This window comes from Streptosporangium sp. NPDC006007 (assembly GCF_040614315.1).
GTDB lineage: Bacteria > Actinomycetota > Actinomycetes > Streptosporangiales > Streptosporangiaceae > Streptosporangium.
Window position 1 is genome coordinate 1 of the sequence record NZ_JBEXUG010000039.1, and the last position, 56,651, is coordinate 56,651.

Sequence of the window (56,651 nt, forward strand, 5' to 3'; positions counted from 1 at the left end):
CGGCGAGTCACCCGAGGGTGCCCTGCTCAGCGACCCGGGCCACGGCCGCTCGAATGGGTCCGGTGAGGTTGGCGATCAGCTCTCAAACACCTTCTTAGAGGCAGCAGGGGGGTTTGTGATCCTCTTCGGCCTCGGTTTAGTCATCGCCTACGTCGGCTATCAGCTTGTCAGGGGCGACAGCTTGAAGGATGCCTTATATTTCTTAAGCTTCTTTCACTGAATCACGTCCCATACAAAATTGACGGCGTACCCGCCGCCCTGAGCCTCAGCTCGGGCGACGGGTACTTGCTCAGTACGTGAGCGCCTGACACTGCGCCTTAGTCGCGGTCAGGAGACGACGGATGAGCCGTGCGAACCTGTTTTCCTCGATGCTCGGTTCGAGCGTCATGGATTCGAACGCGATACCGTGCCGGATGGTCAGCCACTCGTCACCACCTTCGACCTGGTTGATAAAGCACAGATCGCGGTAGTAGAACGCGGTGCCGATCGCCCAGTTGCCGTGCCCGATGTTCTCTTCCAGCTCCTCGACGCTGTAGCAGCCGACGAAGCTGTTCCGGGTGAACGGCGGGTCGTCAGCGGAACTGATCCACGGATTCTCGATGCCGAGCTTGTACCACTGCTCTCGCAGTTCGCGGTCCAGCTCGGCGACAACTCGGACTTCCCGAGCGCCCTCTTGCGTCTCGACCTGCTGCAAGGCGTAGCGGTACGCCTCCGTCCAGTCGATGAAACACCTCCGGGTCGTTCGTCCAGCGTGGGGCGCTGTCGGTCCAGAGTTGGACGCGGTAGTGCTCGCTGTTGAACAACAGGTCCGTGAGGTCCTGCGGAGCTGAGGTGTCGTCGCCGTGCCGGTTCGGCGGCCCAACGATCAGGGCCGGTCCCACGATGACGTCGCGGTTGCGGAACGCCGAGTTGTGCACCCACACGAGCGTCGTTGCTCGGTGGTTGACGCGCATCCGGTTCAGCTTGCCGGACTCATTGAGGTACATCCCCGCCGGCGGCCGTTCGAGACCGACGATCTGGAGGTTGCCTCCTGGCGTTCCCCCCGGGGGGAACGCCACCCGGAGACCGTTGACCCAGCCGTCTACGTCTGCCTCGGACCCGAGTTGCTTGTCATGGCCGTAGTCGCGGACGCCGTAGTACGGCGGACTGGTGATGATGGTGTCCACGGATGCGGCCGGAAGGTCCGCCAGACACTCGCGGACGTCCCCGATGAGGATGGTGTTGCAAGGCAAGCTCTTGGCGTCCGTTGATCGCGGGCCGCCTTGAAGATCACCTCCTGTTTGTGTAGGTGGTTGCATGGATGGGGTCTCTGTTTAGTTGTTGGGTGCCCCGACGCCCTGGTGAAGGGCGTCGGGGCGTGGTCGGGCCGCGTGGCCCTGACCAAGGGTGCCGGTTCCGTTCTAGCCTTGACCTGCGTGTTCCCGGACGTACCGGGCGAGCGCAGGGTTCAAGTTGAGTCCCCTCTGGGACACAGACCCTTGACCTATGAGGTCCTGGTCATCGCCTGCGGCGACCAGGACTTTTCGGTTTCCGGCTGATAGACGAGCCGCAGCCCAAGGCCGGTGTAGGTCTTCGTCTTACGCGGTGGGCCCGCCTGGGCGAGAATCCGGACCGGTTCGTCCTCGCCACCCGCGCTGCGGCCAAGCGGAAGGTCATCCGCTACATCGAGGGGTTCTCCAACCGGCGGTGCCTGTATTCGGCGCTTGGTTACCGGCCGCCCCTTGAGGGGCTCACCGAGCGTTACTCACACCCACGAGCCGCATGGCTACGCCCACAAGCCGACTGTCCGGAAAATCCTGGGTGCCCCAGTTCTGCAATGCCTTTGTCATTCATGTTCTCGATGCGAAGCGCAAGAATCTATTCCGGCCCCCTGAAGCACGCAATAGGACATACCTCACGGCTCGGTCAGTGCTTCAGGGCCTTGACGGAGAGCCCGCCCCTCACATACTGCTAGATCGCGGCGGCATGACGCTCGATTCGCAGACTAAGGTTGATCTTGAGTGCGCGACCGTGACATCACGGCAGGAGCAGGCGGAAGGCAGTGATCAGAGATATCAGACGCCCACCAAGACCGGATCACCGCAGTCGACCTGCAGACCAACCGGCCGCACTCGGCGCGGGTCTACGACTACATCATGGGTGGCAAGGACAACTTCGCCGCCGACCGGGACACCGCGGCCAAGGTGCTGGCCGACTGGCCCGGGCTGCGTACCTCGATGCTGGCCAACCGGGCCTGCATGCACCGGATGGCCCGTCATCTCACCGGCCTGGGGGTGCGGCAGTTCGTCGACGTCGGCACCGGCATCCCCTCATCGCCGAACCTGCACGAGGTGGTCCAGGAGACCGCGCCCGACGCGCGCGTCGTCTACGTCGACAACGACCTCATCGTGCTGCTGCACGCGCGCGCCCTGCTGACCGGCACACCCCAGGGGCGCATCGCCTACATCCAGGCCGACATGCACACCCCCGAGGCGCTTCTCCGCGACTCCACGCTCCATCAGGTGATCGACTTCTCCCAGCCGGTCGCGCTCACCGTGATAGCGATGCTCCAGTTCGTGGAGGACGCCCAGGGAGTGGTGGAGTCGCTCCTCGCACCGCTCCCCTCGGGCAGCCACCTCGCCATCACCATCCCCACCAACGAGCTCGCCCCCGAGTCGGAGCGTCTCGCCCGCGAGTACACCAGCAGAGGCATCCCCATGTACCTGCGCGGCCGCGCCGAGGTGGAACGCCTGTTCACCGGCCTGGAACTGCTCGACCCGGGGATCGTCCCGATGCCCCGCTGGCACCCCGGCCCCGACGAGCGGCCTCTCCCGGACACCGCCACCAACATGTACGCCGCGGTGGGCCGTAAACCATAGGGGGCGACGACGGCACCGAGACGCCGTGCCGGAAGAAACCTCGACGCGCCCCCGTCACTCGATCCCTGGGAGACGACCGCGATCCAGGTGACGGTGAATCCCCAAGCGGCCGGGCCGTGCGAAGCCGCGCGAACAGGGGGGCTTCGCACGGCCCGGCCGCGCGTCGTCACGGGTCGTGACGGGTCAGATGGTCCTCCGGGGTGCGCCGGAGGATCGGGCCGAGGCGCACTCGATCACCCGTACGCACCACTCGGACCTCGACGGCGCCACGCCGGCCCACGCATTCGATCACGACCTCGTCGGGGGACGCGGCGCCGATCACCGTGGCCCGGCCGACGGGAGCGATCAGTTCACCGAGGCGGGCGAGCTCCTCGACCACCTGCCGCGGGGTCGTGTCCCCGGTGGGGCCGATATGCCCGGGCCAGTCCGGTCGTCCACCGGCCAGAGCCTCGGCGACGACCTCGACCACCGGGGCGAGCTCCGGCGAGGGGTCCGGCACCGCGTCGACCCGCAGGCGCTGGACCATCGCCGGCACGGTCGGGGTCAGCCACGCCTCGTGACGGATCCGCCCATGCTCGGCGGGGCGCCACCACACGAGATGTCCCGGAGTCGTGGCGCTCAGCCGCTCGGCCGGGCCGGTGGGTGATCCGGCCCGCCGGCGCACCTCGCCGAGCGCCGCCAGGCGTGCCTCGGCCGGCTCGTCCTGGAAGAGGGTCGGTGAGAAGACCGGATCGCGCACCGCGAAGTCGTCCCCGTCAACGAGGCGATCGATCACCCGCCGCGCCTCATGCACGACCGGCCACGACACGACGGTGCGTGACGGAGGAGCGATCGTGGCGAGGACCTGGCGTAGTGCCGCGTCCGCCGGCTCCCAGACAGGGCAGTAGCGGGCGTTGCCGAAGGCCACAACCCCCACACCGGTCTCCCGGTGCCACCGCATGTGCGAGCCGAAACCGGGGTAGCCGCCGATATGGTGGACGAACTCCCCCCACCTGGGGTCGTACTCGACGAACAGGCCGTAGCCGTAGCCGGACAGCCCCCAGGGGAACTCCCCGGTGCGCACGGCGGGCAGACCGTGCTCGTCCACGGACACCAGCGGGGTGATCGCCCGGCACTGTTGCTGCATGGCCCGGCGAGTGGCCCTGGACAGCGGGTGGCCGTCCTCGGGCTCGTCACGGGCGGGGAACGCGCTCGCCAGGCCGTGAACCCAGACGGCGAGGTCCTCGACCGTGCTGAGCAGGCCGCCGATGGCCGAGAACATGCCCGGAGCCGTGAATGCCTGGGGCTCCCAGTGATCACCGGCACGGTGATGGCCGGTGGCCAGCCGCTCCCCGGTCACGTCCCGGTGGTCGTACGTCGTCGAGGTCATCCCGAGAGGATCAAGAAACCGGTCGGACACGAACTGCGGAAACCGTCGCCCGGTCAGCGACTCGACCACCTGGCCGAGGAAGACGTAGCCGAGGTTGGCGTATTCGAAGCGGGTGCCGGGGGCCGCCGTGTATCCGATCCCGGCGGACAGCAGCGCGCCGAGCGACTCCTCGGTCAGCTCCTCCTGCCGGTCCGCCCAGGCGTCGTCGGTGGGGAGCCCGGCGCTCATCGTCAGGCAGTCCGCGACGGTGATCGGCGGGGAGTCACGGGTGGCCCGCGGCAACCGCGCGAGCATCGGGACGTGCCGTCCAACAGGGTCGTCGAGCCTGAGCACCCCCTCGTCCCGCAGCGCGAGGACGGCGGCCGCCGTGAAACTCTTGCTCAGCGACGCGATGCGGAAGACCGTGGCCGGCCCCGGTGTCCCCGGGGATTCGAGACCGGCCAGGCCGTACCCGCCTCCGTGGACGACTCGGCCACCGTGGACGATCCCGTAGGCCACACCGGGAGCACGGGCACCGTCGGCGTGGAATCGCGCGAAGATCTCGTCGACAGCGGCGAAGTCGACGGCGTCGAAGCCGGCGGACGCGCGGTGGGCCGTGGCCTGGGCCCGAGCCTCGTTCACAGGTCTCTCCTCCGTCATCTCTGCGAGGTGTGCGGGGTCTGCCTCGTGCTCCCCGGCGGCTGCGCCGATTCCTTCCCCTCGTCGTAGAGGACCGGGTCGAGGACGAGCATGTGGGTGCGCGCGCGGGGCCGCAGGTAGAGGACGTAGTACAGGACCGCGACGAGGACCAGTCCTCCGGCGACCGCGAGGTCGGCCGGCGCCTGCTGGGTGATCACGCCGATGGACATGACGATCGCGACGATCGGCGCGAGCGGCCACAGGGGCATGCGGTAGGGCCGGTCCTGGTCCGGCCGCCGCACGCGGTCGACGATCGCCGACGTCGCAACGAGGATGAACTCGACGGCGAGGACCGCTCCCACCCAGGTGGTCAGAGTCACGACATCGGTCACGAGGATGAGGAGCGCGCCGGCGACCCCCACGACGATCGTGGCGACCCACGGAGTGCCGTACTTGGGGTGCACCTTGGCCAGTGATCGGCTCACCGGCCGTGGCCAGGCCATGTCCCGCCCGGAGCTGTAGAGGATCCGCGCGAAGAACGGCATCAGGGCGATGACCGCGTTGAGAACGGCGACCGCGATACCGAGGCTGATGATCGTGTTGAAGGTGTCGCCCCCGATGGCGGTCAGGAAGTACTGCCACGGGTTGTCGCTTGCAACAAGCCCGGGGATCGAGGGCGCGCCGAGGATGGCCGCGGCCACGGGAAGCACCTCGCACGCGATGGCCACGCCGAGCGCGATGAAGACCGCGCGCGCGACGTTCTTCCGATCCCCGACCGTCTCCTCCGAGTAGAGCAGCGCTCCCTGGAAGCCGTTGTAGGCGAAGCTCGCGACCGCGATGCCGGCGATCAGCGCGCCGAAGGTCAGGGGCTGAGCGGCCCCGTTCCCGAACACCTCGGGGCTGAAGAGCACCGACACGTCGCGATTCGCCTTGACGAACCCGAGGGCGGTCACGAGCACGACGGCAACCAACTCGATGACGAGGAGCACCGCCACCGCGAGGGCGTTCAGCCGCACCCCGAACACCGCGATCCCCATGCCGCCGAGAAGGATGATCGCACCGAGGACGTTGGCGTCGACGTCGATGACGACCCGCAGGTATTCGGCCATGCCGAGGGCGACGACGGCGGGGATGAGCACCGCCTGCACCGGTCCGCTCAGGAGCAGGGAGACGAAGCCGGCTCCCCGGCCGAGGATCCGGGAGACGAAGGTGTAGTCGCCGCCGGCGATCGGGTAGGCGCTGCCGAGCTCGGCCCAGCAGAAGGCGAGAGAGAGCCCGAGGAGGGCGGCGACGACGAAGGTCAGCGGGGCGCCGGTCCCGTTCAGGCTGAACAGGACCGGCGCGATGATGAAGGCCCCGGTCGCCGGGGTGACCGCCGAAACCACGAGAGAGACGTTCTCCCACAGTTTGAGGTCTCTCTTGAGTTCCTGGGTGTACCGCTGTCGTGCGGGCGCGCTCATGCGTATCGACTCCTTTCGTGACGGCTCACAGCGTCGCGGGCCGTGTCGAGGCACGGCGGTCGGCGTGGAGGCGAGCCTCGCATGCCCCGCCGTTGATGTCAACGGTGTTGACATCAACGGCGTTGACAACTATGTTTCCCCAGCTAGATGTCGTCGTCCCTCACGTGCTGCCTCGCTCAGCACAGCCCAGTGAGGAGAAATGGGATGCTGTGCTGCATGAGTCGAGACACAGCCCCTTCACCCCCGGCCGAGACGCGTCGTGGAACTCGCCTGGACCGTGCGATGATCCTGCGCGCGGCGCAGCGGGTCTGCGACGAGGAGGGGCTGGCCGCTCTGACGCTACGGCGCCTCGGCCGGGAGCTGGGCGTGGACGCGACCGCGATGTACCGGCACTTCGCGTCGAAGGCCGACCTGCTCTCGGCGCTCATCGACGACCTGTTCCTTCGTGAGGTCCGCCCGCCGGAGCCCGAGCGCGCCTGGCGCGACAACCTGCGGGACATCATCGTCGACTGGTGGAAGCTCTACCGGCGTCACGAGGGGCTGTCCCAGGCGATGGCCGGACAGCCCGACGACGAGCCGCAACTGTTCCACATCACGGAGTGGACCGTCCGTGAACTCATGCGTGCCGGCATCCCCCAGGACCAGCTTGGCCTGTTCTATCAGACGATCTACAACTTCACCGTCGGAAACGGGCTCGTGGCGGCCTTCTCCCCGTGGTTGACGGTGGCGGAGCTACGGGACGAGCAGCGGCGCGTGTACGCCGCGCTCGACCCCGCCCGCTTCCCCAGCGCGGCCACGGCCGCGCCGTTCATCTACCCCGAGAACGAGAAGGTCTTCCTCTTCTCCGTGGAACTCATCCTCGACGCCGTCGAGGCGAAGGGGGGCGGCGCGGAATGTGAGAATTGACAGGCTCACGCCTCCCGAAAGAGAGTCCCGCATCCGCCGCTCGCACAGCCCGCGGAACAGCGGCCCGCCCAGCCGATACCGTCGCCACAAACCCCTCACCTTGAAATGCGGCGGACACCAATCTCCGTAACCGAACCGGAATTGACACCTCATCCCATGACGTGCCGAAAACGACCGCCGCCTGGAATGAAAAGCATCCTGCGCGGAATCGACCGCTCCCGATCACGCCGACGATAGGTTCGTGGCGGAACAGGGCGAGCTCCGGCGATCCGGAGATCCGGCTTTCCTCCGCGGCAACCAGGGCGGTTCGGTCGTGCGAGCCTTACACGGTCCGCGGAAACGCCGTCCCCGGAGGGGGAGGGCCGCGGTGGTCGATGAGCCGTCCGCGAGCCGATGAAGGGGATGAGTCACATGGATCCGATGAAACGCGCGGGGGTTCTCAAGCCGATGCTCGTGGAGTTCGCCCTGTCGGACCGCTTCGAGCGAGAGCTCTCCGCGGTGTTCGAGCGAGAGTTTCCCGGCGGCGTCGTCCACGACGAGAGCATCCTGTCCATGGTCATCGATCACTTCGTCCTTCAGCACGGACTGATCGGCGGTGACACCGTGGTCGACCGGTTCGTGTCGGCCCACCCGGAGCTGAGCGCCGAGGATCGGGACATGCTCCTCGGCTGGAAGGACGTCGTCGAGGGGGTCTTCGAGGTCAAGCGGAAGAACGGGGACGCGCTAACCCTGTTCAACCTCGTTGACGAGCTCACCTATGACACCCGCTCCAACGTCGGCAGAAAGGCGTTCCGCTCGATCACGACAGGTATGTTCCTCATCGGCCGCGCTGTTCCCCTTGGAAGCGGCTGGATGCTCAGCGGGAATCCCGCGGCCTTCCCCGCCGGGAGTCGCGACGTCATGATCGGCCAGGCCGCGGAGCTGGTGATGAGGAATCCCGAGGCGGTGTTCCGCAATCCGGACAAGCTCTCCGCGGCCCGCCGCATGCTGGCCGAGCAGCGGGAGATATTCATCGAGCTGTACCGCGAGGATCTCATCGTGGTGCCCGGCTGGGAGCTGGACGAGCACATGAACGCGTTCTGGAGTGCGGTCGCCGCCAAGGCGCAGCCCGGGGCCCAGCCGTCACAGCGGGTCATCTCCGACTTCACAGCCGAGACGACGGAGGCCGACACCGTGGCGATCCACTTCGATCCGGACACGGGACTGAGCCTCTACCACGATTTCAGGCTGCTGGAAGATGCCTTCGCCAACCCCGCTCTGATCGCCCGCCGGCGTTACCGTGAGACCCTCACCGACTACCTGCACGAGGACACCATCTCCCCGGTCCCCATCAGGCGCCTGGCGGAGCGCGATCCCGGCAAGGCGAGCGCGGTCTTCCAGAAGCTGCTCAAGAAGCGGGACTTCAGCTGGGAGACGCATGGAGAAGCCCTGCTGCGCAAGCACAAGGCCCGCCACTTCGACGCTCCGCGACTGCCCGGTAACGTTCCCGTCAGCGACGAGATGGCGAAACACCTGCGCGATCTGAACCCTTGATCGCCGACCGGGCCGGGATGACCCGGATCAATTCCTGTCCTGTGGTTTGTCGACGACCCCTTGACCACGCGCACCAGCCCCGCCGCTTTGCTCCACTCCACGATCAGCCGCAGCCGGGGAAGCTCGTCACTCGACGTGGCCCTGAAGACTCTGTCACCGATCTGGGGATCGATCTCGTCGTCGATCCCCAGGAGGACGAGCAGCGCGCGAGCGTGATCCGCCCGGTCTGCGTGAGCTTGCGCCCCTGTCCCACCCACTCGGTGAACGCCCGCACCCACCGGACAGGCATCGGCTGATCGGCCTGCGCCGTCACTGTCACCTCCAGCCCCAATCGAGATCAGCGTACGGCGATCCCGTGAGGACGCGAGCCGGCAGGCGCGCCCGCCCGGCCACGATTCCCTCTCGGACAGCTATCTCCACTCTCCGCGGTTCCACCGGCGACGGCGCGTCCGCGCCCGGCGGAGACACCCGGCCAGGCCCTCGATCAGGCGGCTTTGACGTCATCTCGCGAGGGTGACGGACCTGTCGGCGCTCTCGGGTAATCGTCCGTGCCTATTACTGGTATCTGAGGATGGTTCTTCCTCAGCCGCGAGCCGATGTGTCTACTTGCTTGGAGCGCTGTTGGTCAGGGCCGCAACCTGATCCTCCCGGCGAGCCGAGTTTGCGGTTCCGGACACTAGGAGAGAACGTGATGCGAACAAAGAGGTTCAGCACTGCTGTCGCGCTGACGACGGGAGTGGCGCTGGGCATCGCCGGATGTGGCGGAGAGGCCAAGAGCCCCGCCTCCGGCGCGGATACGTCCGCACCCGCGGCCGGGGGCACGCTGCATGTGTTGAACGTGTCGTCCGCGCCGAGTTTGGACCCGCAGCGCAACACCGACGCGAAGGTCTTCGGGTTCGCCAGCCGGACGATCTGGCGTTCGCTGACCGCGCTCGCGCCCGGAACCGGTGAACTCGTGGGCGACCTGGCGACCGACACCGGCAAGGTCTCCCAGGACGGCAAGACCTGGACGTTCACGCTGCGTGACGGCCCCGCCTGGCAGGACGGCAAGCCGGTCGCGTGCGAGGACGTCAAGTACGGCATCTCGCGGACCTTCGCGACCGACCAGATCACCGGGGGGTCGTCGTACGCGATCAAGTACCTCGACATCCCGAAGGACGACAAGGGCAAGAGCGTCTACGTCGGCCCGTACAAGAAGACCGGGCAGGAACTCTTCGACAAGGCCGTCACCTGTGACGGCAAGACGATCGTGTTCCATCTGAAGGGGCCGCGGTTCGACTTCAACCAGACGCTCACCACCAGCGCGTTCCAGGCGTACCGCGCCGACCAGGACAAGGGCGCCAAGTCGACGTACACCGTCTTCTCAAGCGGCCCCTACATGCTGAAGGGCGACTGGAGGAGCGACAAGGGCGGGACCTTCGTCCGCAACCCGTCCTGGAAGGCCGACTCCGATCCGGTCCGCAAGGCGTATCCGGACGAGATCGTCTTTGAGGAGGGACTGGCGGAGAACACCCCGTCCCAGCGCATCATCGCCGACGCCGGCGACGACAAGCACGCCGTCACCTACACGCCCGCCTCGCCGGCGCAGGCGCCGCAGATCGTCGGGGACCCCCGGGTCAAGGACCGCACCGCCTTCATCGACGGCACCGGGGTCGACTTCCTGCTGCCGAACTACAAGAGCCCGGTGATGAGTGACGCGAAGGTCCGCCAGGCCCTGGCGATGTCCACCGACCGAGGCGCGTACGCCCAGGCGTACGGCGGCGCGACGATGTACCCGCCGACCTTCGACATCCTCTACAGCGGCCTGATCGCGCATTCGGACTCCAGCCCGTTCGGCAACCCGCTGAACGGCGACCTGGTGGAGGCGAAGAAGGTCCTTGAGTCGACGGGCCGGTCCCTTCCGGTGCCCATCACCGTCACGTACATGAAGAACTCCACCTCCGACAAGGCCTTCGGCGCGCTGGCGCAGGGCTGGCAGCAGGCCGGCTTCGAGGTCAAGCTCAACGGCATCAGCCAGAACTACTACTCGGCCATCGCCGCCCCGAGCATGGCGACCCAGACGGATGTCGTCTGGACCACCTGGGGCACCGGCTGGCCGTCCGCGTCAACGGTGCTGTCGCCGACGTTCGACAGCCGGACCAACCTCTCGCCGGCCGGCTCCGGCCTGGACAACGGCTACTTCGACAACGACGCCATCAACCAGGAGATGGACGCGGCCTCGCTGATCGTGGACTTCAAGGAGCGCGAGGCCGCCTGGGGCACGATCTCGCAGAAGATCGCGAAGGACGGCGGCTACATCGCGCTCACGCAGAAGCGGTACATGTTCCCCGCCGGTTCCGGGGTGAAGCTGACCAGCTACAAGGGTGGCGGCATCGTCGGGCAGATCGACCTGGCTGCGACCTCGGTTCGATGACGCGGCAGCGAGACAGCGGACCTCGCGCGATGACGAGACTGCTACGGTCCCCCTGGCCGCCGGTCGGCACATTCGAGGGACGCACCACGCGGAAGGCGGGGCACTGACATGACATCCACCCCTCCCGTCGCCGCCGTGAGCCAGACGGCCCCGGAGGGTGGGTCGGACCAGGCCAAAACCGCCATCCACGGACGGAGCCGGGGGCAGCTCGCACTGGCGAGGTTGCGGCGGGACAAGGTAACCCTGACCGCCCTGGTGATATGCGCGGCGTTGCTCCTCGTCGCCGCCATATCGCCGGTGCTGAGTCACTGGGGGGTCATCGACCCCCTCCGCAACAACCCGCACCTGGTCACCGAGGTGGGCTCGCTGCCCAACGGCCCCGGGGGCGGTATGAGCTGGCAGCACTGGATGGGCGTCGAGCCCGGAACGGGCCGGGACCTGCTGTCCCGGATCGTCGCCGGGCTCACCATCTCGCTGACGGTCGCGGTCCTGGCGAGCCTCCTGACCGTCGTCATGGGGACCTGCCTGGGAATCATCGCCGGAATCAGCAAGGGCAAGACCGATTGGGCGATCAGCCGGCTCATGGACATCGTGCTGAGCTTCCCCCAGTTGCTGATGCTCCTGAGCCTGGCGCCCATTCTCGTCGGGGTCATGCATCAGCGTCTTCACCTGCCGGAGGGAACGCCGTCGCAGATCGGGTTCATGGTTTTGGTCCTCGGCTGCTTCGGCTGGCCGCAGATCGCCCGTATCGTGCGCGGCCAGGTCCTCTCCCTGCGTGAGCAGGAGTTCATCGAGGCCGCGCGGTCGCTCGGCGCGAGGCGGGCTCAGCTGTACTTCAAGGAGATCCTGCCCCATCTGTGGGCGCCGATCCTCGTCTACGTCACCCTCGTCATGCCGCAGTACATCGCGGCCGAGGCCACGCTCGGCTTCCTCGGAGTGGGTATCCAGGCGCCGACGCCGTCGCTCGGCTCGTTGCTCAACGACTCGGTCACCTACGCCGTGGTCGATCCGGCCTACTTCATCTTTCCCGGAGCGACCTTGGCTGTGGTCGTGCTGGCGTTCAACCTGCTCGGCGACGGGCTGCGCGATGTGCTGGATCCGAAGGGGGGAACCCGTGCGTGAGGGCGGGGTTCGCAGACAGCGGCGATCCGGTCGGCGATCCGCCGCCATGGTTCAGGTGATTGGGGTGAGTGGCGGCCACTGAGCCGTCGTCGACACAATGGTCTTCTTCGTAATCCGCAGGCTCCTCGCCATCGGCGTGATGCTGGTGGTCACCAGCGTGGTCACCTTCCTGCTCTTCTTCGCCGCGCCCACCGATCCGGCCGCGTTGACCTGCGGCCGGGAGTGCACGCCGGACCTGATCGACGCCAACCGGCACGCCATGGGCCTGGACAAGCCGATCCATGTCCAGTACGGCGACTTCGTCAAAGGGCTCTTCGCCGGGCGGGACTTCCCGGACGACCCGGTGCAGAAGGCCCAGGCGCCCGAGACCATCGTGCACTGCGAGGCGCCCTGCCTGGGCTACTCGTTCCTCCGCCAGGCACCGGTGACGGAGCTTGTCACGCAGGCCCTGCCGGTCACGGTGTCGCTGGCTGCCGGCGCGTTCGTCCTGTGGATGCTGATCGGTGTCCTCGCCGGGTGCGTGGCGGCGCTGTACAAGGGCCGTTGGCTGGACCGGCTGATCGTAGGCGGTGCGCTACTGGGCTATTCGCTGCCGACGTTCTTCATCGGGCTGCTGCTGCTCACGTTCGTCTCGATCCGGTGGGCGATCCTGCCGATCCCGAGCTACACGCCGTTTCTCGACAACCCCCTGCAGTGGGCCGCCGGGCTGGTGATGCCGTGGACGGCGCTCGCCGTCGTCTTCGCCGCGGCCTATGTCCGGCTCACCCGGGCGTACATGATCGAGTCTCTGTCGGAGGATTACGTCCGTACCGCGCGAGCCAAGGGTGTGCGCGAGCCGCGGGTCATCGTCAAGCACGGGCTGCGCGTCGCCCTCACCCCGATCGTGACCATGGCCGGGCTCGACCTCGGCGGACTGCTGGGCGGCATGGTCGTCACCGAGCAGGTGTTCGGGTTCAACGGTCTCGGCAAGCTGGCGGTCCAGTCGGTGACCAATGTCGACCTGCCCACCATCGTGGCGGTGGTCCTCGTCGCCGCGGCCGCTTACACCATCGCCAACCTGGTGGTCGACATCCTCTACGGGGTTATCGATCCGCGCGTCCGACTGAAATGAGAGACCCCCATGACGGCACTCACCAGGCAGCAGGAGCAGGGCGCGACGACGCCGGAGCAGGCACCCCTGCTCGATGTCAGGGACCTGCGAGTACACTTCCCGACGGCCGACGGGGTGGTGCGCTCGGTCGACGGCGTGAGCTTCAGCGTCGCCAAGGGCGAGACGCTGAGCATCGTCGGCGAGTCGGGCTCGGGAAAGTCCGTGACCGCGCAGGCGATCCTCGGGCTGCACCGGCGCGGCCGGGGCGTGGTCTCCGGGCAGATCATGCTCGACGGCACGGATCTGATGACGATCGACGACGAGTCCATGCGCCGGCTACGCGGCGATCATGTGGCGATGGTCTTCCAGGACCCGCTCTCCGCCTTCCACCCGTACTACCGCATCGGCAGCCAGATCGTGGAGGCGATCCACTCGCACCGGCAGATCTCCGGGGAGAGTGCGCGGACGCTCGCCGTCGAGATGCTGGACATGGTCGGCATCCCCAATCCGAAGGCGCGATTCGACCAGTATCCGCATGAGTTCTCCGGCGGTATGCGGCAGCGGGCGATGATCGCCATGGCGCTGGTGAACGAGCCCAAGCTGCTCATCGCCGACGAGCCGACCACCGCGCTCGACGTCACCGTGCAGGCGCAGATCCTCAGCCTCATGCGCGATCTGCAGACCGAGCTCGGTACCGCGAACATCGTCATCACCCACGACCTCGGTGTCGTCGCGAACATCGCCGACCGAGTGATGATCATGTATGCCGGCAAGGTCGCCGAGACGGGCTCGGTCGGCGAGATCTTCGCCGCGCCCGAGCACCCCTACACCTGGGGGTTGCTCGGGTCCGCCCCGCGACTGGATCTTCCCCGGCTGGAACGGCTCGCCGCGATCCCGGGCAGCCCGCCGTCGCTGATCAACGTTCCGCCGGGCTGCTCCTTCCACCCCAGGTGCGCGTTCCGCGACGACCGGCTCGGCTGCGGCTCGACCGTCCCTGAGCTCAAGGCGAGCACCGGTACGCATCCGGTCAGATGCCACCTGCCCGGCGACCGCCGACGAGTACTGTTCGCCGACCCCGCCGACCCCGCCGACCCCGCCGACGCCCCCGGCGATTCCGGCGATTCCGGCGGCCTCGGCGATCCCGACGGCGACCCCGCCGACCTCGGCGGCGTCGGCGGCCTCGGCGACGACGGCCCCGGCGGCGTCGGGGGATCGTCGATCGCCACCCTGTCGATCACGGCGTCGGCCGAGCCGGGCGCGGCGGTCGACGCCACGCCGCTCCTGCGGGTCACCAACCTCCAGAAGTACTATCCGCAGTACACCCGCAAGCTGTTGCGCCGTGCCGCGCCACCGGTGCGCGCCGTCGACGGCATCACCTTCGACGTCCGCGCCGGTGAGACCCTGGGCCTGGTCGGCGAGTCCGGCTGCGGCAAGTCGACGGCCGGGCGCGCGATGCTGCGCCTGCTTGAGCCGACCGGCGGAACGGTCGAGTTCAAGGGCGAGGACATCACCCGGCTGGACGGGCAGCGGCTGCGCCGGCTCCGTCGCCACATGCAGATGGTCTTCCAGGATCCGTTCGGCTCACTCAACGGCCGCCAGACCGTCGGAGCGATCATCGCGACACCGTTCAAGATCCAGGGAATCAGTCCGGAGGGCGGCATCCGTCACGCGGTGCGCGAACTGATGGACCGGGTGGGGCTGAACCCCGAGCACTACAACCGCTTCCCGCACGAGTTCTCCGGAGGTCAGCGGCAGCGCGTCGGCGTGGCCCGGGCGATCGCCCTCAAGCCGGACCTGATCGTGTGCGACGAGCCGGTCTCGGCGCTCGACGCGTCCATCCAGGCGCAGGTGATCAACCTTCTGAAGGATCTTCAGGAGGAGTCCGGCGTCGCCTACGTGTTCATCGCGCACGACCTGTCGGTGGTGCGCCACATCGCCGACCGCATCGCGGTCATGTACCTCGGACGGGTCATGGAGGAGGCGCCGTGGGACGTGCTGTGCGAGCGGCCGCTGCACCCCTACACGCACGCCCTGCTCTCGGCGGTGCCGATTCCCGACCCCGAGCACGAGGCCCGCCGCGAGCGCATTCTGCTCTCCCGCGACCTGCCCAGCCCGCAGAATCCGCCGTCCGGCTGCGTGTTCCGGACGCGCTGCCTGGAGGCGCGGGAACGCTGTGCCGCGGAGGTGCCCGAGCGGCGCGAGCTGCGGCCGGGCCACTTCGTGGCCTGCCACTTCCCGCACGAGGCGACCGCGGTCCTCACCGGACGACCGTAGCCGTCGCCCCGCAGGCGCCGCCGGCGCCGACGTACCCACACGACAACGAGGAGGATGTGCCCCATGCAGGCAACCCAGCGGACGCTCGATCTGGCCGAGAGGTTCTTGCCGGACGTGGTCCGCCTGCGCCGCGCGCTGCACCAGGTGCCCGAGCTGGACCTCGACCTGCCGAAGTCGCAGGCGTTGCTGCTCGACGCGCTGGCCGACCTCGACCTGGAGATCACTCTCGGTGAGGGCCTGTCCTCGATCACCGCCGTCCTGCGCGGGGGGCGCGGACCGGGTCCGGTCGTGCTGCTCCGCGGCGACATGGACGCGTTGCCCGTCGTGGAGGCGACCGGCCTGCCGTACGCGTCCACGCACGAAGGCCGGATGCACGCCTGCGGCCACGATCTGCACGCCGCCGGTCTCGTGGGTGCCGCCAGGATCCTGCACGGTATGCGGGACGACCTCCGCGGCGACGTGGTCTTCATGTTCCAGCCGGGAGAGGAGCAGTCCGGCGGGGCGGTGCCGATGCTTGAGCAGGGCCTGCTCACCGCGGCCGGCCGGCCGGTCGACGCCTGTTACAGCGTCCACGTCCACTCGGCCGGGCTGCCGTTCGGCGTCTTCCGCAGCCGTCCCGGGATCATCAACGCCCACAACGAGGAGTTCGTCGTCCGTGTCATCGGCGCCGGTGGCCACGCGTCCTCGCCGTGGCGGGTACTCGACCCGTTGCCGGCGGCCTGCGAGATGGTGCTGGCGATGCAGACGCGGATCACGCGGTCGATCGACATCTTCGATCCGGCCGTGTTGACGATCGGGCGCTTCCTCGGTGGCACGAAGGACAACGTCATCCCCGACGTGGTCGAGTTCGGTGGAACGATCCGCTGCTTCTCCGACAGCGCCCTGGCGAAGGTCCGGGAGATCGTCGACGGCTGCGCGAAGGGCATAGCCGAGGCGCACGGCCTAAAGGTCGCCGTCGAGCGGATTCCCGGGTATCCGGCGTGCGTGAACGACGTCGAGGAGTTCGAGCACGCCCGGCAGACCGTTGTCGACCTGTTCGGTGAGGACCGGTTCCAGCGCTCCGTCAACCCGTCCGGCAGCGGCGACGACTTCGCCTACGTCATGCGGCAGGTGCCCGGCGCGTACTTCGGCGTCGGCGCCTGCGCGAGCGCGGACCCGGAGACCGCGGCCGCCGGCCACTCCCCGCGAGCGGTCTTCGACGACGCGATCCTGCGCGACACGTCCGCGTTCCTCGCCGAGCTGGCGATCCGCCGCCTGGCCCGCGGCTGAAGCCCGGTGTCCGACAGGTGATCACGGCCCCCCTCTACCCCGGGCGGAATCCTCGACGCCCGGTTCCCGTACGCGTACCGTCGCCGACGGTAAACAAGGAGCTCACCCGATGGGTATAGGAAAACTTCCGGACTTTCCCTGGGATCTGCTGGTCCCCGCACGCAGGAAGGCCGAGGCCCATCCGGACGGGCTGGTGGATCTCTCGATCGGCACGCCGGTGGATCCGACGCCGGCCGTCGTCCAGGAGGCGCTCAAGGCGCACTCCGACGCGGCTCCGTATCCCATGGCCTCGGGCTCGGCCGACCTGCGCCGGGCCATCGTCGGATGGTGCGAGCGGAGAAGGAACGTCGTAGGGCTCGGCCCCGAGGCGGTGCTTCCGACCATCGGGAGCAAGGAGCTCGTCGCCTGGCTTCCGACGATGCTGGGCATCGGCGCGGGCGACATCGTGGGGGTCCCGCCCGTGGCCTACCCGAGCTATCTGGTCGGCTCGGAGATCGCGGGTGCCGAGGTGCGCCTCCTCGGGCCGCCGTCGACGCTCGACTCCCTCGGGGAGAAGGGGAGGGTGAGGCTCATCTGGCTCAACACGCCCGGCAATCCCCACGGTGAGGTCCATGACGTGGCGTACCTGCGACAGGTCGTCGAGTGGGCGCGCGCCAACGACGTCGTCGTCGCCAGCGACGAGTGCTACGCCGAGCTGGACTGGCGAGACGGAGGCCACGCCAGGGCCACCCCGAGCATTCTCGACGCCGAGGTCTGCGGTGGGAGCCACGAGAACCTGCTGATGGTCTACTCGCTCTCCAAGCAGTCGAACCTCGCCGGCTATCGGGCGGGGCTGGTGGCCGGCGACCCCGCGCTGATCGCCCGAGTGCTCCAGGTGCGAAAGCACACGGGCATGATGATGCCGACCCCGGTACAGCACGCGATGGCGGCCGCCCTCTCCGACGACGAGCACGTGCGGGCGCAGCGCGCGGTCTACGGCCGGCGCCGGGAGAGGCTCCTCGCGGCGGCCGGCCGTGCCGGCCTGCGCGTCGAGCACTCCGACGCCGGGCTCTACCTCTGGGCCACCCGTGACGAGGACTGCTGGGTGACCTCGTCCGACCTCGCCGAGAAGGGCATCCTCGTGGCCCCCGGGGCCATCTACGGACCCAGCTGTGCCCGGCATGTGCGGATCGCGCTGACCGCGACGGACGAGCGCGTCGACGCGGCCTGTGAGCGGCTGTGAAGGGAGCGTCCCGGTCCCGCCGCCCGCCGGAACCGGCCGCAGTGATCGCGATCATCGCCGTCCACGGACATCAGCGCGTCTGATGGCCGTCATAGGGAGATTCGTCTTCCTGCGGCCCTCGACGAGGGGATTCAATGGTCGGCAAGGTCGCCGAACGTAAACCGAGGGAAAGTATGAGCTACCAGATCCGCCGTTGGGTCAGCCACGTCGACGAGGTCGTCCACGACGGACATGAGCCCTCCGGGCTGCCCCTCGTCAAGGCCGCCGTCGGAGTCGTCTTCGTCAACCCGTACGCGGGCCGTCGCGACAAGGACCTTTCAGCGCTCATCGACCCGAGCCCCTGGCTGGGCCGCGAACTGGGCCGCCGCGCCCAGGCGCTGCTCGGAGGCCGGCCGATCGAGAGCTTCGGCAAGGGCGGTGTCGCGGGGCTCGCCGGCGAGCAGGAGCACGCCGTCGCCTGTGTGACCTCCCTCTTCGGTGACGCCCTGCGGGAGAGCGTCGGCGGTGGCCTCGCGTGGATCTCGTCGGTCACCAAGGTGGCCGCGGCCGGCGTGAGCATCGACATCCCCCTGGCGCACAAGGACGCGCTCTACGTCCGCAGCCACTACGACGCCGTCACGCTCACGGTTCCGGACGGGCCGAAGCCGGACGAGATCCTCATCTGCGCCGCGGTGTCCACCGGTGGCCGTGTCCATGAGCGCTCCGGCGGTCCCACCGCGGTCAACCTCGTCGGTGACGGGCTCCGATGAGCCCCGCCGTACCGCGTCACGCGGAGGAGACCTGGGTCCCGGGCACGCCGGTCGACGCCTCGTGGGTCGGCGACCACGAGTGGGGCCTCGTCCTGGGGGGCGCGACGGTGCCGGCCCTCAGCGGACGGACCTACGACAAGGTGAGCCCGGTCACGGGCGAGGTCGTGTGCCGGATCCCCGACGGCGGTCGCGACGACGTCGACCGCGCGGTCGACGCCGGTCTCAAGGCCGCGGCGGAGTGGAGGTCCGTCACCGTCCAGGAACGCGCCCGGCTTGTCCTGCGGCTCGCCGCCGTCGCCCGTGACCATCGGCGCGAGCTCGCCGTGCTCGACGCCGTCGACGTGGGCAACACCGTCTCGTCGATGGTTCCCGACGTCGAGTTCGGCATCGAGGTCATGGAGTTCATGGCCGGGGCCGCCACCCACCTCGGCGGCAGTACGCTGCCGGCCACGTCGAGCCACCTCCACTACACCCTCCGGGAGCCGTTCGGGGTCGTCGCGCGCATCGTCGCCTTCAACCATCCGGTCAGCTTCGCCCTCCAGAAGATCGCGGCCCCGCTCATCGCCGGCAACGCCGTCATCCTCAAGCCGTCGGACGCCAGCCCGCTCTCCGCGTTGCGGATGGGTGAGCTGTTCGCGCCCCACCTGCCCGCGGGGCTGCTCAGCGTCCTCGTCGGCCAGGGGCTTGAGGTGCCTCGGGCGATCGTCCGGCACCCCGAGATCCGCCGGATCGGGTTCATCGGCAGCGAGGCCACCGGGCGGGCGATCCAGCGCGAGGCGGCCGAGGTCGCGGTCAAGGACATCACCCTGGAGCTCGGCGGCAAGAACGCGATCATCGTCTGTCCCGACGTCGACCTCGCCGCCGCGGCGGAGGGGGTCGTCAAGGGCATGAACTTCCGCGGCTGGCAGAGCCAGTCGTGCAGCTCGACCTCCCGTCTTCTCGTCCACGAGTCCATCGCGGACGAGCTCGTCGAGAGGATCCGGGTCCTGTCCGAGCAGGTCGCCGTCGGAGACCCCCTCGACCCCGGAACGCAGATGGGGACGCTGGCCACCGAGGGCCAGTACCTCAAGACGATCTCCTACATCGACTCGGCCCGCGAGGAGGGCGCGACCCTCGTCACCGGTGGTCACCGCCCCGCCGGCGTCACCGGTGACGCGGGCCACTTCATCGCGCCGACGGTCTTCGACCATGTGACGCCGCGGATGCGGATCGCCCGCGAGGAGATCTTCGGCCCCGTCCTGTCGGTGATCCGGTGGTCCGACCTCGACGAGGCCGTCGAGATCGCCAACGCGGTCGACTACGGCCTGACCGGCGCGATCTGGACGCGGGACATCACGGTGGCCCATCGGGTCGCCCAGCGTCTTGAGGTCGGCTACGTCTGGGTCAACGACGCCGCGACGCACTTCGCGGGCACGCCTTTCGGCGGTTTCCAGAACTCCGGCATCGGCCGGGAGGAGAGCGTCGAGGAAGTCGTGAGCTACACCCGCCAGAAGACCGTCCACGTCGCGCTGGGGCGCTGAGTCCTCCCGCCGACACCTCTACGCGCGCAGAACGGAGTACGAACAGTGACCACCAAGGAACTTGAGACCGTGAGGATCGTCCGCGAGGGCGACGGAATCGCCTGGGTCTCGATCAACCGGCCGGAGAAGCGCAACGCGATGAGCCCGCAGGTCCACCGCGACATGTCGGCCGCCTTCGACGAGCTTGAGCTCGACGCCGAGACCAAGGTCGTCGTCATCCACGGCGAGGGGGGCGTCTTCTCGGCCGGTCAGGACCTCAAGGACTCCTTCCGGGGGCTTGAGAACGACGCGACGGAGCGCTACCTCCAGGAGCAGAAATTCTGGAAGTGGCGGTGGGAGCGCCTCTGGAACTTCCCGAAGGTCACCATCGCGATGGTCGACGGCTGGTGCGTCGGCGGCGCCTTCACCCACCTCATCGGCTGCGACTTCGCCATCACCTCCGAGGAGGCGCAGTACAGCCTCTCCGAGGTGAACTGGGGCATCATCCCCGGCGGGATGGTCAGCCGCGCGGTCGTCGAGGCGATGGGCTACCGCGACGGCATGTACTACTGCATGACGGGTGAGCGCTTCCACGGGCGGCGCGCGGTCGAACTCGGTCTGGCCAACTTCGCCGTCCCGGCGGCCGACCTCCGGCCCCGCACCCAGGAGTTCGCCGAGATGATGATGGCGAAGAACCAGGCCGTCGTGAACGCCACGAAGCAGGTCTACCGCGCGCTCCGGCGCGGCATGGACTTCGACCAGTCGCTTGACTACATGGCGGCCAAGTTCGTCCAGCTCAAGGCGACGGACCCCCAGAACGGCTACCGGACGGGGCTGTCGCAGTTCATCGACGAGAAGTCGTACCGGCCCGCGCACGAGCCGTACCCGAATCCTGACCAGAGCCAGGCCGGCCAGTCGGTATGAGAGGCGCCATACACGTCGGCGGGATTTCGCCGACGAGGACGGCGTCTGGGCGCGTGTGCGAGCCCACGACGCCGGAAAGGGTTTGAGGATGAGTGCTGGTGGCCCGCTGGCGGGGATCACAATCGTCGAGATCGGCCGGTTCATCACGGCGCCGTACGCGGCGATGCTGCTCGGCGACCTCGGTGCGACCGTCGTCAAGGTCGAACCCGTCACCGGCGGCGACCCGTTCCGCCAGGCCGGTGAGCCCGGGATCTCGGCCCGGTTCCTGGCGTACAACCGGAACAAGCAGTCCATCGGTCTCGACCTGGCCGCCGACGACGGTCGCGTCGTCCTTTGCCGCCTTCTCGGCGACGCCGACGTTCTCATCGAGAACTTCCGGCCCGGGGTCATGGCCGGCTTCGGGCTCGACTACGACCGGGTGGCCGGGGAGCACCCCGGTCTGGTCTACTGCTCGATCACCGGGGCCGGTCCCGACGGGCCCGCCGCCTCGCTCCCGATGTACGACGCCATCGGCCAGGGCCTGTCCGGGCTCATGGCCCAGCTGTCGGAGATCGAGTATCCCCAGCCGGTCGGGCCGGCGCTGTCGGACAGCATCACCGGGATGACAGCCGCGCTGGCGATTCAGGCCGCCCTCGTCGAGCGGTCCCGCACGGGGCGAGGCCAGTACGTCCAGACGTCGATGATCGAGGCCACGGTGAGTTTCCTCGCCGAGCCCGCGGCGCACTACTTCAGGACGGGCGAGGAGCAGGACTGGCTGACGAGACCCCGTCAGTCCCAGTCGTTCGGCTTCCGCGCCGGGGACGGGCGTCCGTTCGTGATCCATCTGTCGTCCCCCCTGAAGTTCTGGCACCGGCTCCTGGCCGTCGTCGAACGGCCGGAACTCGACGGCGACCCGCGTTTCTCCACCTATGCCCGGCGTGTGAAGAACTACCGCGAGCTGCGGGAGGAGCTGTCCACGTCGTTCGCGGGGGCGGGCCGGGACCACTGGCTGAAGCGGTTCGCCGAGGAGGACGTCCCCGCCGCCCCGGTCCTCACGACGAGTGAGACCTTCGAACACGACCAGGTCCGGCACCTGGGACTTGAGGTCACCCTCGACGGCCCGGACGGGCTGCGGGTGGCCGGGCGGGGAGCCCGCCTGACCTCCACTCCGGGCAGGCTGCGCCAGCCGCCGGCGTTCGGCGCCGACACCGACGCCGTACTGGGGCGTCTCGGCTACTCCGCCGCCGAGGTCGCCGGCCTGCGGGCCGCCGCGGTGGTCGGCTGATGACCGCCGTGAAGATCGGAGATCGGGTCGTGATCGGTGAGGCCGACTTCCCCGAGTCCGCGCGCCGGCTGCGCCTGGAGGTCCGGGCCTTCCTCACCAGAGCCCGGGCCGACGGCCGGTACACGCCGTCGTGCGACGCGTGGCACGTCGGCTTCGACCCCGGCTTCAGCGCCGAGCTGGGGTCGCGTGGATGGCTCGGGGTCAGCTGGCCGAAGGAGGCCGGCGGCCAGGGCGGATCGGCGCTCGACCGCTTCGTCGTGACCGAGGAACTGCTCGCGGCGGGTGCGCCCGTCGCGGCCCACTGGGTCTCCGACCGGCAGACCGGGCCGGCGCTCCTCCGGTACGGGTCCCGAAAGCAGCGGGAAACCCTCCTGCCGGAGATGGCGGCCGGTCGCCTGTTCTTCGCCCTGGGACTGAGTGAGCCCGGCAGCGGATCGGACCTCGCGAGCGTCCGGACGAAGGCCACCCGCTGCGACGGCGGATGGGTGCTTCAGGGCTCGAAGATCTGGACGAGCCATGCGCATCGGTGCCAGTTCGTCATGGTGCTGGCCCGGACGAGTGGTCGGCACGGGGACCGGCACCGCGGCCTGAGCCAGCTCATCGTCGACCTCGCCGCCCCGGGTGTCGACATCCGTCCGATCCGCATCCTCGACGGCAGCCACCACTTCAACGAGGTCTTCTTCGACGACGTCTTCGTCCCGGACGGGATGCTCCTCGGAAACGAGGGGGAGGGCTGGGCGCAGCTCCGCGCCGAGCTGGCCCTCGAACGCAGCGGCCCGGAGCGCTTCATGAGCAACTATCCGCTGCTCGAAGCGCTCGCCCGGGAGGTCGCCAAGCACGGTGACCCTCAGGCGGAGCAGACCTTCGGCGAGCTCATGGCGGAGTTCACGACCCTGCGCCGCCTGTCGGCCGGTGTGGCCGCCGAGGTGGACTCGGGACGGAGTCCCACGCTGATGAGCGCGCTCGTCAAGGACCTCGGGACCCAGTTCGAACATAAGATTCCCGACGCCGTCCGGAGGGCGGTCCCCGCGCACCGCCGCACGATCGAGACGGATCTTGGACGAGCTCTGCGTGACGCCGTCCTTTTCGGGCCCGGCATGAAGTTCCGGGGAGGAACGAACGAGATCCTGCGGGAGATCGTGGCGAAGGAGCTGGGACTGTGAGCGACGCGGAGGAACTGGCGGGCGTCGTCGGCGACCTGCTGGCTGAGCGGCTCGGACCCGACACGGTCCGCGACCTCGGACGGACGTGGGCCGCCGACCTGTGGGGCGAGCTTGAGGGTCTCGGCATGACGACGGTCGACGTCCCCGAGCGCCTCGGCGGCGGGGGCGGGACGACCGCCGAGGCGCTGACGGTCGTCCGGGTCGCCGGCTACCACAACGCCCCGATCCCGCTCGCCGAGTCCGCCTTCGTCGGCGGCTGGTTGAAGTCGCGGGCCGGTCTTCCGGTCTCGGAGGGGCCGTCGGGAACAGCCCTCTGCCGGAACAGGTCCGTCTACCTCGACGACTCCGACGGCCGGCCGCGGCTCACCGGCACGGTGGCGGTCCCGTGGGGGCGTCACGCCCGCGAGCTCCTCGTCGTCCTTGAGGAGGGTGACGCCACCCAGCTCGCGGTCGTCGATCCGGCCGCGGCCGGGGCCGCCCTCACCTGGACGCACGGGAGCAACGTCGCCGGCGAACCGCGGGACGAGGTGCGGCTGACCGGAGCCGTGTGCCGTGAGGTCCACGACCTCCCCGGCGTGAGCATCGAGGACGCTCACGCCCGGGCGGCGCTCGGCCGGGCCGCGCTCATGGTCGGGGCCCTCGAACGGGTCGTCGATCTGTCGCTCGGCCACGTCACCGTCCGCGAGCAGTTCGGACGGCCGCTGGCGAGGTTCCAGGTCATCGCGCACTATCTCGCCACGATGACGACCCAGCTGGTCGCGGCCCGTGCGTCCCTGGAGGGCGCGGCGCGCGCCGCTGAGGAGTCCGCGCCCCACGAGGTCGACTCCATGGCCGTCGCCGCCGCCAAGACGCGCGCCGGTGCGAGCGCGGAGGTCATCACCCTGCTGGGCCACCAGGTGCACGGGGCGATCGGGACGACCGAGGAGCACGAGCTGGGTCTCAGCTCCCGTCGTCTGTGGGCCTGGCGCGACGAGGACGGAGACGAGCAGTACTGGTCAGGGGTGCTCGGGCGCCAGCTCGCCTCTCGCGCCTACGGCTCCGGGCTGTGGCCGGTCCTCGCCCCGGTCTGACCGGGGCGGGGCGCGAGGAGAACCGGAGAGAACCACACGGGAAGAGGGCTCCGCGACCGCCGCGGAGCCCTCTTCCCTTCTCCTTTTCCCTCTCCCCGCCGTCCCTGCCGCCGGTCAGGGCCTCTCGGCGGGAGCCCCGGCAGCCGATCGTCCGGCCCTCCGGCCGCAGACGGCGGCCCGCGTCAGCGCCGCCGCCGCCGGGTAGTTGTGGTAGAAGAGGCCGCCGACGACGCCACCCGCCGCGAAGAGATCACCGATCCGGTGGCCGCCGACGTGCAGGACCGCCATGTCGGTGTCCGTGGTGATGCCGCCGTAGGTGAACGAGATCCCGGAGGTGACCTTGTAGGCGACGAACGGCGGCCTGTCGATGGGAAGCGCCCAGTGCGACTTCGCCGGCTGTCCGGCCGGTGCCGCCCCGAGGTCCTCCGGGAGGCCGTCCGGTGTGGGGGTGGCGCAGGCCTCGTTGAAGCGGGCCACCATTGCGGTGAACCGGTGCGCGGGCACGCCGATCGCGAGCGCCAGCTCCTCAAGGGTGTCGGCGACGGTCGGGTGGCCGTGCGAATAGTAGTGCTGCTGGAGGTTGTGGCTCGTCCGGGCGTCGAAGACCTGATAGGCCAGGCCGGCGGGCTGATCGCAGATCGCCGCCCCGACCTTCGTGTAGGTCATCGTGAACAGGTCCTCGCCCTCGTCGACGAAGCGTTCCCCGAGCTCGTTGACGAGGATGCCGTCGGCGTAGGAGTAACGCTCGCTCCGGGGTGAGCGGTCCAGGTCCCCGACGAGGGGGATGTCGGCGTCGGTGGGCACCGAGTGACAGCCACCCCAGTGGCCGCCCGGCATGGCCCCTATCTCAAGGGCGCGGGTGAGGCCGAGACCGGTGTTGTATCGGCTGCCGCGCACCGCGACGAGGTCCCATCCCCGCCCGAGATACTTGCGGCGCATCTCCGGGTTGGCCTCGAAACCGCCGCTCGCCAGGACGACCGTGCCGCGCTCCTCGACCGGCCGGCCGCCCACCATGGCGTGGACGCCGGCGACACGGCCGTCCTCGACGAGGAGGTCTTGGAGTACGGCGTTGTAGCGGATCGTGACGCCGGCGTCCTCGGCCGCTCCGAAGAGGGACTCCATGAGTCCCTCACCGCTGTCGTGCGCCGCCACACAGGCCCCGGGGTCGAGGGTCGTCGAATCCGTCGACCGCACCTCCTGGACGTGGGAGAACTTGAGGTTGAAGCCCAACGACACCCCGTGCGCCCGGAGCCAGCGCAGGGTCTCGAACGACGTGTCGACGACGAGGTCGAGCTCCTCGGGGTTGGACCGGTTGTGAGAGGTCCGGAGGATGTCGTCCCGGAAGTCCGCGCGGGTGTAGGGCGCGATCCGGAGGCGTGCGGCGTCGGGGTCGGACGCGACGTCGATGAGAAGCTCAAGGGCGAGCTCCCCGTCATGGTGCAGGCCGTCGTGCGCGAAGCGGAAGGATCCGTTGGAGAAGCGGCTGTTGCCGCCGCGCGCGTCACGGGGCGAGGCTTCGAGGACGAGGACTTCCGCCCCGTGCTCACGGGCGCTCAGCGCCGCGCAGAGACCGGCGAGCCCGGCCCCGACGACGACGACCCGGCGGGATGCTGTGGTCATGAGAGTGCTTTCCGGCGCCGTGGAATGGGAGACCGCACCGCGCCTCAGCTGATGTCGCCGGCGCTGCGGGCACCGTCGATCGGCAACGCCACGCCGGATATGCCCCTGGCGTGGTCGGAGGCGAGGAAGGCGTACGCGAGCGCGACGTCCTTCGTCTCAAGGAGGATGTCCAGGGGCATGGACGCGCCGGGGTTCGCGTGGAGGCGTTCCCGGAAGTTCGCCAGCGCCTGCTCGTCGGGGAAGACGTTCGCCATGAAGCCGGTGTCGATCGTCGAGGGGCACACGCAGTTGACGCGGATGGCCGGGGCGAGCTCGATCGACAGCGCCTTGGTCATGGTGATGACAGCGGCCTTGGACGCGGCGTAGATCGACGACTGAGGGCGCGGGAAGAGACCGGCGACCGAGGCCGTGTTGAGGATCACCCCTCCCCCGCTGCGGCGCAGGAGCGGCACGGCACTCCGGACGCCGAGGTAGACGCCTTTGACGTTGATGTCGAAGACGCGCTCGAAGTTCGCGATGTCGGAGTTCTCGACGGGCGACTTCGGGCTTGAGATCCCGGCGTTGTTGACGAGGACGTGCAACGCGCCGAACCGCTTCTCGGTGAAGGAGACCATGTCCGACACGGAGCCCGGGTCGACGACGTCGACGCGCGTCGCCGCGGCGAGCTCACCGATGTCGGCGGCCACCCGCCCGGCCGCCTCGACGTCGCGGTCCGCGACGACGACGCGGCTGCCGCATTCGGCGAAGAGACGCGCGGTGGCCTCGCCGATCCCGCCGCCGCCCCCGGTCACGAGGGTCACCTTGCCTGAGAAGTCGTACATGGGGATCTCCTGGAAGTCGAGAGGGTGATGCGGGGATCGTGTCATCGGCGGGGCGGCGTGGCGGCGAGGGCCCGGTCGGCCATCTCGACGGCGTAGAGGGCGATGCCGGTGCTCGGCGCGTCGTTCGGGGACAGGCTCGTCGTCATCCGCAGGAAGCGCTTGACGAGCTGGATCGAGGCCTGGTCGTAACCGGCGACCTGGTTGGCGATGGCCGTGACCTCGTCCGCGAGGGCGGCCCTCGGGACGTGCCGCGCCGCCAGGCCGAAGGCGACCGCCTCCCTGCCGTCGAGCTCGCGTCCGGTGAAGATGAGGTCGCCGAGAATGTGCTGGGGCAGGACGTATCGGTAGTGGCTGAGGACGATCGTCGGCGGGATGCCGTGCGGGATCTCCGGGAAGGACAGGACGGCGTCGTCCGCGGCGACGACGATGTCGCACCGCGCGGCGAGGGACAGCCCGGCGCCCTCCGCGCGTCCGTGGAGCGCGGCGACGGTCACGGCGGTGCACGAGCTGAGGGCCTCGTTGGTCCGCTGGATCAGCTCGAACTCGGCGGTGATGGCCTTCGGGTTCGTGGGAGCCCCGGGGACGCGTTCGCGTCCGAGGGAGAAGTCCTCCCCCGCCGCGTCGAGGACGACGACGGAGACCGGGTCCGGTCCGGACCGGGCCTCGGCGAGGGCGTCGGTGAGGGCGTTGAGCACCTCGGCGTTGAGCCGGTTCCCCTGGTCGGGCCGGTCCAGGGTGACGCGCAGGACGCGGTCGGTGCGCTGGGTGCGAAGGCTCATGCCGGGACGCTCTCCTTGATGACGGGTTCGTTGAGGATGAGGTCGCTCACGCCGATGCGGGGCGAGCCGTGGGCCGCGGTGTCCTCGCGGTGCCGGGCGAGGTGGGCCGGCGTGTGAACGGCCTGCTCGTCGTCGAGCATCTGGCGGGCGAAGGTATAGACGAACGCGCACCGGGCGTACCGGCGGAAGGTATAGCTGCGGAGCATTTCCTCGACGTCGGCGTCGGTGCGGGTCAGCTCGTCGGCGAGGACGAGGCCGTCCTCCGCGGCCATCGCCGCGCCCTGGGTCAGATGGGGCGGCACGACGTGGGCGGCGTCGCCTCCGAGGACGACACGCCCGGAATACCACGGCCCCGGGATGAGGAGAAGCTCAAGGGGGCCGTAGACGATGTCGGAGCCGGGGCCGAGGCGGTCGCGCGCGGCGGCGACGTAGCTGCCGTAGCCGGCGAGCCGCTCGCGCAGCTCGACGTGGAGCGTGGCCTGGTCGAACCACACCTCCGGGTCCTCCCGCCGGATGTGGAAGAGATACATGAGGTTCTCGTCCAGGGGCATCGCGCCGGTCTTGGACCCGATTCCCTGGAGGAACTCCATCGCGTCGACCTCGGCGGGCCGGGGCTCCTGGATGCGCCAGGCGCCGTAGCCGGAGGGCCGCGGGTGGAAACGCCCGCCGAAGATCGCTTCTCGGGTCGTCGAACGGATGCCGTCGAAGCCGGCGACGACGTCGGCCGTCTCGACCGTCCCGTCGGAGAGCGTCACCCGGACCGAGCCGCCGGTGTCCTCAAGGTCCGTCACCGTCGTGGCCATCCGGATCGACGCGCCGGCGCGCAGCGCGGCGCCGTACAGGATCGTGTGGAGCCGCCGGCGGGTCAGGGCGCAGACCGGGGGCGTGGTGGCGTCGCCGAGGAGGAAGGGGTGCTCGACGACGAGGTTGCGATCGTGGTCGAAGTAGCGCATCGCCCGGTAGACGAAGCCCGCGTCGAGGACCTGGTCGAGGACACCGAGGTGGCGGTAGACCCGGAGGGCGTTGGCCGGCTGACCCAGGCCGACACCGGGGAGGGAGAAGTCCGCCTGCTTCTCGACGAGGGTGACCTCGACACCACGCTGCGCCAGTGCCGTCGCGGTCGTCAAGCCGCCGACACCGCCTCCGACGACGAGGACCCGTCCGACTCGCCCCATGGTGCTCGTTCTCCTCCGTCAGTGGGTTGGTGGGACCGTCAGCGTAAGAGAGGGGGCGAGGCCACGAAAAAGCAATGCTTCGTATGCGCGGGATAGCCCACGTCTATGCCCTCGGAAGTCCTGGGGGCCGACGGCTCAGGGGGTCGTGGACGGGGCGGCCCGGCGGGGCCGAGTGGCATAGCCGACACCTATCCCGCCCATAGGGAGATGTGCCTTCTCCGCCGGTCCGGCGGTCTCCTAGGCTTCGACGGACGTCAGGCATGCGGGAGCCGGCAGCGGCCGTCGGCGAGGCCGGCGTCGCGGCGGTCCGCCACCGGCCGAACCGGCCCCGTCGCCCGGGAGGGCGCGTCTCGAAAGGAACTCGGTGAGCATTTACCCAGGGGCGAACGAGTCCGAGGTCGAGGTTGACGGCGACGTCGTACCCTACGTCGACTCCGTCCGGTCCAAGGGCGAGCCGCGGCCCATCGTCCTGGTCCACGGCAGTGGTGGTACGGCCCGCTCCCACTTCGGTGCGCTCTTCCCGATGCTCGCGAGCCGCCGCCGGGTCATCGCCCTCGACTACGGCTCCGTCCCGGCCCCCGGCCGCGAGCTGACCCTCGACGCCCTCGTCGCCAAAGTCCGCGCGGTGCTCGACGACGCCGTGCCCGGCGAGCCGGTCGATCTTGTCGGCTACTCACTCGGCGCCGTCGTCTCGATCGCGCTCGCGGCCGAGCGACCGGAGCGCTGCGCGTCGCTCACCCTCATAGCCGGGTGGCTGCGGACCGACTCCCACCAGCGGATCCGCAACCGGGTGTGGCGCACCCTCTTCGAGGCCGGATCCGACGCGCTCGGCGCGTTCGCCGTGCTCAACGCCTACAGCGCGCAGTACCTCGCCAAGTTGAGCCCGGCGGAGGCGGAGGCGCTCGCCGAGCGCTCGTCCCCCGGGCCGGACCGCGCGCGGCAGATGCGGCTCAACGCCGAGGTGGACGTGCTGGAGGCCGCGACCAGGGTAAGCGCTCCCACGCTGATCATCGGGTGCGACCACGATCAGATCGCCCCCCCGCACCACAGCCGGCAGATGCTCGGCGCCATCGGCGACGCGAGGATGGCCCGGGTGCGCGCGGGCCACGCGGTCCTCACGGAGCGACCTGCCGAGGTCTACCAGCTCGTCGACGCCTTCACCCAGCGACCGGACGAGTACCCGGCGGGCGCCCACATCCCGCCGATCGTCGTCTGATGGCCGCGGTCCACGATCTCGTCCAGCCCCGCCGGGCGGCCACCCAAGAACCCATGGACAGTCATGACGAGAGATAAGAGGAGGACGCGGTGACGGCGTCGACGCACGAGGGGCCGGAGCGGTACGAGGTCATCATTGTCGGGACCGGATTCGCGGGGATCGGCCTGGGAACGCGGATGAAGCGTGCCGGGTATGAGTCGTTCGTCATGCTTGAGCGGGCGGACGACGTCGGCGGCACGTGGCGCGACAACACCTACCCCGGGGCCGCGTGCGACGTGTCGTCGCACCTCTACTCGTACTCCTTCCGGATCAACCCGGACTGGACGCACGTCTACTCACCGCAGCCGGAGATCTTCAAGTATCTCAAGGACACGGCCCGCGAGGGCCTGCTCGACCACATCCGGTTCGGCAGCGAGGTGACGGACGCCGACTGGGACGAGGAGGCCGGCGAGTGGCGGGTCGTCGCGGGCGGCAGGGAGTTCGCCGGCCGTGTCCTCGTCCTGGCGAGCGGACGCCTGTCCGATCCGAAGATGCCGGACATCCCCGGGATCGACTCGTTCTCCGGAACGTTGTTCCACTCCGCGGCCTGGGACCACGACGCCGCGCTCGACGGGCTGCGCGTCGGGGTCATCGGGACCGGCGCCTCGGCTGTCCAGATCATCCCCGAGATGGCGAAGGTCGCCGGTCACCTGACGGTGTTCCAGCGCGGCGCCGCGTACGTGCGTCCGCGGACCAACCGCGCGTACACCGAGGTGGAGAAGCGCACCTTCGAACGGTCGCCCGAGGTCGTCGAAGCCCTCCGCGAGGATCTCTTCTGGGCCAACGAGGCACGCCTCGTCGAGCGGCAGGCGCTGCCGGCCCTGCTTGACAAGGCGTCGGCGGACGCGCACGCGCACCGCGAAGCCCAGGTCAAGGACCCGGTGACCCGCGAGCTGCTCAAACCGGACTACGTGTTCGGGTGCAAGCGAGGCCTGAAGTCCAACGACTACTACCCGGCGTTCAACCTGCCCCACGTCACGCTCCAGGCGTCGGGTATCGAGCGAATCGAGGGGGCGGTCGTCCACGCCGTGGACGGCCGGACCCACGAGCTGGACGTCCTCGTCGCGGCGACCGGCTTCGAGGCGACCGACCTGCCGATCTCCTACCGGGTGCGGGGGGCCGGCGGCCGGGCTCTGTCCGAGGCGTGGGCGACCGGGATGCAGGCCTTCGCGACGGTCTCACCCCACGGCTTCCCCAACCTCGTCGTCATGGGTGGACCCAACACCGGTCTCGGGCACAACTCCGCCATCTACATCATCGAGTCCCAGGTCGACTACATCCTCGGCGTTCTCGACTTCCTCGCCGAGGACCCCGCCCGGGTCGTCGACATCGACGCGAAGGTCGAGGAGGAGTTCATGCGTAACCTGGAGACGAAGATGGAGGGGACCGTCTGGCTGTCCGAGGGCTGCCAGACATGGTACGTCGACTCCAGGAACGGCCGGCTCACGAGCCTGTGGCCCGACTTCGCCCACAGCTTCCGCCGTGAGAACGGCGTCTTCGATCCCTCCCCGTACATCGTGTCGACCGCGCCCGGACGGTCGGGAAGTGAGGCCGGCAATGGCTGAGGCACAAGGATCCCCGACCCGGCGTGACAGTGAGGGGGCGGCCGGCCCTCGGGTCCACCAGGTCCTTGCCCGGGGAATCGCCGATCTTGGGGTGAGCACCCTGTTCGGCCTCATGGGCGACGGGAATCTCTGGCTCATCGACTCCTTCGTCAAGGAGCGGGGCGGGACCTACGTCGGGGCGACGCACGAGGCGAACGCGGTGCTCATGGCCAGCGGCTTCGCCCAGCGTTCGGGCGGGATCGGGGTCGCGACGGTGACGCACGGCCCCGGCCTGACGAACACGGTGACCGCCCTGACCGACGCGGCCCGGGGCCGGATCCCGATGGTCGTCATCGCCGGCGACACCCCCGCCGAAATGCGCGACCACAGCCAGAAGCTCGCTCAGCGCGAGGTCGTCATACCGACGGGTGCCGGGTTCGAGCTCATGCGCTCACCGGCCACGGCCCTGGTGGACCTCGCGACGGCCTTCCGGCGCGCGGTGGCCGAACGGCGCCCCGTGGTCCTCAACATCCCGCGGCAGCTTCAGCTCGCCGTGACGGAGGACGCCGGCACCGTCGTGATCCCGTCCGCGCCCCAGTCGCCCGGACCGGACCCCGAGGCCCTCGACGTCGCGCTGGGCATCGTGGCGAGCGCGCGGCGTCCTCTCATCCTCGCCGGTCGGGGTGCCGAGCACGCCCGGGACGGACTCGTCGCCCTCGCGGACCACATCGGCGCCCTGCTCGCGACGACGCTGCAGGGTCAGTCGATCTTCCAGGGACACGCCTACGACCTCGGCCTGTTCGGCTCCCTGTCGACCGAGACGGCCCTTGAGGCGATCGGCGAGGCCGACTGTGTGATCTCCTTCGGGGCGGGTCTGAACCGGCACACGACGGTCGAGGGGGCCCTCCTGTCCGGGAAGGCCGTCGTCCAGTGCGACATGCACCCCGAGGCCCTGGGGCGTTACGCGCCCGTCGACGCGACCGTCCTCGGTGACGCCGGCCGGGTGGCCGAGGCCATGCTGACGAGCCTCGTCGAGGCGGAGATCGGCGGTGACCGGGCCCGCGACGAGTCGCTCGCCCGGCGCCTGGCGGAGGAGCGGGAGCGCACGCTCGGGCACGACTCCCCCGAGGGGCCGCTCGACGTGCGTGCGGCCCTGGCGCAGATCGCCCGCGCCATCCCCGAGGGACGGTCGGTCACCACCGACCTCGGCCGGTTCGTCATCGACGCGTGGAAGGCGGTAACGGTCACCGCCCCGCGCGCCTACGTGCACACGAACAACTTCGGATCCATCGGCCTCGGCATGGGGTACGCGATCGGGATGACGTACGCGCGCCCGGACGAGCCGGTGGTCCTGGTGACCGGTGACGGCGGGTTCATGATGGGAGGGCTCGCCGAGCTGGGGACGGCGGTGCGCCACGGACGTGATCTCATCGTCGTGGTCGTCGACGACGGGGCCTACGGCGCCGAGCACGTGCAGTTCCGCAACCGGGGCCTCGATCCCGATCTCACGACGTTCGCCTGGCCCGATATCGCCGGAGTGGCTCGCGCGCTCGGCGCCGAGGCGCTCACGGTGCGGGTCCCCGCCGATCTGGACGGTGTCGCCGAGTTCGTGCGCACGCGCCGCGGCCCGGTCCTCATCGACCTGATCGTCGCGCCGGAGGCCGTACTCGCCCGGGGCTTCGCCTGAGCGGAAAATCGGACAGGTAGTCTGTTGGGAGCATGAAAGCAAGACCAGTGATCGGTGAAGCGGTCAGGCGAGATCGGGGGCAGGCCACTGGTACCGCACGATCGAACGCGGGCGGCAGCGCCGTCGGGGCTTACGGCGCCCACCGGTTGGTGAGAGAAAGTGGCCAGGCCATGACGAAACCGCCCGACGTCGGCATGTCTCGATTCGACCTGCGCCGGGTGGATCTCAACCTCCTCGTCAGCCTGCACTACCTGCTCCAGGAGTGCCAGGTGACGGCGGCGGCCGAGCGGATGTCGGTGAGCCAGCCCTCGATGAGCGCCTCGCTGGCCCGGCTGCGCCGGTTGCTCGACGACCCGCTCATGGTCCGCGCCGGTCGCCGGCTCGTCCTCACGCCGTACGCCGAGGGCCTGCGCGACCAGGTCGCCGCGGTCCTCCGCGAGATCGAGTTCACGCTTTCGACGCGACCGGTCTTCGACCCGACCTCGGAGTCACGCCAGTTCGTCATCGCGGCGACGGACTACATCACCCTCGTCCTCCTCAAGGACCTCGTCAGCGACCTCAGCATGTCGATGAACATCCACTTGGAGGTGCAGCCGGTCATGGCCAGCCACCTCGACGACCTGCGCAACAACCGGATCGACATGATCATCACGCCGCGTGAGGTCATGGGGGAGGTCACCGACCTCCTCAGCGCCACCCTCTTCCGGGACCGCTTCGTCGGGGTGGCGAGCGCGCAGAACGACGCGATCGAGGGCCTGACCACGCAGCGGTTCTCCCAGTTGCCCTACATCGCGTACCGGTCGGACGGGAAGCGTTCGAACGTCGACGGGCAGTTCGACCTGCTCGGGGTTTCGCGCAACGTCCAGATGACGACGGAGAACTTCGTCGTCGTCCCCCACATCGTCACGGGGAGCAATTTCATCGCCATGGTGCACGAGCGGCTCTGGCGTTTCATGCCGAGCTCGCTCAATCTCAAGCTCTTCGAGTCCCCGGTCGCTCTGCGGCCCGTGACCCAGGCCGTCTACTGGCACCCTCGCCGGATGGACGACCCCGCGCACCGTTGGCTGCGTGAACGGATCGTCCGGATGAGCCGCGCTCAGCCGTAGTTCCGGCCCGGGCCGCGGGAGGGGCGTCCGGGGCCCGGGCCGGTGGTCAGGAGACGAAGGCGACGGCGCGCCGGCCACCCGGCGTGTTGCGGCTCCTCGTCAGGCGCAGCTCACCGCGGGAGACCACCGTTGTCACCGCGGGCAGGTCACCGAGCGCGAGGGCGTCGAAGGCGGTGCCGGCGCGGGAGCCGAGGGGCGCGTCGAGGACGACGAGGTTGGCCGGACGGCCGACCTGGAGAAGACCCTCCGCCAGGCCGTAGACCGCGGCCACGTGACCGGTCGAGGCGCTGAGGGCCTGGCGGGGCGTCAGCGGGCCGAGCGAGCAGAGTTCGGCCATCTGGCGCAGCATCCCCAGGGGAATGACGCCGGTGCCCGTCGGGGTGTCCGTCGCGATGAGGACCCGCTCGAACTGGTCGTGCTCAAGGGCCTTCTCGGCGATGTCGATCGCCGAGGCGAGGTTGCCCGCGTGAACGAGCTGGAGGGCGGTCCCGGCCCCCTCCACGACGATGCGCGTGTTCTCCTCGGGGCTGAGTGACGTCGGTCCGCCGTTGACGTGGCCGGCGATGTCCGGCCGCATCGCCAGGAGGACGTCGACGTCGATCTTCTCCAGGCTTCCGGCGATCGAGCCGCCGCCCGAGTGACACATGACGACGATCCCCGCCTCGCGGGCGGCGTGGACGACCGGGACGTACGCGGAGGGCGTGGCGAAGGCGCCGAACCCGGCCTTGGCCATCCAGACCCCCGCCTCCCGGAGCTCGGCGAAGTCGGCGGCCGTGAGCCCCGGTTCGAGGATGACGGATCCGGCGTGGACCGTCATGCCGCCGGGGAAGTAGTCGCGGTAGCTGTGGGCCGCGGCGATCGCGAGGGCCTTCACCCCGACGACGCTCGTCGGGCGGCCGGGGACGTGGACCTCGGAGGCCGAGACGCACGTCGTCGTCCCACCGTGGACGTAGCTCTCCAGGAACCCCACGGTGTTCTGCCGCGGCGTGTAGTCGCCGAAGGTGGTGTGGACGTGGGAGTCGATGAAGCCCGGCACGACGGTCTGGCCTCGGACGTCGAGGACGACCTCGTGGTCGTCCGGGCTCACGTCGCCGCTGTCGCCGATCCACGCGATCGAGCCCCCCTCGACGACGATCGCGTCGCCCGGGAGGGCGGTGCCCGACGCGGTGCCGTCGTGCGAGTCACCGACGTTGGTCAGGGCAAGGGTCATCTGGTCCGCCTCTGTGGTGGGTGCGGCCGTCGTCGGACCGCGCGGAGTGCTCTCGGAGATTCAACCTGTTCGTCCGGGAGACAGGTAGACGCACTTGCCTATGGCGGGAATAGGCAGGTGCGATGACACCTGGGAAAGGGCTGCGGGCCGGCCGTTCCGGGAGCCGGGCTGTTCGCGCGCGGCGGAGGTTCCGGGGAGCTACCCCAAAATGCCATATAGCCCCAATTTTGGTACGAGTGTGATCAACACCACAAATGCGACATCAATGCCACCGGTACATGTCAGCGCATAACCGAGGGCTATCCCTCGCATAGGCAGGCGCAGCTTCCTCGCTTCCAGCAAGGGACATAGCGTGTCCGTACCCAGAGGCGTCACCACTCGGTCACGGTCTGATCCTTCGAGGGGGCCGGGTGCCCATCTCCTCCAACTCCTCCAAGCCCCTCGGGCCTCGACGGCCCCAGACTGAAGAAAGTTGGATCGCATGACAACACGGCGCGCCCGACGACGCTCCACCCTCCCGCTTGTCCTCGCAGGCTCCCTGCTCCTCGCCACCGCCTGCTCGGGCGGCGCAGGCGACGCCGCGAGCTCCGCCGGATCGACCGGAACGGACCGGGAGATCTTCAACATGCTACCGGACTCGATCAAAAAGTCGAAAGTCATCAAGGTCGGCGTCTCCCCGAACTCACCGCCCCTGATCCACGCCTCGGGCGACAAGAACGTGGGCATCATTCCGGACCTGGCCGCCGAGGTCGAGAAGAAGATGGGCGTCAAACTGGAGATCATCGGAATGGACTACGCGGGACTCATTCCGGCGCTCCAGGCCAAGCGGATCGACATCAACTGGAGCGTCATCAACGACACCGAGGAACGGCAGGAGACGATGGACTTCGTCGACTTCCTCCGCTCCGATCACGGCCTGCTCCTCCACAAGGGAAACCCGAAGAACATCACCGACGCCGACTCTCTCTGCGGGACGCGGGCGGGAACCGTCAAGGGGGGTCTCGACCAGGTATTCCTTGAGGAGCAGAAGAAGAAATGCGCGGCCGAGGGCAAGCCGGAAATGGAGATTCTCCTCTACAACAACCGGCTCGGCATCCAGACGGCGATGCAGTCGGGAAAGGTCGACTCCTTCCTCGGCATCAAGCCCTCGCACCAGTACCAGGCCAAGACCGTGAAGGACGGCACCGTCTTCGAGGTCGCCGACGCGACCTTCCTGCCGGGCATCTTCGGCATGGCCCTCCTCAAGGACAACACCCGGCTCCGCGACGCCATGCAGGCCGCGCTGAAGGACACGGTCCGCGACGGTGAGTACACCAAGATCCTCGACAGGTACGACATCGGCTCCTCGGCGCTGACCGAGGACGAGATCCTCGTCAACGGGGTCGGGAACGGCCTGCCGTGACCTCTCCGACCACCGCCACCCAGACGGAGACGGGTTCTCCGTCTGGGGCCTTCGAGCCCATCAAGGCCGTGCCCGTACGCAAATACGGGCAATGGGCCATAGCCGCCATCGTCGCGCTCTACGCCGCGCAGCTCATCGTGTCCGTAGCCCGCAACGAGACGCTTGAGTACGGGGTCGTGTGGCGGTATCTGTTCCATGAACAGGTCCTCAAGGGCATCCTCGTCACCTTCGAGCTGACCTTCGCCGCCGGCATCCTCGGCACCCTCATCGGGACGCTGGTCGCCGTCGCCAAGCTGTCGGGCAACCCGATCCTCCGAGCGGTGAGCGGCTTCTACACGTGGTTCTTCCGCGGTGTCCCGCTGCTGTCGCTCGTCCTCATCATGGGCAACTTCGCGATCCTCTTCTCCCATCTGAGCATCAGCCTGCCCTTCACCGACGTTGACTTCCTCCGAGTGGAAACGAACTCGGTTTTGACGATCTTCGTAGCGGCCTGGATCGCCCTCTCCCTCCACGAGGGGGCCTACATGGGGGAGGTCATCCGCGGCGGTCTCGTCGGTGTCCCCCAGGGGCAGCGCGAGGCGGCGCAGTCCCTCGGCATGTCCGACGGACTCGTCATGCGCCGCGTCATCCTGCCGCAGTCACTGCGCACCGTCGTCCCTCCGATGAGCAACCGGTTCATCATCCTGCTCAAGGAGAGCTCCCTCGTCTCGGTCATCGCCGGAGGCGAGCTGATGAACGCGGTGACCGACCTGTCGACGTCGAACTACCGCGTCATCGAGATGTTGATGGTGGCCACGCTCTGGTACCTCTTCTTCGTCTCGCTGCTCACCTTCGGACAGCGCGTACTTGAGCGGCGCCTCTCACGTGGCTACTCCCGCTGAGCTCCCGGCGCGAGAGATTGGACCGACCATGACGGAATCACCGACCACCGAGCGGGACGACCAGGGGCCGACCGCGACGGCACCGATGGTCACGGCCGAGGGCGTGCACAAGTTCTACGGTGACCACCACGTCCTCAAGGGGGTCGACCTTGAGGTGGAACGCCAGGAGGTGATGTGCATCATCGGGCCGTCGGGCTCGGGCAAGTCGACCTTCCTGCGGTGCGTCAACCGGCTTGAGACCATCACCGCGGGACGCATCCGGGTCGGCGGGGAGCTCATCGGCTACCGCGAGAAGAACGGGCGCCTCCACGACATGCGGGCCAAGGAGATCGCTCGGCAGCGGCGGCGCATGGGCATGGTCTTCCAGTCCTTCAACCTGTTCCCCAACATGACGGCGCTGGGCAACGTCATGGAGGCGCCCGTCCGGGTCAAGAAGATGGCCCGGGCCCGGGCCGAGGAGATCGCTCGCTCCTCCCTGGCCCAGGTGGGCCTGGCCGACAAGGCCGGCGCCTATCCGTCGCAGCTGTCCGGCGGACAGCAGCAGAGGGTGGCGATCGCCCGGGCTCTGACGATGAATCCCGAGGTCATGCTCTTCGACGAGCCGACCTCGGCCCTCGACCCCGAGCTCGTCGGCGAGGTGCTCGACGTCATCCGCTCTCTCGCGAGCTCCGGCATGACGATGATCGTCGTCACCCATGAGATCTCGTTCGCCCGCGACGTCGCCGACCAGCTCGTCTTCATGGACGCCGGCCTCGTCGTCGAACGGGGCGACCCACGTGAGCTCCTGAGCAACCCGCGGCACGAGAGAACCCGTCAGTTCCTCGCCGCCGCGGGGACACCGTAGGCCGAGGTGGTGTGGCCGATCGCCGGGAGATCTCCCCGGTGATCGGCTTTACCGGTTTTTAGGGGGTGGGTGGTCGAGACCGCCTACCTGAAGGTCAAGTCCACTATCGCGGGCGGCCGAATCCTGCGCGCCCGCACTCCGGCCGGCATCACCCGGGAGGGCCTCCGCGCCGCCGGCCGCCTGCCAGGTTCTGTGCTTGGGGGACCGTTTCGGCGAAGAACCGTCATCCGTCCCTCTCGTCGGGGTGGGCCGCCACAGGTTGACCTAGCTGCTAGGCTCTAGTTCTAGAAATCGTGTCAACATCCGAGACGGGGGATGGAGACGGTATTGCAAATCACAGGGCCTCCGGCGCCGGAGACGCTGCACGGTAACCAGGCTGCGCGCAGGCACCGCATTATCAAGACGGCGTTGCGAGCGCTCGCGGACAGCGACTACGAGCAGGTCAAGATCTCCGACGTCGCGCGCGACTCAGGCGTCGCGCTGGGCACGCTCTATCGATACTTCGCCTCGAAGGAGCACCTGTTCGCGGCAGTCTTCGTTGAATGGCAGAAGGCGCTCAAGGTGAAGCTGGAAAAATCCCATCCAGCGGGTGAGACGGAAGCCGACCGGCTGCGGGAAATCTTCTCCCGCTCGATACGGGCGTTCCAGGTGCAGCCACAGTTCTTCCGGGTGCTGATGATGATGGAGACGACGACCGACACCTACGCGGCCGAGGTCTACAGCAGCGCGATGGGCTCGCAGTACACGCAAACCCTGCAGCTGGCCTTCGACGGCCCGATCGATACGAACCGCACAGCGATCATCATGACCATAGAGTCGGTGCTCGTCACCCAGTTGCGGAGCTGGGTCATGAACCGGTCGTCGATCAAAGATGTCTTCCGGAGCGTGGACGACGCCATCAGGTTGATCTACGGTGACGGCCCTGAGGCATAACCGCGTCCCCTGTCTCTCCGCCACCGCTGACCGGATCGGACACCCGTAAGTCCCGGGCGATGGCCGTGCTCGATCCATCACGAGTGAACCTCTCGGCGTCCGGCCCGTGGTCGACGTCATGGTCACAGCGCCCTTTCTCACGCGGGTCGTAACCACCTGACGCCGTACCCCGGGCCGACGCCGTACATCACCGGCCGACCGCGGCCCTGCTACGTGTCCGCGCTCGCGCGCGTCGCGGTGCGCCCGTCGCCGAACGCCTTGTCCCGCTCGGTCAACGCGCTGGTCAGGCCCTTGTCCATGATGTTGCCGAGAAACGCCCTGAAAGTCTCGGTGTGGGTCGCGAGCGCGCACATCTCCGTTCCCGCGTACAGCGACTGGCGCATTCCCATGTAGTCCATCGCACGGTGAATCGTGCGCTTGTTGATCTGGAGGATGTCGGACGGAATCTGCGCGACCCGGCTCGCGACCCTCAGAGTCTCCTCCTCAAGCTTGTCGGCCGGGAACGCTCGGTTCGCGAATCCCCAGTCCGCGGCTTCGACGCCGCTCATGGTGTCACCGGTGAGCACAAGCTCCATACCGCGGCGCATCCCGAGCAGCCAGGCGTGGTACTGCATGTCCGGCACACCGAACCGGACGGCCGGGTAACCGATCTTCGCGTCCTCGGCGACGTACACCAGGTCACAGCCGGTGACGAGCTCGCTGCCACCGGCCAGGCAGTGGCCGTGCACCTGGGCGATCACGGGCTTGCACAGGTCCCACATGCCCGTCCACAGATCCACGACACTACGCTGGTAGCCCGCGAGGCCCTGGTTGCCGTACTCAAGCGAAACGTTGTCGCCCGGGCTCGGGCTCAGGTCGTACCCCGCGCAGAAGCTCGGCCCGTTCGCCCGGATGATGGTGACGCGAACGCTGTCAAGGGCTTCGCTTTCGCGAACCGCGGCGTTGATCTCGGCCCGCAGCCGGCCGCTCAGCGCGTTGCGTTTCTCCGGCCGGTTCAGCGTGATTCGCCGCACGTGCGGCGCCGGCTCGTCGATCTGTACCGTCGACGGCGCGTTCCATCAGCGGCCGCCCGGTGTCGTGCTCGAACGCGGGCACTCCGAGCACCGGGCACAGCAGGGCGTCAAACCGGCCGAACCATTCGCGCCAGACGGCCTCGAACTCCTTTCTCTCGGCCCGCGCGAGCGACCGCGCGTGGTGCGTTCCGCCGGACACCTCACCGATGTCGGCGCCGGAGCCGGCCGACACCGCCGCTCCGATCAACCGCTGAGCAAGCCGCGCCTGCCGCGGAAAGCTCACCGGCGGGTGCTCGTCCTCGACCACCCATCCGTCCTCGCTCAGCCGTGTCGCCGCGACCGACAGGAGCTGTCGTACCTCGCTTTCCACCGGACACGACGGCTCGTCCAGCCACACCCCGACGCGTCCCGGCGCACGCCGCGGCTCGTCGGCCGGAGGGTCCGGACGCCGGCCGGGCGGTTGAGCTCCATCGGGACCGGCGAGGACGGCCAGCGCCAACGCGAGATCGTCCGCGCCGCGGGCGAGGGGGCCGAAGACATTGATATCCGTATCGGCCGTGCCCCCGCCCACACGATCGAGGTAGCCCCGTTGCGGAACCACTCCACCCTGGGCTATCTGAGCCCGATCGACTACGAGCAGCGAACCATCGATAGGGTGCTGCTCGCCGCATGACAACCGGTGTCCATACCTCGGGGCGAGCCCCCCTGGACAAGAAGGTAGGCGTCGTGATGGGGGCGGGGCCGGGCATCGGTCGCGCGGCCGCTCTCGCTCTGGCCAACGCGGGCGCCAGCGTCGTCGTAGCGGCACGCAACCTGGAGCGCTTGGAGACACTCGCCTGCGAGCTCACCGACCAGACCGGGCAGCTGATCATCCCCCTGGAGGCCGACCTCGGAGACCTCACGTCCTGCAAGACCCTCATCGCGGAGACCGAAGAACGCTTCGGCCGCCTCGACGTCCTGGTCAACGTCGCGACCGGCGGCGGACCCAATACGCCGATCATTGACGCGGACTGGGATGGGTGGCGGAGGGCTTTCGAGCTCAATGTGATCGGTAATCTTGAGCTCAGCCGCCTGGCCGCGAAGATCATGATGCAGCACGGTGGCGGCTCGATCATCCAGATCGGCACGTTCGGCACGCACAGCCGGCCCGTTCGTCAGGGGGCGTACACCTCGACGAAGGAGGCGCTGCTGTCCGCGTCACAGACCCTGGCGAAGGAACTCGGGCCGAGAAACATCCGGGTGAACATGGTGACGCCGGGCTACACGACCGGGCCCAATCTGGACAGCCTGTTCGCCGGCGTCGCCCAGCGCACCGGAGAGTCGGTAGGGGAGGTTTCCCAGCGGCTCGCGAAGACGGCCGCGCTCCGCGGCCACGTCGACCCGGAGGACATCGCCGCCGCGGTGCTGTTCTTCGCCGGGCCCGGGGGCGCCCGCATCACGGGCGTCGAACTGCCGGTGACCGCGGGCCAGCGCTGATGTGTGGCCAACCGGCCCAACTCGGGGCCCAACTCGGGGCCCGCCTTCCGGCGTCGACTGGAAGCACGACGATGGTGTGAACCGCCGTCAAGACGCGAGTCCACAGCACCCATGATCAACACAGTGACCCAAACGCCACCGTAGAACGAGAATTCGGTACCGACCGGATACGCCTGGCCGATGCGGTCCTTGTGGGCGGTCGTCGACCCACTCTAATGTTACGGATACGGCAACATCCAACGATGGGCCATCATGATCAAATTGGATTTGAAGTTCAGCTCTTTTGTCTATTCGAACCCGCGTGCGTCTCGGACGCTCGACAGTCCGGCGGGGGGGCGGTAACCGATGTCCACGCCATTCAAGCTCGACCACCTCGCCATCGGGGTGGAGCAGTGGGCCGACGCGTATCCACGCTTCGCCATCGAGTTGGGCGGACGGTGGAGCCACGGTGGCAGCGCCGGTGAGTTCTGGCCCTACCAGCTGACGTATCGCGACAACATGCGGCTCGAATTCATCTCACCCGGCGATGGCGTCGACGGCTTCATGCGCCGCTTCATCGACCGTAACGGTCCGGGTGCGCACCACATCACCTTCAAGGTCCCCTTGCTCGACAGGGCGCTGGAGGAGATCGGCGGCCTCGGCATCTCCATCCTTGGCGGCCGGACCAATATGGACTTCTGGCAGGAAGCCTTTCTGCACCCGAAGCTCGCCGGTGTGGGCACGCTCATCCAGATCGCACAGATCGACGAAGAGGCGATGGATCGGATGAAGATCGGCGCTAGGCGGCCGACAGACTTCCCGGAACGGCTCGGGCCACAGCATGGCGTGACCTGGATCGGCCTGAGCGTCGAATCGCTTGACCGGGCCAAGGATCTTTTCGTCGGCGCACTGCATGGCAACGTCGTCGAGGAGGGGTCAGGGTGGGCACGGCTGTCGTGGGGACCGTCGCGCGGATTGTTGCTGCGCGACGCGAGCGGTGCCCCCGGCGATTCCAAACTCTGGGCGCAAGCGCCTCTCCCCGGTGTCGCCCACCTGATGTTCGGACCCGCGACCCTTTCGGTCGATGACATCGCCGGCAAGAGGGCCGACGCCGATCTACTACCCCAGGATCCGCTGACGCGCCTGCCAGTCTGGATGGTCGATCACCCGGTGATCTCGGACTGACGTTCCGAGCCACCGCGGACGGCCACACCGAGAGCCAAGCGTGATTCGCACTCGAAGGATCACGCGACGGCCGTCTTCATCTCATGACGCCACGCCTGTCACCAGCGAAAGCTCGTACACCACCTCCGCGGCCGCGACCAGGGTGGGTCGTCGAGCGACGCGAACTCGGCGCGCGGCCTTCCCGGGAACTTCCGCTCCGTCTGCGGCTCTCAGGTTTCCCGCTCCAGTTCCACGTGTCGGGGCGGCTGCGCTGATCGGCGGAGACGACGCCGAATACGTTCGGCCCGGCCAACAACTACCGGCGGCTGTTCCGGGCCGGACTCCGTGAATAGCGGTGTTCGAAGGGACCATCCCCGCGTGCGCGGGGAGCATTATCTGCGTGGGCATCTGCCCGGAGTCGCCGCGGGACCATCCCCGCGTGCGCGGGGAGCATCTTTGCTAAGCCAGGAGAGTTTGATGAGATCCGGGACCATCCCCGCGTGCGCGGGGAGCATGGGACCGGCGACTTGCGTCGTGTGCTGCGGGTGGGACCATCCCCGCGTGCGCGGGGAGCATTCGGCGAGGGCCAGCAGCAGCTCCTCGGCCGCGGGACCATCCCCGCGTGCGCGGGGAGCATGACACCTCGCTCGGAGCCCGTCCCGGCCGTTCGGGACCATCCCCGCGTGCGCGGGGAGCATACTCGGTGAGCTGGGGGTTTACCCGGGGTGGGCGTGGATTTCGAGCACTTTTAATGATTCGGACATTTCGCCCATCTTGAGAACAACTCCTGTCCCCACCGGAGAAAGAGCTTCAGCCGCGGGATCATCGGGTCTGCGACCGTCGAGACGGCGTTCATCCAACAGGGCCCGCCTTCATCACCGCCGGTACTTGCGGCGCTTGGCGGCGTTGCTCCAGCCGCTGGGCGGCGGCGCCGAAGAGACCGCCGGCCGGTCCTTCGGCCGGCGGATCAGGACGAGGCCCTCGTGGTCGACCGGGTGCCACTTGTGGTCGTGTGTCTCGAAGGTGAAACCTTGCTCATTGTTGGTGCTGTAGGCCATGAGGGCCCGTCCGGTGTCGGCGTACTGCCGTACCTCCGCCCACAGCACCTCCCGGATTCGCGCCGACGGGCCACCGATGAAGACACCGGGGGATATCTCCATCAGCCAGCGTGTCAGGAAACCGCGAAGCCCGGCGGGGCAGCGGGTGAGGACGACGATCGTCACCAGTCCACCTCGTACACATGGTCGTCGCCGTAGTTGCGGCCAGACTCCACCTCGACACCGCGGTCGCTCTGCAAGGTGACACGGTCGACGTCGTCACCGATGGGATCTGGCGCGGCGTCGTCGACCACGAGGAGACGCTTGATGTCATCCACACATCGCCTCAGCAGACCGATGCGGTTGATGTGGTCGCGAATGGCCCGCCGCGTACGGGAACCCACGTCGTCAGGGCTCTCCGCGGCCACGTCGAACGCGATCGGCAGGGCGATCTCGGTCTTGTACAGGTCGGCGATGTCAAGGACGAACGCCAGCTCGTGCCCCGAATGAATGAAGCCCAGTCCGGGGGCGCAGCCCAGCGCGGTGACGGTTGTCTGGGCGACGCCGTACATGCACTGGGCCGCCGCCGTCACCGCCTGGTTGGCGGGGTCACCGGAGCTGAAGTCGCCCGGCACGTAGACCCGGCCGTTCCAGGGCAGACCGACCCGGGCGGCCTGCGCGCGGTAACAGTCTTTGACCCTGCTGCCCTCCCGGCCGAGGAGTTCGTGCCGGGTGAGTCTGTCCACGTCCTCGCCGGGGAAGCGCATGCGGTACATCTCGCGCGCCACCTCCAGCCGCGTACGGCGGTTGGCCCACTTCGCGGCCTGCGCCTCGACGAGGGCGGAGGAGCGGGTGAGCGAGCGTCCGCCCGAGTAGAAGCGAACGCCTCGTTCACCGACCCACACCACGCCCGCTCCGCTGTCACCGAGCACGCTCATCGCCTGGTGGGTGACGCTCGTGCCGGGGCCGAGCAGGAGCGTCCCGATCGTGGCGGAGGGGATGTGGGTGATGCCGTCGGCGTCCTCCGCGGTGATCGCGTTGTCGTCGCGGTGCAGCTTGCACCGCTCCAGATAGACGAAGGAGATGCGGTCGCCCATGCGGGTGAGTTCGCGCGGTGTGGAGGCGCCGCGCCGCCCAACGGTGGACATGGCTCAGACCTCGGCCAGGGTCAGCAGGCCGCAGCCGTACGCCTTGGCCTTGCCGATCCCCCGGACGAGGGCACGCCGGAACGCCTCGGCGTCGAGGATCTCAAGGCGCCCGTCGAAGGTGACAGTGACCAGGGTGACCTGCTGCCGCTGCTCACCCTTGCCGAAGGTGAGCCGCCGCCGATCGCGCACCGTCAGCTCGTACTGATCCTCCACCATGAGACGCCGCTCCGGCGTTTTCTCCACGACCCGGAAGCCCGCGTTCTCCTGGCGTTTCAGCAGCCAATCGCGTTGATGGCGAAGGCCGACGTGAGCGGTCACTTTGGTGGGCTCGTCGTCTTTACGGCGTGCGGTGTGGACGGGGTTGGCGGTGAGACGGAACGCCCACTGGTCCCCGGTGGCCAGCCGGGACAGGAACGGCCCGTAGTCGTAGGTCTCCCATCCCCCGGTCGTGGGCCAGCCGGCCTGTTCGACCAGGTGCGTGAGGTCGGGCTTGTCCGGGCCGACCATGAACAGACGGGTCTCGGCCGCGCTGTCGCGGTCGATCCGCCACAGCACACGGGCGCCGTCGCCGGCGGGCACGGGAACGTCGGCGAACGAGGACATGACCGCGGCGTGCAGGGCCTGTGGTGAGGACAGAAGCCGTCGCGCGCCGACTCGCGCCGTGTTGAAACGGAACCGGGTCAGGTGCATCGGGCGCCCCCCAGGACGGAGACCGGGTCGTGATCGGGAACCGTGGCGGGAGCGCGATGGGCGGGGTTGGGGACGGTGGCCCACCGTTGGCTTACGCCGCGCAGCGCGTACCAGCGATGGAGGGGATCGAAGCTGACCGGCTGGTCACGCACGGTGTCGACCGGGCCGTCGTCGGCCACGGCGTCCTCCCGTACCTCCAGGCGGATGGAGGACTCACGGCCGCGGCGGCGCTGGTGCCACCGCGCGGCCCGCCACGGCTCGCGGTCCAGGGCGTTCCCCAGGGTGAGCTCGTGGAAGACGCCCAGGTCCACGGGCCGTGCCGGCGGGCACGAGCGGCGGCCCAGATAGGGCAGGAACACCGGTGCGCGCACCGCCCGGTGCAACTCCTCGATCAGCTCCCGCTCCCCTTCGACCCCCGCGACGAAGACGGCGTCGGCGAGATAGAAACGCTCCGACACCGGCATGGCGCCTCCGCCGGCGAACCGGTGAGCGGTGTGGAAGTCGCGCAGCGACGTGCCCGGCTGGTCGACGCGCACGCCGAAGCGCAGCGCCACCAGATCGGCCAGGTCGTCGGTGCGGGCACGGCCCAGCGCGGCGGCCAGCAGCCCTATCACCGCGCTCTTGGTGGGCGCCGGTTCGGTGGTTCGCCGGGCGAAGCGCGAGGAGGCCCCCCACGACTGCAACGGTCCGGCGAACTGCATCAGCAGGACGCTCATGCGCCGTCCCGCCGCTGGGCGATCTCCGCGCCAACGGCCGTGACCAGGTCCCGCAACGCCAGTTCGGTACCGAGGCCGGACAGCGCCTCGGTGTTCTTGCCGACACGAAGGACCCAGGTGGGCGTCTCCTGGGAGACGCCGTAGACACGCTCGATCTCGGGGACGTACTCAGCGAGCCTCTCGCAGGACTGCCGCATGTGGCCTCCGATCGCCGGCTCGGCCCGGCACGGCTCCTCGAAGGCCCCGACAAGGCTGATGGGACGCGCGGACCGCAGTTTCACCACCACGGCCTCCGGCAGCGTGTGGTTGCCAAAGGTGTTGATCTTTCCGGTGGGCAACGAGGTGAGAAAGCACTCGACGAAGACCTCGGCCGCGCGGCGTACCGGCCGGGTCAGCGGCTCGTCCTCCCGCAGCCCCGCCCCCAGGTTTCTCCCCAGAAGATCGATGTCGACGGCGGCGTAGCGGTACAGGGTGGCGGAGTTGAACTCCACGGTTCCGATCATGCCGGCGCCCAGGTCGTCGGTCTCGCGCTTCTTCCAGTCGTCGACCGCGGTGTAGTAGTCGGACTCGTTGTCCACCCGGTGCACGCTTATGGCGTGCGCGACCTGCGCGGCGGCGTCGACGTTGATGTCGGCGCCGTCGGCCACCATCCGGCCGAACAGGGCGATGTCGACGGAGTGCCGGATGTTCGCCATCTGCTTGGCGAGGTCCTTGTTCGCCTTGTCCTTGAAGAAGTCCTTGCCCGCGCCGTGCGCCTTGACGGCGAGCTCGGCCAGGTTGTCCAGTTGATGGGCGCTGAGGAACATCAGGTACTTCGACTCCGGGGCGGGAGGCGGGCTCTGCTTGTCCTTCGTGTCCGCCTTGCGCTTAGGCGTCTCTATCTTGGAGCCGGTCGCCGTCTGGACGGTCTCGGCGGCCAGAGCCCATGCCTGGGTCTCCTCGATCGATCCGTCCAGCCGTACGATCCGCTCGGCCAGGGCCTCGGCCACCCTGCGGGTACGGACGCCGAGCTCGCTCGGGTCCAGCAGGTCGTGGAAGCTCCGCCGGGTGGCCCGCTTCCACGCCTGGCTGGAGACACGGGCACGCGGCACACCCCCGTACACCGCGCTCTTCGGTGCCCCGGTGTCGTCGCGGTTCAGGCAGCTCGGCGGCACGGTCTGCAGCGCGTGCACTTCGAGGATCGTACGGGTCATCATGTGTCCTTGTCGGTGGGAGCGTCGGTGGGGGAAACGTTCGGGCGGTAGGAGTGGAAGCCGCGGCCCCATCGCCGGCGCACCTCACGCATTCCGTCGGGAACCTGGGCCTGGTAGAGCTGGCCGGCCAGAAGGCCGTAGTCGAGGGGGATCGACTCCCGCCTGAGGAGGGAGACGATCCCGCGCAGCCTGTCGGCGAGCGCGTCGCCGGTGGTGGCGGTGCCGAGGTGGACGAAGCGTCGCCGGATCGGCTCGTCGATGTCGCCGCCGGGCATCAACTGGCGTACGGCGGTTCCCAGCTCGGCGCCTCTGCGGTGCATCCCGTGGTTGACACGCGACTGCTGGTGCAGGGCGTACAGGGTCACCGCCAGGAAATGAGCGGCCTCGGCCCTCGCCTTCTCCCGCTCGGACCAGTCCTGCCGGTTCAGCAACTCCTCGGTACCGCTTACCCCCCACAGCTCCGGCACGTCCTCGGGCACCTTGCCCGCACCGCGCCTGAGCTGTGCCAGGGCCGCGACCGCCGAACTCCGGTCGGCGAGATAGCCCCTCTGCAAATCGGCGATGAACGCACCGGCGACCTCACCGACCACTTCCGCGATCGGCCGGCGTTCGGTGGACGGGGTCGTGTTCATGCCCGTGCCTCCACGGTGTGCTGCTCGTTGTCGGTGTTCTGGGGCTCAGGACTTCGGGGCTCGGGGTTCCGGGGCTCGGGGGGGTTCGCCGCGGGCAGGGCCTTGCGCAGCCTGATCCGGAAGGACAGGTCGGCCCGGGAGGCGGTCAGCCAGAGGTCCTGGCCGTTGCGGGTTGCGACCATACGTCCTCCCCAGGCCGCGTCACCCGCCTCCCGCAGCAGGTCATCCCCCAGCCTGCCGACGAGCCGATGGGCCTGCGTCTGCCATGCCGCCCGCTTTTCCTGGGGGGAGTCGCCGGGACGGAGCCCGGCGAGCCAGTCGCGGAACGCTCTGTCGAGCGTGCCGAACCCGAGGTGTCGCGCGCTCTCCTTGGGCGGGTCGGGGTCCGCGCCGACGGCACGGGCGAGATCGGCGGCGAGGTCGCCAAGCGCGGTCACCGCGTCCTCGGCGTCCCGTACGGCATCGACGGCGGCCCGGCCGAGGCCGGTGTCACCATCGTGCAGCAGCACCACGGGCATCGCCACGGCGTCGTCGACGATCTCGTCGATCACCGACTGCTGCGTGCCGTACACCGCGCCGATCAGCCGTGCCCGGATCAGGAAGTCCGCCGGCAGGTCGCCCTCCACGGTGAGCCGGGCCACCCAGTCCAGGATGCGAGGCCGGACGATCGCCGCGGCCTCTCCTCGCTGCTCACTCCATTGCGTACGGCCGGCGACCAGCGCCCCCAGCCCGCGCCACGCGCTGCGGCTGGGGTCGTGTTCCCGTGGCAGATACACCTGGGGCAGGCCGCGTTTCTTCTCCTGAGCCTCACTGCGCCTCCAGCCCGTCATCGGCTCGCGCCGGTGCTGATTGTGCGCACCGAGCGAGTCGCCGTAGGCGAGGATCACCCCGTGCACGCCTTCGGCGTCGTGGGCGAACCGGACCCGCCGGGACTGCCAGGTGTACAGGTCACGCACCCCGGCCGGGCGCCCGCTCATCTCGACCGGATCCGTCTCCCCCGGCCCGGCGCAGGGACGGCGCCACGCCGGAAGGTCCCGCTCGGGATCGACGCGCAGATTGCCGGTGTCGAAGGCGACGAGGTTGAGCAGCAGCGTCTCGCGCAGGTCGCCGCCCTCCGCGAAGACCCCGCCCAGACCGCCGGCCCAGGCGACGCCTTGCGGATATCCCTTGCCCCCTTTGACGCGGGGGTCGCCCAGCGCGCCGGTCTTGATGCCGGAGGTGTCGAAGGCATGGGCGTGGACGAGCCACCGGGCGGCCTCGGCGAAACCGAGTCGCTCGGCACCTCGGACGCGCATGGTGAAGAACGGTGCCCCGTTGGGCACATCGGCGACGATGCGGTCCAGTGAGGTGAACCCTCCGCCGGCGCTGCGCAGGTCGGCGGTCTGCAGAAACGGCTCTTCGGGATGGAGCAGGTCGAACCGCGCGCGGTGATCGTCCAGATAGGCGGTGATCCGGTCGAGCGGCAGCCCGCCGTCCCACAACTCCTGCCACTCTTCGAGGTCGCGCGGCCCGTCGAGCGCGTCGTGCAGGATCGCCAGGAGCAGCCGCAGCAGCGCGAACTCCTGGGTGGGAACCTCACCGACCAGCCGCCGCAGATCGCCGGCCTGGTCGAAGATCTCCCGCAGGGACAACTCGTCCCCCGTGCCGTCCTTACGCAGCACCGGCAGCCACGCGCTGCCGGTCAGATCGAAGGACGGTGTGATCGGTTCACTCGGCATGAGCCACCTTCAGCCCGTCGTGAGGGGTGTAGCGCAGGTCATAGCCTGCCAATCGGGTCCGACAATCTTCGTCCAGCATGAGGATCAGCTCGCCGGCCAGCCAGTGGCTCTCCTTGGCCTGCCAGGCCGGGACGCATTCGGCCTCCAGCTCCTCGATCGCCCGATCCGTCGTCTGGGGGATCGAGAAGTGGAAGGGCAGCCGCAGACCGCACGAGGCCACGACGCGGGCCAGCCGCGGCTCCGGCACGGAGTCCACCGGCAGTTCCAGACCACCGTGTCTCTCTCCGATGTGCGGCATCGTGACCAGCGTGCCGTCCGCACGGCGCTGAACGACGAGCACCTCCAGCGACTCCATGCCGTCACGGACCTGCGCCCGGCCTTTGCGCGTGTCGTCGGCGTCCCCCACCCCGGCCTCCAGCCAGCCGATCAGGGCCCGGCCCGGCTTGCCGACGTCGTTGAGCTGGAAATCGAGTGCCTTCTCGGTCTGCCGCGCGTGATGCAGGTCGTGATCGGCGCGTGCTCGTTCCATCGCCTCCCGCCACTCCTGAGGGCCGACCGGATCGTCCCCGTAGGCGCGCTGGACGAGAGGGCTGATGTCCTCGGGCAGGCGGACGACGTGGCCCGTCTCGGCCGTTCCCGCCAGGTACGGTTCCAGCACGGCCGCCGACCGCAGCAGCGGATACAGCCGGTAGATCCGCTGCGAGCCCCGCACCGGCTCCACCGGAGCCGCCTCCCAGTTCGCGCCGGTCAGCAGGCAGCGCGCCGTACGGAGGCGAACCGGGCGATCGCTCTGCCCTTCGCCGCGCAGGTGCCGATGCTGCCGCCCCATCCGCTGAAGCAAAAGATCAATAGGGCACAGATCAGACACCAGGAGGTCGAAGTCGATGTCCAAGGACTGCTCGGCGACCTGGCTCGCCACCACGATGTGCACGCCCGTCGGCCGGCGCCCCGCGCTTTTGTCCGGCGGGCCGAACATCTCCAGCAGTTCGGCGTCCTTCCTCGCCCGGTCAAGATCGAGGAAGCGGGCATGCGCCACGGTGACGCGGTCGGCTCCGAACCGTTCACGCAGGTGATCGGCGGTCTCCAGCACCCGGTCCACGGTGTTGCGCACCACCAGGGCGCAGCCGCCCCCGGCCAGTTCCTCCGCGAGCCGGTCCCCCAGTTCGGTGAGCTCGTCGCCGAGCCGTTCGAGGTGGATCTCGACGCCGCGCCCGGAGGGCTGAACGGTCTCGACGACGGGCCCCCGGCCCGGCTCGACAACGGTCAGCAGCGGGTAACCGTCCGCCTTCTCCACCTCGTCGAAGCGGGCGTCGCCCGCCAGCGCGCCCGCGTACGCCTCGGCCAGCTCGCGGCGACGCCGCGCGGGCAGCGTGGCTGACAGCACCACGACCGGGACACGGTACGCGCCCAGCCACGACAGCACCCGGTCCAGGTAGGAGCTCATATAGGTGTCGTAGGCGTGTGCCTCGTCAATGACGATCACCTTGCCCGCCAGGGCCAGATGGCGGAGCGCCAGATGCCGGCTCTTGAGCCCCATGAACAGCAACTGGTCGATCGTGCCGACCCCGAACGAGGCCAGCATCCCTTTCTTCTTACCCCGTAGCCACTGGTGGGCGACCAGCTCGGACGACGACACCCGGCGGTCACCCCGGTGCCCCCACTCGTCGGCGCCGCCGTCGGAGTCGACCTGGCGGACCGCCCGCCTGCCGGCGCGTACCAGGCCCGTGTAGTCCTCGTTCAGCGCCGCCTTGGAATGCGCCAGCAGCACCGAGCGGGGGCCCTTCCCCTCGGCCCGCTCATCGGGGAGGCGACGCAGCCACTTCAGCAATCGCGGGAACATCGCGTTTCCGGTGGCCATGGTCGGCAGCGCGACGAAACAACCACCGGCCCCGGACTTGGCGGCGTAGATCTCCGCCACCGCGAGCGCCGCCTCGGTCTTTCCCTCCCCCATCGGGGCCTCGATCACCATCAGGCCCGGAGAGTTCGTCGCCCGCGCGACCGAAACGGACCGTTCCTGCACCGGACGTACGCGCGCCCCGGCCGGAAAGTCGAACCGGGAGAAGAAAAGATCGCTTGGCTCCCCCTCGACGGTGACGGCATGCCACGGGGAGGGCAGGTCCAGACCGCGCCACGCCGCCTCGACACGTTCTCTGTGCCCATGCCGTTGCGCTTCGGGAAAATAGGGAAAAAGGTCGGAGTTGCTGGCGATCCAATCGGCGACGATGACCAGCCCGGTCAGCACGACCTGCACGGGCTGCGGAAGCCGGACCGTCCGCCAGTCGTCGAAACGATCCCCGGCCCCCGTCACCTCCGCGCAACGGTCAAGGAGTTCCCACTGCACATCCCGCCAGAGCGTTTTGCACCCGGGGGTGCGCAGCAACTCGGGGTGCGCGTTCAGCTCGTGAATATCGCCGTAGGCGGGCGGCACCCCATGATGGCCACCGGCGACGACGGCGAACTGCTGGGCGGCGGACTTGGGCCAGTCACACCGGTCGGCCAGCCACTCCTGCAACAGCACCTGACCGGCCAGGCCGTGCGGCGCGAGTTTGCGGTCGGGCATCCGCTCGCGAGCGGGCATGTCCAGGCCGGCGGCGCGCATCGTGGCGGCGAGCGACTCCACCTGGCAGGCGAACGCCGGGGACGCCTTGCCCACGTCATGGGTGGTCGCCAGCCACACCGCCAGCCGCCGGGCGTCCTCATCCCCTCCGGGAAGCGCCTCGGCGACCAACCGGCGCACCTGGTCGGGCAGCCAGCGATCCCACAACAACCCGGCGACGGCGCCGCTGTCGGCCAGATGCCGCCACAGGGGGAGCCAGCCGTCGGCGTCTCGATCATGCTTGGCCCAGACCGACCGCGCCGCTCGGGAAAGCCCATCCTCAAACCGGGCGGCCGAGCGATCTTCTCTGTCCATGGAAACCACCTAAAACCGTTCCACCAGGCCACACTCCCGCATTCAAAGATTCTTATCAAACCGAGATGTTTGGACAAGAACATCTTTCAGGAAGAAAAAGGGCCTTTGGGGCAAAAGTGCACTGAAGAGCCAGACCGAAAGCGACACAGAAGTGCACAATAATCCAACAAGCCCCCCAGTCACACACCAAAGACCCGCATTCGCCACACTGAGGACTACGGAACATCTTTCACCCAGAGAGGCGCGACACCCACCGCGGCACCTCCCGTGATCGCGAACTGCGACACTTTGCCGCCGGACGGATGCGTCAGCACTCCCAGAGCCACATGACCCCAACAAAAGGCATTTTTAATTATGTATACAAATTATCAGGATCAGCACACCGGAGACAGCGTCCCCCCGTGCGCCAGAAGGGTGTGGAACACCCAAGGGAACAGGCATGATGGGGTCGCTCCCCGCGCACACGGGGAGCGACCCCAGGCGACATTCGTCGACACCCGGGCCGCCCTGCTACGGAAACCCCCCACCCCACAAGGCGGCCCGTCGCCGAATCCCACCCGACCCCACACCGTTAGGCATCTCAAGGAACAAGCAATGCCCGAAATGTCCAACTTTTCAAAAGTGCTCAATTTCCGCACTTCTCACGGATAAACCTGCTGGTCAGCCAGTGTGCTCCCCGCGCACGCGGGGATGGTCCCACCCGCAGCGTGCGGCCATCGACGCGGAAGTCGTGCTCCCCGCGCACGCGGGGATGGTCCCTCCGCCTCAGCAACCACGGCGGGGTCGAATAGGTGCTCCCCGCGCACGCGGGGATGGTCCCATAAAAAGACTCCCGTCTACCAGTGGATATAGGTGCTCCCCGCGCACGCGGGGATGGTCCGGCGCCATCGTCGCCCCCGGCCTCAGCGGCCTGGTGCTCCCCGCGCACGCGGGGATGGTCCCCGGGCATCGGTGAGAGGCAACAGCCGCGGGGTGTGCTCCCCGCGCACGCGGGGATGGTCCCGGCGACTGCACGAGCAGTTCACCCACACGAGGGTGCTCCCCGCGCACGCGGGGATGGTCCCGGGCCGCCCTCGTAAGAGTTGAACTCGTCGGCGTGCTCCCCGCGCACGCGGGGATGGTCCCTCGTCGATGAGGATCAGCGTCAGGGGCCGACCGTGCTCCCCGCGCACGCGGGGATGGTCCCGGCGTCCTCGGCACGCCGGTCCTGCTCTGGCTGTGCTCCCCGCGCACGCGGGGATGGTCCCCGGCGCACTCGGCGGCGGACCTTCCGGCGACGGTGCTCCCCGCGCACGCGGGGATGGTCCCTCTCCCTTGAAGGGCTCACGTACCGCTCAGACGTGCTCCCCGCGCACGCGGGGATGGTCCCGACTGGGCGACATACAGGCCGGTGGACGGCTGGTGCTCCCCGCGCACGCGGGGATGGTCCAGCGCCACCGAGGGGGGCGCCACCCGGGTGCGGGTGCTCCCCGCGCACGCGGGGATGGTCCCGCCCTTGACGAGACGCTGTGGCCGGGCGAGCTGTGCTCCCCGCGCACGCGGGGATGGTCCCCGTCACCCGCCCCGCACCCCTCATACGCGCCCGTGCTCCCCGCGCACGCGGGGATGGTCCCGCGGTCACGCACGCATGGGCCGACCGTCGCGCGTGCTCCCCGCGCACGCGGGGATGGTCCCCCGCTAGCTCGGGCGGCGGCTCCGTCGCCGACGTGCTCCCCGCGCACGCGGGGATGGTCCCTACTGCCATTTCCTCCGCGTGAGCCACTAGCCGTGCTCCCCGCGCACGCGGGGATGGTCCCCACCTGCCTCCGGGACTTCCGAGCCCGATGAGGTGCTCCCCGCGCACGCGGGGATGGTCCCTGCGCGAGACCCCTAGATTTCTAGGGGCGGCTGTGCTCCCCGCGCACGCGGGGATGGTCCCCGTCCTCGGGGCGTATGCCGCCGCGGTGCTCGGTGCTCCCCGCGCACGCGGGGATGGTCCCGGCGTCGCCGCCCAGATCAAGAAGATCAAGGGGTGCTCCCCGCGCACGCGGGGATGGTCCCCAGACGGCACCGATCTGGCAGTCGTAGTAGGGGTGCTCCCCGCGCACGCGGGGATGGTCCCTCCTCGTCGGCGAACATCTCCGCCAGGCCGGTGTGCTCCCCGCGCACGCGGGGATGGTCCCATTGTCGTGCCGACGGCCGGCGGCACCATCGCGTGCTCCCCGCGCACGCGGGGATGGTCCTACCCCCGCGCGCTCCAGGAGCTGCGGGACGCAGTGCTCCCCGCGCACGCGGGGATGGTCCCCCGGCCATGTCCCCGGCCGGGGCCGGGAGCACGTGCTCCCCGCGCACGCGGGGATGGTCCCTTGCTCTCCAGGAGGTGACCATGTCCTGGCATGTGCTCCCCGCGCACGCGGGGATGGTCCCTCGCCGAACGTCTCGGTACGGAACGCACGCCCGTGCTCCCCGCGCACGCGGGGATGGTCCCTCGGCCGGCGGCAGCGCCTCCAGGGTGATCGGGTGCTCCCCGCGCACGCGGGGATGGTCCCGACTGACCTGCCCAGCCCTCTCTACCGGCACTGTGCTCCCCGCGCACGCGGGGATGGTCCCATCACGATCTAGTACGGCAGCCGCCATTCGTTAGCTGAGCTGGGTATACGCGGTGGCCAGGCGGGCACGGCGGTGAAACCAGCGGGCGCGTGCTTGATGGCGGCGGCGCCAGGCCGACCAGTGAGCGACGTGCTCTAACGACAACGTGTGGGTGGCCGTGGCATTGAACAGGCGTTTGATCTCGGCGACCGTCAGCGGGATCATTCCGGGCTCGGTGGGTGGCTGCTGGTCGGGGCTGATAGGTGACGAGGCCTGGGTATCGGTGCGGCGTCGGGCGGCCGCGGCGCTCGTCGCGCAGATCGCCAGGGCGGCCATGACGAGCACG

The 56,651-nt window shown here is 69.1% G+C and carries 44 protein-coding genes, 2 pseudogenes and 2 CRISPR repeat arrays; of the genes and pseudogenes, 26 read left to right on the top strand and 20 right to left on the bottom strand.

The window, feature by feature from the left end:
* A partial coding sequence (locus ABZ194_RS24470; protein ID WP_355599337.1) for a hypothetical protein occupies window positions 1-220 on the top strand: 220 nt, incomplete at its 5' end.
* Between the two features lie 69 nt (window positions 221-289).
* Here ABZ194_RS24470 and ABZ194_RS24475 read toward each other — a convergent pair.
* Complete coding sequence (locus ABZ194_RS24475) at window positions 290-694, bottom strand: hypothetical protein (RefSeq protein WP_355599338.1); 405 nt, start codon at window positions 692-694, stop codon at window positions 290-292.
* Between the two features lie 136 nt (window positions 695-830).
* Window positions 831-1,298: pseudogene (locus ABZ194_RS24480) on the bottom strand (hypothetical protein); the annotation flags it as partial.
* Window positions 1,299-2,090: 792 nt separating this feature from the next.
* Between ABZ194_RS24480 and ABZ194_RS24485 the strand changes: the two are divergent.
* On the top strand, window positions 2,091-2,858 hold the full coding sequence (locus ABZ194_RS24485) for an SAM-dependent methyltransferase (protein WP_355599378.1): 768 nt from the start codon (window positions 2,091-2,093) through the stop codon (window positions 2,856-2,858).
* A 166-nt stretch (window positions 2,859-3,024) separates the two neighbouring features.
* Here ABZ194_RS24485 and ABZ194_RS24490 read toward each other — a convergent pair whose 3' ends face one another.
* Together ABZ194_RS24490 and ABZ194_RS24495 are read right to left on the bottom strand one after the other, a co-directional pair.
* Window positions 3,025-4,848 carry a serine hydrolase domain-containing protein gene (locus ABZ194_RS24490; protein WP_355599339.1) on the bottom strand — a complete coding sequence of 608 codons (1,824 nt, stop codon included), beginning with the start codon at window positions 4,846-4,848 and terminating at the stop codon, window positions 3,025-3,027.
* A 14-nt stretch (window positions 4,849-4,862) separates the two neighbouring features.
* Window positions 4,863-6,305, bottom strand: a complete 1,443-nt coding sequence (locus ABZ194_RS24495) for an APC family permease (RefSeq protein ID WP_355599340.1) — start codon at window positions 6,303-6,305, stop codon at window positions 4,863-4,865.
* Between the two features lie 282 nt (window positions 6,306-6,587).
* Here ABZ194_RS24495 and ABZ194_RS24500 point away from each other — a divergent pair, with 282 nt between their 5' ends.
* The 14 genes from ABZ194_RS24500 to ABZ194_RS24565 all read left to right on the top strand — a co-directional run bounded on the left by ABZ194_RS24500 (window position 6,588) and on the right by ABZ194_RS24565 (window position 24,803).
* On the top strand, window positions 6,588-7,211 hold the full coding sequence (locus tag ABZ194_RS24500; RefSeq protein ID WP_355599341.1) for a TetR/AcrR family transcriptional regulator: 624 nt from the start codon (window positions 6,588-6,590) through the stop codon (window positions 7,209-7,211).
* Window positions 7,212-7,622: 411 nt separating this feature from the next.
* Window positions 7,623-8,744 (top strand): hypothetical protein, encoded by a 1,122-nt coding sequence (locus ABZ194_RS24505; RefSeq protein ID WP_355599342.1) that lies wholly within the window; start codon window positions 7,623-7,625, stop codon window positions 8,742-8,744.
* A 691-nt stretch (window positions 8,745-9,435) separates the two neighbouring features.
* Window positions 9,436-11,157 carry an ABC transporter substrate-binding protein gene (locus ABZ194_RS24510; protein ID WP_355599379.1) on the top strand — a complete coding sequence of 574 codons (1,722 nt, stop codon included), beginning with the start codon at window positions 9,436-9,438 and terminating at the stop codon, window positions 11,155-11,157.
* Window positions 11,158-11,265: 108 nt separating this feature from the next.
* Complete coding sequence (locus ABZ194_RS24515) at window positions 11,266-12,279, top strand: ABC transporter permease (RefSeq protein WP_355599343.1); 1,014 nt, start codon at window positions 11,266-11,268, stop codon at window positions 12,277-12,279.
* A 97-nt stretch (window positions 12,280-12,376) separates the two neighbouring features.
* Window positions 12,377-13,390 carry an ABC transporter permease gene (locus tag ABZ194_RS24520; protein ID WP_355599344.1) on the top strand — a complete coding sequence of 338 codons (1,014 nt, stop codon included), beginning with the start codon at window positions 12,377-12,379 and terminating at the stop codon, window positions 13,388-13,390.
* Between the two features lie 9 nt (window positions 13,391-13,399).
* Window positions 13,400-15,643, top strand: coding sequence for an ABC transporter ATP-binding protein (locus ABZ194_RS24525; RefSeq protein ID WP_355599345.1), 2,244 nt, complete (start codon window positions 13,400-13,402; stop codon window positions 15,641-15,643).
* A gap of 63 nt (window positions 15,644-15,706) precedes the next feature.
* Window positions 15,707-16,912 (top strand): M20 family metallopeptidase, encoded by a 1,206-nt coding sequence (locus ABZ194_RS24530; RefSeq protein ID WP_355599346.1) that lies wholly within the window; start codon window positions 15,707-15,709, stop codon window positions 16,910-16,912.
* Between the two features lie 109 nt (window positions 16,913-17,021).
* Window positions 17,022-18,134: a succinyldiaminopimelate transaminase gene (dapC, locus tag ABZ194_RS24535; protein WP_355599347.1), complete on the top strand. Its 1,113-nt coding sequence runs from the start codon at window positions 17,022-17,024 to the stop codon at window positions 18,132-18,134.
* Window positions 18,135-18,307: 173 nt separating this feature from the next.
* Window positions 18,308-18,883 (top strand): amino acid synthesis family protein, encoded by a 576-nt coding sequence (locus ABZ194_RS24540; RefSeq protein ID WP_355599348.1) that lies wholly within the window; start codon window positions 18,308-18,310, stop codon window positions 18,881-18,883.
* On the top strand, window positions 18,880-20,403 hold the full coding sequence (locus ABZ194_RS24545) for an aldehyde dehydrogenase family protein (protein ID WP_355599349.1): 1,524 nt from the start codon (window positions 18,880-18,882) through the stop codon (window positions 20,401-20,403). The genes ABZ194_RS24540 and ABZ194_RS24545 overlap by 4 nt, the downstream gene beginning before the upstream one ends.
* Before the next feature lie 45 nt (window positions 20,404-20,448).
* Window positions 20,449-21,306 carry a p-hydroxycinnamoyl CoA hydratase/lyase gene (locus ABZ194_RS24550; RefSeq protein WP_355599350.1) on the top strand — a complete coding sequence of 286 codons (858 nt, stop codon included), beginning with the start codon at window positions 20,449-20,451 and terminating at the stop codon, window positions 21,304-21,306.
* A gap of 88 nt (window positions 21,307-21,394) precedes the next feature.
* Window positions 21,395-22,570, top strand: coding sequence for a CaiB/BaiF CoA-transferase family protein (locus ABZ194_RS24555; RefSeq protein ID WP_355599351.1), 1,176 nt, complete (start codon window positions 21,395-21,397; stop codon window positions 22,568-22,570).
* Window positions 22,570-23,733 carry an acyl-CoA dehydrogenase family protein gene (locus ABZ194_RS24560; RefSeq protein WP_355599352.1) on the top strand — a complete coding sequence of 388 codons (1,164 nt, stop codon included), beginning with the start codon at window positions 22,570-22,572 and terminating at the stop codon, window positions 23,731-23,733. The genes ABZ194_RS24555 and ABZ194_RS24560 overlap by 1 nt, the downstream gene beginning before the upstream one ends.
* Window positions 23,730-24,803 carry an acyl-CoA dehydrogenase gene (locus tag ABZ194_RS24565; RefSeq protein WP_355599353.1) on the top strand — a complete coding sequence of 358 codons (1,074 nt, stop codon included), beginning with the start codon at window positions 23,730-23,732 and terminating at the stop codon, window positions 24,801-24,803. The genes ABZ194_RS24560 and ABZ194_RS24565 overlap by 4 nt, the downstream gene beginning before the upstream one ends.
* 114 nt (window positions 24,804-24,917) lie before the next feature.
* On the opposite strand, the gene tcuA is transcribed toward ABZ194_RS24565, so the two are convergent.
* The 4 genes from tcuA to ABZ194_RS24585 are packed head-to-tail and all read right to left on the bottom strand — an operon-like array spanning window position 24,918 to window position 29,198.
* The gene (gene tcuA, locus ABZ194_RS24570; protein ID WP_355599354.1) at window positions 24,918-26,423 is read right to left on the bottom strand and encodes an FAD-dependent tricarballylate dehydrogenase TcuA; all 1,506 of its coding nucleotides are present in this window, start codon (window positions 26,421-26,423) and stop codon (window positions 24,918-24,920) included.
* A gap of 44 nt (window positions 26,424-26,467) precedes the next feature.
* Window positions 26,468-27,244 carry an SDR family oxidoreductase gene (locus ABZ194_RS24575; RefSeq protein WP_355599355.1) on the bottom strand — a complete coding sequence of 259 codons (777 nt, stop codon included), beginning with the start codon at window positions 27,242-27,244 and terminating at the stop codon, window positions 26,468-26,470.
* A 41-nt stretch (window positions 27,245-27,285) separates the two neighbouring features.
* A complete protein-coding gene (locus tag ABZ194_RS24580; RefSeq protein ID WP_355599356.1) occupies window positions 27,286-28,023 on the bottom strand; it encodes an enoyl-CoA hydratase/isomerase family protein in 738 nt (245 codons plus the stop codon).
* Window positions 28,020-29,198, bottom strand: a complete 1,179-nt coding sequence (locus tag ABZ194_RS24585; protein WP_355599357.1) for an FAD-dependent oxidoreductase — start codon at window positions 29,196-29,198, stop codon at window positions 28,020-28,022. The genes ABZ194_RS24580 and ABZ194_RS24585 overlap by 4 nt, the downstream gene beginning before the upstream one ends.
* A 364-nt stretch (window positions 29,199-29,562) precedes the next feature.
* Between ABZ194_RS24585 and ABZ194_RS24590 the strand changes: the two genes are divergently transcribed.
* From ABZ194_RS24590 to ABZ194_RS24605, 4 genes are all read left to right on the top strand, one after another.
* Window positions 29,563-30,414: an alpha/beta fold hydrolase gene (locus tag ABZ194_RS24590; protein ID WP_355599358.1), complete on the top strand. Its 852-nt coding sequence runs from the start codon at window positions 29,563-29,565 to the stop codon at window positions 30,412-30,414.
* Between the two features lie 89 nt (window positions 30,415-30,503).
* The gene (locus ABZ194_RS24595) at window positions 30,504-32,018 is read left to right on the top strand and encodes an NAD(P)/FAD-dependent oxidoreductase (RefSeq protein ID WP_355599359.1); all 1,515 of its coding nucleotides are present in this window, start codon (window positions 30,504-30,506) and stop codon (window positions 32,016-32,018) included.
* Complete coding sequence (locus tag ABZ194_RS24600; RefSeq protein WP_355599360.1) at window positions 32,011-33,684, top strand: thiamine pyrophosphate-binding protein; 1,674 nt, start codon at window positions 32,011-32,013, stop codon at window positions 33,682-33,684. The genes ABZ194_RS24595 and ABZ194_RS24600 overlap by 8 nt, the downstream gene beginning before the upstream one ends.
* A gap of 170 nt (window positions 33,685-33,854) precedes the next feature.
* Window positions 33,855-34,790 carry a LysR family transcriptional regulator gene (locus tag ABZ194_RS24605; RefSeq protein WP_355599361.1) on the top strand — a complete coding sequence of 312 codons (936 nt, stop codon included), beginning with the start codon at window positions 33,855-33,857 and terminating at the stop codon, window positions 34,788-34,790.
* 46 nt (window positions 34,791-34,836) lie between these two features.
* Here the strand turns inward: ABZ194_RS24605 and ABZ194_RS24610 are convergent, their stop codons facing one another.
* Window positions 34,837-36,000: an amidohydrolase family protein gene (locus tag ABZ194_RS24610; RefSeq protein WP_355599362.1), complete on the bottom strand. Its 1,164-nt coding sequence runs from the start codon at window positions 35,998-36,000 to the stop codon at window positions 34,837-34,839.
* A 481-nt stretch (window positions 36,001-36,481) separates the two neighbouring features.
* Here ABZ194_RS24610 and ABZ194_RS24615 point away from each other — a divergent pair, with 481 nt between their 5' ends.
* The 4 genes from ABZ194_RS24615 (at window position 36,482) to ABZ194_RS24630 (ending at window position 40,060) form a co-directional block, all read left to right on the top strand.
* Window positions 36,482-37,402, top strand: a complete 921-nt coding sequence (locus tag ABZ194_RS24615) for an ABC transporter substrate-binding protein (RefSeq protein ID WP_355599363.1) — start codon at window positions 36,482-36,484, stop codon at window positions 37,400-37,402.
* Window positions 37,399-38,283: an amino acid ABC transporter permease gene (locus ABZ194_RS24620; protein ID WP_355599364.1), complete on the top strand. Its 885-nt coding sequence runs from the start codon at window positions 37,399-37,401 to the stop codon at window positions 38,281-38,283. The genes ABZ194_RS24615 and ABZ194_RS24620 overlap by 4 nt, the downstream gene beginning before the upstream one ends.
* Window positions 38,284-38,368: 85 nt before the next feature.
* Window positions 38,369-39,127, top strand: a complete 759-nt coding sequence (locus ABZ194_RS24625; RefSeq protein WP_355599380.1) for an amino acid ABC transporter ATP-binding protein — start codon at window positions 38,369-38,371, stop codon at window positions 39,125-39,127.
* A 315-nt stretch (window positions 39,128-39,442) separates the two neighbouring features.
* Window positions 39,443-40,060 (top strand): TetR/AcrR family transcriptional regulator, encoded by a 618-nt coding sequence (locus tag ABZ194_RS24630; RefSeq protein WP_355599365.1) that lies wholly within the window; start codon window positions 39,443-39,445, stop codon window positions 40,058-40,060.
* A gap of 209 nt (window positions 40,061-40,269) precedes the next feature.
* On the opposite strand, the gene ABZ194_RS24635 is transcribed toward ABZ194_RS24630, so the two are convergent.
* Both ABZ194_RS24635 and ABZ194_RS24640 read right to left on the bottom strand, forming a co-directional pair.
* Window positions 40,270-41,073, bottom strand: a complete 804-nt coding sequence (locus ABZ194_RS24635; RefSeq protein WP_355599366.1) for an enoyl-CoA hydratase-related protein — start codon at window positions 41,071-41,073, stop codon at window positions 40,270-40,272.
* Entirely contained in the window at window positions 40,973-41,674 is a 702-nt protein-coding gene (locus ABZ194_RS24640) for an amidase family protein (RefSeq protein WP_355599367.1), read from the bottom strand. The genes ABZ194_RS24635 and ABZ194_RS24640 overlap by 101 nt, the downstream gene beginning before the upstream one ends.
* A 68-nt stretch (window positions 41,675-41,742) precedes the next feature.
* Between ABZ194_RS24640 and ABZ194_RS24645 the strand changes: the two genes are divergently transcribed.
* Together ABZ194_RS24645 and ABZ194_RS24650 are read left to right on the top strand one after the other, a co-directional pair.
* Window positions 41,743-42,549, top strand: coding sequence for an SDR family oxidoreductase (locus tag ABZ194_RS24645; RefSeq protein WP_355599368.1), 807 nt, complete (start codon window positions 41,743-41,745; stop codon window positions 42,547-42,549).
* 345 nt (window positions 42,550-42,894) lie between these two features.
* Window positions 42,895-43,713, top strand: a complete 819-nt coding sequence (locus ABZ194_RS24650; RefSeq protein WP_355599369.1) for a hypothetical protein — start codon at window positions 42,895-42,897, stop codon at window positions 43,711-43,713.
* Between the two features lie 343 nt (window positions 43,714-44,056).
* Window positions 44,057-44,390: direct repeats of the CRISPR family, unit length 29 nt; unit sequence GGGACCATCCCCGCGTGCGCGGGGAGCAT.
* Between the two features lie 177 nt (window positions 44,391-44,567).
* Here the strand turns inward: ABZ194_RS24650 and cas2e are convergent.
* From cas2e to ABZ194_RS24695, 9 genes and pseudogenes are all read right to left on the bottom strand, one after another.
* Entirely contained in the window at window positions 44,568-44,915 is a 348-nt protein-coding gene (gene cas2e, locus ABZ194_RS24655) for a type I-E CRISPR-associated endoribonuclease Cas2e (protein ID WP_355599370.1), read from the bottom strand.
* Window positions 44,912-45,877 carry a type I-E CRISPR-associated endonuclease Cas1e gene (cas1e, locus tag ABZ194_RS24660; protein ID WP_355599371.1) on the bottom strand — a complete coding sequence of 322 codons (966 nt, stop codon included), beginning with the start codon at window positions 45,875-45,877 and terminating at the stop codon, window positions 44,912-44,914. Before cas1e ends, cas2e begins: the two co-directional genes overlap by 4 nt.
* A 3-nt stretch (window positions 45,878-45,880) precedes the next feature.
* Complete coding sequence (gene cas6e / locus ABZ194_RS24665; RefSeq protein WP_355599372.1) at window positions 45,881-46,567, bottom strand: type I-E CRISPR-associated protein Cas6/Cse3/CasE; 687 nt, start codon at window positions 46,565-46,567, stop codon at window positions 45,881-45,883.
* Entirely contained in the window at window positions 46,558-47,283 is a 726-nt protein-coding gene (gene cas5e / locus ABZ194_RS24670) for a type I-E CRISPR-associated protein Cas5/CasD (protein ID WP_355599373.1), read from the bottom strand. Before cas5e ends, cas6e begins: the two co-directional genes overlap by 10 nt.
* Window positions 47,280-48,476: a type I-E CRISPR-associated protein Cas7/Cse4/CasC gene (cas7e, locus tag ABZ194_RS24675; RefSeq protein WP_355599374.1), complete on the bottom strand. Its 1,197-nt coding sequence runs from the start codon at window positions 48,474-48,476 to the stop codon at window positions 47,280-47,282. Before cas7e ends, cas5e begins: the two co-directional genes overlap by 4 nt.
* Window positions 48,476-49,108, bottom strand: a complete 633-nt coding sequence (gene casB / locus ABZ194_RS24680) for a type I-E CRISPR-associated protein Cse2/CasB (RefSeq protein ID WP_355599375.1) — start codon at window positions 49,106-49,108, stop codon at window positions 48,476-48,478. The genes cas7e and casB overlap by 1 nt, the downstream gene beginning before the upstream one ends.
* Window positions 49,105-50,826, bottom strand: a complete 1,722-nt coding sequence (gene casA / locus ABZ194_RS24685; protein ID WP_355599376.1) for a type I-E CRISPR-associated protein Cse1/CasA — start codon at window positions 50,824-50,826, stop codon at window positions 49,105-49,107. Before casA ends, casB begins: the two co-directional genes overlap by 4 nt.
* Window positions 50,816-53,737 carry a CRISPR-associated helicase Cas3' gene (gene cas3, locus ABZ194_RS24690; protein ID WP_355599377.1) on the bottom strand — a complete coding sequence of 974 codons (2,922 nt, stop codon included), beginning with the start codon at window positions 53,735-53,737 and terminating at the stop codon, window positions 50,816-50,818. Before cas3 ends, casA begins: the two co-directional genes overlap by 11 nt.
* A gap of 669 nt (window positions 53,738-54,406) precedes the next feature.
* Window positions 54,407-56,326: a CRISPR direct-repeat array (repeat unit 29 nt; unit sequence GTGCTCCCCGCGCACGCGGGGATGGTCCC).
* A 30-nt stretch (window positions 56,327-56,356) separates the two neighbouring features.
* Window positions 56,357-56,651: pseudogene (locus tag ABZ194_RS24695) on the bottom strand (hypothetical protein); the annotation flags it as partial.

Coding starts and splice junctions, on each gene's coding strand:
- casA (WP_355599376.1), bottom strand. CDS start 50,826: ATGCCGAGTGAACCGATCACACCGTCCTTCGATCTGACCGGCAGCGCG.
- ABZ194_RS24505 (WP_355599342.1), top strand. CDS start 7,623: ATGGATCCGATGAAACGCGCGGGGGTTCTCAAGCCGATGCTCGTGGAG.
- cas6e (WP_355599372.1), bottom strand. CDS start 46,567: ATGCACCTGACCCGGTTCCGTTTCAACACGGCGCGAGTCGGCGCGCGA.
- ABZ194_RS24540 (WP_355599348.1), top strand. CDS start 18,308: ATGAGCTACCAGATCCGCCGTTGGGTCAGCCACGTCGACGAGGTCGTC.
- ABZ194_RS24625 (WP_355599380.1), top strand. CDS start 38,369: ATGGTCACGGCCGAGGGCGTGCACAAGTTCTACGGTGACCACCACGTC.
- cas7e (WP_355599374.1), bottom strand. CDS start 48,476: ATGACCCGTACGATCCTCGAAGTGCACGCGCTGCAGACCGTGCCGCCG.
- ABZ194_RS24575 (WP_355599355.1), bottom strand. CDS start 27,244: ATGTACGACTTCTCAGGCAAGGTGACCCTCGTGACCGGGGGCGGCGGC.
- cas1e (WP_355599371.1), bottom strand. CDS start 45,877: ATGTCCACCGTTGGGCGGCGCGGCGCCTCCACACCGCGCGAACTCACC.
- casB (WP_355599375.1), bottom strand. CDS start 49,108: ATGAACACGACCCCGTCCACCGAACGCCGGCCGATCGCGGAAGTGGTC.
- ABZ194_RS24495 (WP_355599340.1), bottom strand. CDS start 6,305: ATGAGCGCGCCCGCACGACAGCGGTACACCCAGGAACTCAAGAGAGAC.
- ABZ194_RS24510 (WP_355599379.1), top strand. CDS start 9,436: ATGCGAACAAAGAGGTTCAGCACTGCTGTCGCGCTGACGACGGGAGTG.
- ABZ194_RS24500 (WP_355599341.1), top strand. CDS start 6,588: ATGATCCTGCGCGCGGCGCAGCGGGTCTGCGACGAGGAGGGGCTGGCC.
- ABZ194_RS24555 (WP_355599351.1), top strand. CDS start 21,395: ATGAGTGCTGGTGGCCCGCTGGCGGGGATCACAATCGTCGAGATCGGC.
- ABZ194_RS24515 (WP_355599343.1), top strand. CDS start 11,266: ATGACATCCACCCCTCCCGTCGCCGCCGTGAGCCAGACGGCCCCGGAG.
- ABZ194_RS24615 (WP_355599363.1), top strand. CDS start 36,482: ATGACAACACGGCGCGCCCGACGACGCTCCACCCTCCCGCTTGTCCTC.
- ABZ194_RS24530 (WP_355599346.1), top strand. CDS start 15,707: ATGCAGGCAACCCAGCGGACGCTCGATCTGGCCGAGAGGTTCTTGCCG.
- ABZ194_RS24525 (WP_355599345.1), top strand. CDS start 13,400: ATGACGGCACTCACCAGGCAGCAGGAGCAGGGCGCGACGACGCCGGAG.
- ABZ194_RS24560 (WP_355599352.1), top strand. CDS start 22,570: ATGACCGCCGTGAAGATCGGAGATCGGGTCGTGATCGGTGAGGCCGAC.
- tcuA (WP_355599354.1), bottom strand. CDS start 26,423: ATGACCACAGCATCCCGCCGGGTCGTCGTCGTCGGGGCCGGGCTCGCC.
- dapC (WP_355599347.1), top strand. CDS start 17,022: ATGGGTATAGGAAAACTTCCGGACTTTCCCTGGGATCTGCTGGTCCCC.
- cas5e (WP_355599373.1), bottom strand. CDS start 47,283: ATGAGCGTCCTGCTGATGCAGTTCGCCGGACCGTTGCAGTCGTGGGGG.
- ABZ194_RS24520 (WP_355599344.1), top strand. CDS start 12,377: ATGGTCTTCTTCGTAATCCGCAGGCTCCTCGCCATCGGCGTGATGCTG.
- ABZ194_RS24580 (WP_355599356.1), bottom strand. CDS start 28,023: ATGAGCCTTCGCACCCAGCGCACCGACCGCGTCCTGCGCGTCACCCTG.
- ABZ194_RS24610 (WP_355599362.1), bottom strand. CDS start 36,000: ATGACCCTTGCCCTGACCAACGTCGGTGACTCGCACGACGGCACCGCG.
- ABZ194_RS24630 (WP_355599365.1), top strand. CDS start 39,443: ATGGAGACGGTATTGCAAATCACAGGGCCTCCGGCGCCGGAGACGCTG.
- ABZ194_RS24585 (WP_355599357.1), bottom strand. CDS start 29,198: ATGGGGCGAGTCGGACGGGTCCTCGTCGTCGGAGGCGGTGTCGGCGGC.
- ABZ194_RS24645 (WP_355599368.1), top strand. CDS start 41,743: ATGACAACCGGTGTCCATACCTCGGGGCGAGCCCCCCTGGACAAGAAG.
- ABZ194_RS24545 (WP_355599349.1), top strand. CDS start 18,880: ATGAGCCCCGCCGTACCGCGTCACGCGGAGGAGACCTGGGTCCCGGGC.
- cas3 (WP_355599377.1), bottom strand. CDS start 53,737: ATGGACAGAGAAGATCGCTCGGCCGCCCGGTTTGAGGATGGGCTTTCC.
- ABZ194_RS24650 (WP_355599369.1), top strand. CDS start 42,895: ATGTCCACGCCATTCAAGCTCGACCACCTCGCCATCGGGGTGGAGCAG.
- ABZ194_RS24605 (WP_355599361.1), top strand. CDS start 33,855: ATGACGAAACCGCCCGACGTCGGCATGTCTCGATTCGACCTGCGCCGG.
- ABZ194_RS24600 (WP_355599360.1), top strand. CDS start 32,011: ATGGCTGAGGCACAAGGATCCCCGACCCGGCGTGACAGTGAGGGGGCG.